The following is a 56,105-nucleotide window of genomic DNA, read 5'->3' on the forward strand; positions in this document are numbered from 1 at the left end:
CCGGGCAGAGCGGTTCGATGATGGGCTGGTGCACAATCACCATTGGGCGGTCACCGCCGAGGAAGCCTATCCCTGCACACGCCAGGCCTCGGCCACGCATGGCCATTGCGGTGACAGCCTGGCGACGTCGAACCAGTCGTGGCGGCGCGGCGCGGGCGAGACCCGCCCGGCGCACGACCACGACGACGGCCTGGTGCACAACCACGACTGGGCGGTTCGCGCGAGCTGACGTCGTTGGTGGCGATCGCTTCGACCGCCGCCGAAGCGCCATGCGATGCGGGTGGGCGGCGGCTGGCCTACAATCGGCACCGTTCATTCCGATCAGGAGGTCAACGTGCCGATGACGAATTCCGACCCGAGGCTGGCCGACCCCAGACTGGCCGACCAGAGGCTTGCGTTCACCGTGACCTGGGACGTGCGCGACGGTGAGGCGGCCGCCGCGGCCGCGATCATCGCCCGCTTCGTCCCCGCGGCGCGCGGCGAGCCCGGGCTGGAGTTACTGATGGTCAACCAATGCAGCAGCAATCCAGGGCAGTTCCTGTTCTATGAAGTTTTCAAGGACGCCGCCGCGTTCGAGGCTCACCAGCACACGCCGCATTTCAAGACCATGATCCTGCAACAGGCGGTGCCGCTGCTGACCCGGCGTGATCGGGTTCAGTATATCCCGCTGTAGCCGGCCGGCCGGGCTCGCGCACTCTCGATTGGCGTTCGGGCGGGGCAAGGTCGATAGACGCAAGCAAAATCATTGTTTGAGCGCACGATCGTCGCGGGTTGCGGGTTCCGTTCGACGTGACCGTGCTCCGGGAGCCGATCGATGATCGTCTGTATTTGCGCCGCCGGGCTGCCGGCATGACCGCCAGTTTGGCCGCAGGGTTGGCGATATCGGCCGGTTCAGGGTTGGCCGGTTCGGATTGGACCGGCGCGGGGTGGACCGGCGCGGGGTTCGCGCTTGTCGCGGTGCGATCCGCCGCGATGATGGGCGATACAAGACGCGTTTTCCGGCCGGAGTCCTGGATTTGACCGCGGAGGCCTGGCTGATCGGACGGCGCGGCCAGGCGCTGGCGGTGGGCGTCGGCGTGTTGGCACTGGCGCTGGCGTGGTTCGGCGTGGTCGATCCGGTGCGGTCCTGGTTCAGCGACCGAGCAGTAGTACTTGAGCAGCGCCAGGCGTTGTTGCAGCGCATGCACCAGGTCGCAGCGACGCTTCCGGCGCTGCGCGCGGCGGCGAAGGCTAGGCCCGGCCAAAACGACAGCCTGGCGATCATGCTGCCCGGCAGCTCCGACGCGGTGGCGGCGGCCGACCTGCAGGAGCGCATCCAGAAGATGGCCGCCGCCGCCGGGGCCAGCCTGACGGCGGTGGAAACCCTGCCGCCGGTGCCGACAGGGGCGTGGCACAAGGTCTCGCTGCGGATCAGCCTGAACGCCCCTTGGCCGGTGCTGATGCAACTGGTGCGCTCGATCGAACAATCCCCGACCCGCATTCTGATCGACGACGTCCACTTCCATAGCGCCAGCATCGTCACCCACCCGACGGTGCTGCCGGTGCAGGCCTCGATGGTGCTGTACGGCTTCCGTCCGGCCGAGCGGGGCGGCGGATCATGATCGGTTGGGGACGCGGCTTGCCGGTGGGGCTGTGCGTGGCGGCGCTGGGCCTGTGTCTGTTGATCGCGGCCGAGATCGTGACCGGCGCCGGCACCGCGGCACCGGAACCGACGGGTCGGACCGGGGCCCTGGCGCAGATCGGGCCAACCGACACAGCGCTGGCGCCGGATCGGCATGGCACCTGGCTGGAGCAAATCCTGGCGCGTCCGCTGTTCAGCCAGGATCGCCGCCCGGTCGAGGTGGCCGCCGCCGGGGTGGCCGGCCTGCCGCGCCTGACCGGCGTCGTGGTGACCGAATCGCAGCGCGTCGCGATCTTCGCGCCGGCCTCGAAGGGCCATCCGATCATCGCCCAGAGCGGCGCGCATATCGGCGAGTATGAGGTCAAGGGCATCACCGATGCCGGGGTGACGGTGGCGGGGCCTCGGGGCACCACGCTGCTGCGGCCGGCGTTCGATCCCGCCCATGTGCCGCCGGTCTTGCCAGTGCCGGTGCTGCCGCGTCCGCTGCCGATTCGGCGGTAAGTCTTCGTCTCGCTTTAGTTGTTTGTTTTGTCGCATGATTCACGCACTTTGAACGTTCCGCCCAGCGCGATCATGCTCTCGTCGCAGGATTGACGCGCCTTGAAGGGTCGGCCCAAGCCGCGACCATGCTTTGGCTTACAGCGCCCGACGGAAGGTCAGGTTGTAGCGAACCGGGCCGGTCAGGGCGTGGTCTCCCTCGCGCAGCGGGTCGATGCCGTGGAAGGTCATGCGCGCCGGGCCGCCCCAGACCACGACGTCGCCATGCACCAGGCGGACGCGCCTCGGCCGATCTGCGCGTCGCGGGCCGCCCCACACGAACACCGCCGGCAGGCCCAGCGAGACCGAGACGATGGGCGCCGCGAGGTCGCGCTCGTTGTGGTCCTGGTGCAGCGACAGCCGGGTTTGCGCGGTATAGCGGTTGATCAGACAGGCATCCGGCACAAAGCCAGCGAACCCGGCGGCCGTGGCGGCGCGGGTGGCGAGGTCGGCGAAGCCTGGCGGCATCGCCGGCCAGGGCCGGCCGGTTTCGGGGTCGAGCCGGTCATAGCGGTAGCCGGTGCGATCGCTGACCCAGCCGGCGGCGCCGCAGTTGGTCATGCCGACCGACATCTGGCCGCCGTTGGGGGTGTTCATGCGCCGGATCGGCGAGGCGGCGACGACGCGGGCCAAGGCGGCCAGCAGTGCGCGGTCGGCGGTTTCGGCGAAGCGGCCGAGCAGCATCGCGCCGGGCGCCAGCGCCAGGTTCTGGGGCGGGTCCTCGAATAGCATCATCGGGGCGGCGTCATGGCGGCGGCATCATGGCGGCGGCATGGCGGCGGCATCATGGCGCGGCAAGCGGGCGGCGGCATGCGGGCGGCGGCATGGCGGCGGGCATCACCATGGGTGAGCCTCGGCCGGCGTGACATGGCGGACCAGGTAGTCGTCCAGCGCCGCTACGGCCGTTGCCATCGCCCTGCCGCCGAGACCGATGCGCAGCCGATCGGTTGGCACCTCGGCCAGCGGTGATCGCCACAGCGCCCAGGGCAGCAGCAGGACGCCGGCGGCGTCGGCCAAGCGGGTGGCGAGGTCGGTGGCGTCGGCGGAAAGGCGGGTGCGTGGGGCGTAGAACGCCAGGTTGTTGGGTTCGGCGAGTTCGAAAATCTGGCCGTGACGGGTCAGGCAGGCTTGCAGCAAAGCCAGGTTCGCCTGCGCGATGGATCGGTTGCGCGCCACGATCGGGGCCTCGGCGCGCAGCGCGATGTGGGCGAGCACCTCGTTCGGCGCGGCCACGCAACTGGACAGAGCGCTTTTGGCCAGCAGCACCTTGGCCAGCAGTACGCGATCCTGGCAGGCGATCCAGCCGGTGCGCAGACCGGCCAGCCCGTAGCCCTTGGACAGCGAGTTGATCGAGATGCCGCGTTCGTAGAGCGCGGCGATCGGCGGTGGATCGCAGGTGGGATCGAGCGTGGTCAAGCGATAGACCTCGTCGTTCACCAGCCACAGGCCGTAGTGACGGCAGAGCGCGATCAGCGCGGCGAGCGAGTGGGCGTCGATCTGGGCTCCGCTCGGGCTGTTGGGGAAGTTGATCAGCACCAGCTTGGTTTCGCGGCGGATGGCGGCGGCGAGGCGGTCGATGTCGAGCCGCCAGCGGCCGCGGTCCTGTCTCTTATCCTGCCCCTGGTCGTGCAAGGCGACGCCGGTGGTGGCGCAGACCGAGGTGAGCGCCCATTCCGACGGTTGATAGATCGGCAGCACCACGATGGCGTGGTCGTCAGGGTCGAGTATGGCGTTGGCGACACAGGTGAGACCTTCCTGCGCTCCGGCACAGCAGACGATGTTGTCGGGGTCGAGGGCGCGGTAGCGGGTGGCGATTTCGGCGCGCAGCCAGGCTGCGCCGCGCGGATGGCTGTAATCGAGATCGAGCGCGGCCCAGCGCGCGGCGTCGTCGGGCTGGGCCATCGCCAGCAGGGTGGGCAGCGTCATGGTGGCCGATTCCGAGGCCGACAGGTCGTGCGCCGCGAGACTGCTCCAGCGGGCGAGGAAGCTGCCGAGGGCGAAGGCCTCGGTGGCGCCTTGGGGGCGCCCCGGTCGGTGAACCGGTTGGCCGGCTGGCGGACGGTTCGGGCCGGGGCGGTTGTGGTTGGCCGGGGTCGTGGTCGGGGGTATCTGGGTCGGGGGTGCAGCGGGCAAGTCGCGTCCTCATTCCGGATTTGAACCATGAGTATCGGATACAGTCATGCGATGCCATGAACCAAGCGCCATGATTCAGGCAGGGAGAAGGCGAAACGTTTGCCGGCGGCGCGGCCGCCGTCATGACGGCAGCCGTCGTGGGTGGCGGAGCGGTCGGTGGTTTCGGCTTGCGCGATTCGGTCGGCCCCGGTTGGGCGGTGCCGCGGCGGTTCAGCGGTTCGGCGGGATGGCGGTGCCGAGGTCGCCTGACCTGAGGCGGGGCGGGACGTTGCCGGAGAACAGGTCGGCGGCGGCTTTGGTCAGCACGTCGGCGCGGGCGCGGGCGGCGTCGCGTTCGGCTGGCGGCAGGTCGGCCATGCTGGCGGAGTATTCGTTGGCGACCACGGTCATCGCGGCGCCCCAGAGTTGCTGGAATTCTTCTGCGCTGGGTTCGGCGTCGGCGGTGGCGGGGGTTGGGGTTGCCGGGACTGCTGGGACTGCCGGGGTCGGGGTGGTTTGGCGGGGGGTTTTGGCGACCGGGGTTGCGGGATCGGCCGAGGTTGCCGGGGTCGGGATTGCCGGCGTTGGGATTGCCGGAGTTGGGATTGCTGGAGTTGGGGCGGCCGCAGCGGAGGTTGGAGCCTGAGCGGCGGCCGCGACGGGGGTTGGCGCCTGAGCGGCGATCGCGGCGGGAGGCGGCGCGGTGGGGGTTGGCGCCGGATCGGCGATCGCGGCGGGGCTTGGCGCGGCGGGGGCCGGGGCGGCGGGACGGGCGGCGGCGTGGCGGGCCAGCAGCGCCTCACCCTGCTGGCGCACGGCGGCGAGGCGGGCGATCACCTCGGCGTCCTTGCGGTCGGCCTCGGGGTCGGGGGTGAGGTCGCGGGTCGGGGCGGGGGCGAACACCGGGTCGGCGGCTGGGCTGGCGCGGGTGTTTTGCAGCGCCCGGCGGGCGCGGTCGCAGGCGCGGTCCGAGGCATTGGCGCTGGCGCGCAGCCGCAGGGTCATCGCGAGCGAGATATCGTCCGCCATCGACAGGCAGGCGGCGCTGACCGAGGCCAGGCCGTGGGCGACGATCTGGGCGACCGCGATCAGGTCGACGTGGCTGCGGGCGCGGTAGGCGTCGACGGTCTGCAGCGCCGCGATGCGGGCGAAGTCGAGGTTGCCGCGGCAGACCGCGAGGAACATCGGCGCCAGCAGGGTGACGATCAGCTGGAGCAGGATGTCGCCGGGCTGGAAGTCGAGGCTCGACGTCGGGCGTGGTTCGGTTGTGGTGGCGGACATGATCGGCCGGGGGTTGTTGGCTGGGGTGTGTTGTAGCGGGGGTGGCGCGGGGTTGTCAAGTAATATTTCCTATATTGTGCTTATAGTCCGCGTCGTAACTGGTCGCGATCTGGTTTGGCAGCGGACCGAAGCGGCGAGAAAACCCGTCCTTATATAGATGTTCGCGGTATTGCATTGGGCTGGCGGATGGTTTCGGCTTGCGTTGACCGATCGCGGTTTGACATAGGCTGGCGGGCAACCGTTGGAGCCAAGCAATGGATTTCCTTTGCTACCTGCACAAGGGGTGGCAGCCGTTGATCCGCCCCGCCGAACCCACGCGTGCCTGGATGGACGCCACGCCTGAGGCCTTCGCCTATCGCTGCCTGCCGCTGAACATCGCCAATGCGCATGGCTGGGAAATCCTGACGCCGGTCGGCTTCGAGGCGTATTGGCGCGGCGGGGCCTCGACCGCGGACGTGATCATCCGGGCGGATGACGGCATGCCGAGCGCGTCGGCGCCGGTGTCGCTGTTCGGGCAAGCAACCTTCACCATCCACATCCAGGCGTTGTTCCGCACACCGCCCGGATGGAACCTGATGGTTGGTGGGTCGCCGAATTGGGCCAAGGAGGGGGTAGCGGCGTTGTCGGGGGTGATCGAGACCGATTGGTCGCCCTATACCTTCACGATGAACTGGCGGTTTCTGCGGCGCAACCATTGGGTGCGGTTCGAGGCGGGGGACCCGATCTGCTTCATACAGCCGACGGAGCGTGACGCGCTGGAGCGGATGAACCCAAAATTCGTTGCCTTGGAAGACGATCCGGAAGCGGCCAGCCAGTTCGCGGCGTGGAGCAAGTCGAGAAACGAATTTCAGGCCGCGGTGGCGCAGCGGCCGCCTTCGTCGCCGGCGGATCAGTGGCAGAAACGTTACTACCGCGGCCTGAACATGCACGACCGAGCCGGGGTCGAGGACCATCGCGCCAAGCTGCGATTGAAGCCGTTCGTGACCGCGGCGCCGGACGCCGCGAAGTGGCAGACGGTGCGGATCGATCCGGATCGGCTGGAAGCGGCGATTGCCTTGTTGGCAGCCTCGGTGCGCGACGGCAGATTGCTGGATGGCGACCCGCCAATCGATGCTGGCCCGCTGATCGATGCTGGAATCCCGGCAGCGCTGGCGGAACGGTTGGTGCGCGCGGTTCGAGGTGGGTGCGGACGCACGGGTCAGGCCGGCGGCAGCACCCCTGGCAGCACCCTGGGGGTGCCGTGATCATCTACCGCCACGAGGACGAATTCGGCCGCGGTCACCCGCACCCGCTCGCCCTGGTTACGGCGCAGCACGTAGGCCTCGACGCCGATCGTGACCGAGGTCCGGCCGGTCTTGCTGACCTCGGTATAGACGCAGACGACGTCGCCGACCTTGACCGGTTGCAGGAAGCTGAGGTTCGACACCGCGGCGGTGGCGACTCTGCCCTTGGCCCGCGTGCCGGCGGCGATGCCGGCGGCGAGGTCCATCAGCGACATGATCCAGCCCCCGAAGATGTCGCCCGCGGGGTTGGTATCGGCCGGCATCGCAACGGTGCGGAGCGATAATTCGCCGCGCGGTTGGGGGCGGCTGTTGGGCATCGAGGTGTCCTTCCGGCGTAGATTGTTCGGCGTTCCGCTGAACATGCTCCGGCTGTTGGGGTTGTCCCGTTGGGGGACGCGGGGCTTGGACGTTCCACTCGGTGCGCTTGTGCGATATGCTTGATCTATCATGCCGGAAATTCTGCTTCGCCACGACAGCGACGACATCGCCACCCTGACATTGAACCGGCCGGACGCCCGGAACGCGCTTTCGATCGGGCTGATGGAGGCGCTGGACGCTGAACTCGGCTCCATTGCAGAGGACCAGTCGGTGAAAGTGGTGATCATTGCCGGCAACGGTCCGGCGTTCTGCGCCGGTCACGATCTGCGGGAGCTGCGGGCCACGCCGACGCGGGCGGCGTATGAGGCGGTGTTCGCGCTGTGCTCTCGGCTGATGCAGCGCATCGTCGGGCTGCCCAAGCCGGTGATCGCGCAGGTGCATGGCGTGGCGACGGCGGCGGGCTGCCAGTTGGTTGCCTCGGCCGATCTGGCGGTTGCCGCCGAGACCGCGCGGTTCGCCACGCCGGGGGTGGATATCGGGCTGTTCTGCTCGACGCCGATGGTGGCGCTGTCGCGATCGGTGGGGCGCAAGGCGGCGATGGAGATGCTGCTGACCGGCGAGCTGATATCGGCGGCGCGGGCCGCCGAGCTCGGTTTGATCAACCGGGTGGTGGATGGGGCGGAGGTGAGCGCGGCGACGCGGGCGCTGGCGGGGCGGATCGCGGCGAAGAGTCCGCTGACGGTGGCGATCGGCAAGCAGGCGTTCTATCGCCAGGCCGAGATGGACCTGGCGTCGGCGTATGACTACGCCTCGGGGGTGATGACGCGCAACATGCTGGCGCGCGACGCGGCGGAGGGGATCGACGCCTTCCTGGCCAAACGCCAACCGCGATGGACCGGCACTTGATTGGCTTCGGCGGCGGTCCCAGTGTGGTGGGCCGAGCCTGGTTACGCCGCCATGGCGCGACGAGGTTGGGCGGTCGGGTGGCAAGCGATCGGTGGCGATGAAAGATCCATACCAGATCCTGGGCGTGCAGCGCACCGACGATGAGGCAGCGATCAGGGCCGCCTACCGCAAGCTGGCGAAGCGGCATCACCCCGACGTCAATCCGGACAAGCCGGACGCGGCGGCCCGGTTCGCCGAGATCAGTTCGGCGTACGATCTGCTGTCCGACACGGACAAGCGGGCGCGGTTCGATCGCGGCGAGATCGATGCCGAGGGGCACGAGGTGGGCCAGCAGCGGCAATATTACCGCGACACGCCGGGGCAGGACCGCTACCAGCCGGCCGGCGGGTTCAGCCGTGAGGACCTGGAGGGGTTTTTCGCCCAGGCGTTCGGCCAGGGCGGGCGCCACTCCGACTGGGGTGCGACGGGTCAGCCGATGGGCGGGCGCGACATGCAGTATTCGTTGACAGTCGGTTTCGTCGATGCGGCGCGCGGCACCACAAGGCGGCTGGCGCTGCCTGACGGCAAGACGCTGGATGTGCGCATTCCGGCGGGCACCGAGGACGGTCATGTGCTGCGGCTGCGCGGCCAGGGTGGTGCGGGGTTCAACGGCGCCGCGGCGGGGGATGCGCTGATCGAGATCACGGTGGCGCCGGATGCGCGGTTTCATCGTGATGGCGACGACATCGTCAGCGAGGTGGCGGTGTCGCTGAAGGAGGCGGTGCTGGGCGCCTCGCTGGAGGTGCCGACGATCCATGGGCCGGTGCGGGTGTCGGTGCCACCGGGTTCGGGCAGCGGCACGCGGCTGCGGCTGCGCGGCAAGGGCATCCGCCAGGGCCACCAGTTCGTGCAGTTGCGGGTCGTGGTGCCGCCGGGGGACGAGCCGGACCTGGCGGCGTTTCTGAAGACGTGGACGCCGCGGGGCAGCTTCAACCCGAGGGAGGGAACATGATGCGCTTCACTGCTGTCGCGGCATTATTCTCGGACCTGCCGGAGACCGAATTGCACACCTGGGTGGAACGCGGCTGGGTGCGTCCCGAAGGCGCCGAACCGGACTGGGTGTTCCAGGAGATCGACATCGCCAGGGTGCGGCTGATCCACGATTTCCGCCATGCGATGGCGGTGCCGGAGGAGACCGTGCCGCTGGTGCTGTCGTTGCTCGACCAGGTTTATACGCTGCGTGGCCAGATGCGCGCGGTTGCACGGGCGGTGGAGGGGCAGCCGGAGGCGGTGCGGGCGGCGATCCGAGCGGCGCTTCGGGGCTGACGCGCGTTCTGGGCATACGCGTGGATCGGATAGGGGCGATGGCGGGGTCGCGCGTCGAGGAAATGCAACTGTGCCGTGTAATTTAGCGGACGCCCAATGGTCAAAACTCCGTGCATTTTTGAAAAAAAATTCAGGCCATATCTTGCTTTTTCGTGCCTAGCAGCACCGATAGTATTACACGTCTGGATTGAATTGGGGAAGGTTCAAGGGCCGCGTAATGACATGCATCCTGGTGGTTGAGGACGAAAGCGAAATTCGCGAGATGCTGGTCGAGGTTCTGCGTGATGAGGGCTTTCAGATCATCGAGGCTGCGTCGGCGGATGCCGCGGTCGAATTGCTCGACCTGGCGAGCCTGCGGCTGGTGGTGACCGACATCAACCTGCCCGGGCGGCGGGACGGGATCGATCTGGCGTTGGCGGCTCGACGCGCCCATCCCGGCATCCCGGTGGTGTTCATGTCGGGCAAGCCGACCAAACTGGCCCAGGCTCAGAGGTTGAGCGATCCGGCAGTGTTTTTGCAGAAGCCGTTCAGCTTCAGCACGCTGGTCGGGGCGGTGGAGCGGCTGTCCGACAGTTAGGGCACTATCGCGTCTGGCTGACCCGATAACGCCGCGCGAGTCATTGTTTTGACGGGCGATTCAATCCTTTGGTGATGCCTCCAAAGGCGATCGCGCGCCGGGATCGGGCAGCAGGTCCGTGGGACGCGTCGGATGGTGGATCGACTGAGCGCATGCTGATCGAGACGGAGGCGAGCCGCTTGATCAAGGCGCCGCCTCGACTTGCGGGCTGTCGATCCGCAGGTTTTGTTTTGTGGCAAACCTCGCGAGGCGGCTGCCTGCGCGGATCAGCGGCCGTTCGATCAAGAGATAGGTCAACAGCGTGACGCCGGCCACCGCAGCGGCGACGACAGGCAGCAGGGCGAAGACTTGGGCGGTGGAGAAGCGTTCGGTGAAGCTTGCGCCCTCGACGAAGAGCAGGTTCAAGGCGATCCCGTGCAGGAGGTAGATGCCATAGGAGCACTCACCCAGCGCGCGTGCGCCTTTGGTCTGAAAGGCTCCGCCGAAGTCGTTGCCGCAGGCGACGGTGGCGAAGAAAAACCCGATCAGCGCCAGTTGCGGGGCCCCGTATGGCGTGGGCGCGCTGATGAGGCCGGCAACCAGGGAGATGGCGGCGGGCACGGCCATCCACTTGGCGCTGAGTATGCGTCGGATGGTTTCGGTCCGCTGCGCCTCATAGGCGAGCATGCCGACGATGAAGAGCGGCAGATATCGGGACAATCCGCCCAGCGGATGGAGCGGCCTGACGCAGAGTGAGATCAGCAGAACGGTGACCGGCAGCGTCCAGGTCGGCCCGCGCCCGCGCGTCGCGTCCATGGCGAAGGCGCATGCCGGCAGGACGAAGAGGTAGAACATCCACTCATACCAGAGCGACCAAGGAACGTAGGCGTCGAGCCGACCCGTATCGGCATAACCCATAATGGACGGCTGCGCCCAAGAGGTGATCCACTCGAGCACATCCTTGATGGTGTGGAGGTTGGGGCGATTGCCGGTGCGGAGCGCGATGATGAGCGACATCAGCAACAGCGAGATCGCCAGCAGCGGAATGATACGGAAAACCCGGGTGATGTATGTCGTCACCCAGGAGGTGGCTCTGAAGCCGGCCAGGACCCGGGGGTAGAACACCAGGGCGCTGGTCATGAAGAACAGCGCAACTCCGCCGGCACCGAAATTGTTCAACAGGTTGACGGTTGGCGCCGCCCATTTTCCGTGCAGGCGAACGATCTGGATCCATATGACGAAGTGGTGCACCAGGACGAACAGGGCGAGATAGCCGCGCAGTCCGTCGATACAGCCGATCCTGCGGTCGTTTGGCGGTAACGGGAAGCCAAGGGCGGTGGCGAGCGATCCGATCATCGTCGCGCAGAGCAGCGCCCCCATGGCGCCGAGCAGGATTGGCGTCATTGGGTAGTGCATCATTGGTTTTCGGCCCCAGAGATCCGCGCCAGTCCAAATGGTGCCCTAACATATGCATCCCGATGACGCAACGATGTACCGTGCGCTTCCTGGGCACGAGAACGTATTGATGTCGGAAAGACATTCTATGTAAATCGGAATTTGTCCCTTATTCTGTTACGCGCGGCGGCTATTCTGGCCTCTCGAGCCAGGTCGTCCACTGCGATTACGCCATGTCCCGACCTTCGACCAGCGGCGGCGGCCCGGCAACCCAGGGCAAGCGCGGCTTGGCAGCTTTTACGAGACTGGCTGGCCTGACCGATGCGGCGGCTTTGCTTGACTTGGGTTTGCCGCTCGGTCAGAGCGACATCATGCAGTCGCATGGCCTTACCGACCTGCAGGTCAACGGTTACGCAGGGGTGGACTTCAACGATGTCGGGCTGACCGCGCCGGGGCTCGATCATGCGCTGGAGGCGATGCGGCGAAGCAACGTCACCCATTGCCTGCCGACGTTGATCACCGCTGACGAAGCGACCTTGGCCGCACGGCTTGCGGCGCTCGACAACGCCGTCGCGAGCAGCCGGCTGGGCGGGATGATGGTGCCTGGTTTCCATCTGGAGGGACCGTTCCTCAATCCGGCGCCGGGCTATGCCGGGTGCCACCCGCCGGGGGCGATGATCGCGCCCGACCCGGGGGTGCTGGAGCGGCTTTGCAAGGGCCTGCGCCGGCCGATCCTGCTGTTGACGCTGGCGCCTGAACGTCCTGGCGCGATGCCGCTAATCGGCTGGGCGCGCTCGCGCGGCATGGTGGTGGCAATGGGGCATAGCGCGGCTGATGCCGCCGTGACCGCGCGCGCGGCCGAGGCGGGGGCCACGCTCAGCACGCATCTGGGCAACGCGCTGGCGCAGCCGCAGCCGAAATTCCTCAATCCGTTGATGGCGCAACTGGGCGAGGATCGACTGAGCGCCAGCTTCATCGCCGACGGGATTCACATCCCGGCCGGCGTGTTGAAGGTGTTGATCCGAGGCAAGACGGCGCGGCGGTCGATCCTGGTGACGGACGCCACGGCGGCGGCCGCGGCTGCGTTCGGGCTTTACGGCTTCGCCGGCATGACGATCGAGCATACACCGGACGGGGCGGTCCGGGTGCCGGGCAGCGCGACGCTGGCCGGATCGGCACTGTGCCTGGATCAGGCGGTGCGCAATGTCGTGGCCTGGAAGCTGGCGGATGTTGCCGCCGCGCTGGGCATGGCTTCGACCAACCCGAATGCGCTGTTGGGTCCGGCGCTGGCCTATCATGGTATTGCGCTGGCGCGGACCGAGGTCGAATGGACCGAGGCGCTGCGCCCGGCCGGCGTGCCGGGAGCGTCCACTCAGGGCTGAGGGGCTCGGTTCGCCCGTGGCGATGCGGCGGACAAATTCGATGGGTTTTGGAAACTAATTATTTACCAATACCCTGCTATCTGGGGCGAGCGAAAAACGCGATTGCGTCAGGCATTTTGGACAGAACGGCCGATTCCCTGGCTGACCCCATGTGGAAAAGGCTGTTTTTCGCCGTGACCAAACAATCCAATTCCCGCCGCGACCTGGCGGCGGACCGATGCTGAACACGCCCGTTGCCACCGAGGCGGGCGGATGCCTGACCTTGACGGTGCCAGGCCTGGAGGCGCTGGGCGCGACGGCGCCAGGCACGACAGCGGCAGGCTTGATGGAGCCCGACTTGACGGCGCCGGGCTTCGGGGCGCCGGGTTTGAGGGCGCCGGGCTTCGGGGCGCCGGGCTTCGGGGCGCCGGATTTGGGGGCGCCGGGCTTCGGGACGCCGGGTTTGGGGGCGCCGGGTTTGGGGGCGCCAGTCCTGACGGCAACGGCCGTGACGCCGGCGATCCTGGTGGAGACGACCTGCCGGCTGTGCGGCGCTCGGTTGCACCGGACGCTGATCGATCTTGGCTCGTTGCCGCTGGCCGGCCACGCCGTTCCGGTCGGTTCGGTGGATGATCCTCGGTACCAGTTGCATGCCAGGGTCTGCGACACGTGCAGCCTGGTTCAGGTGGGCAATGTCCCCGGGGTGGAGCCGATCTCTGGCCGTGGAAGCGGTCTGTCGGAGGACTTCGGCATCGGCGGCCCTGACGCGCGACGGTGGTTCGAGGGTCTTCGCAAGCGGCTGCGCCCGGATGCGGGGTCGCTGGTTATCGAGGTCGGCTGCAATGATTCCGGGCTGCTGCGTCAGTTCCAAGCGTCGGGCATTCGGGTGCTGGGGATCGGGGTTCCGGGGAATGCCGCCGAGGCTGGCGTGCCCATCGAACTCGGCCCGTTCAATGCCGAGACGGCGATGCAGGTCGCGGTGCGACACGGCTGCGCCGACCTGGTGATCGCCACCGACGTGCTGCCCCGGGCGCACGATCTGTTCGATCTAGCGGCAGCCCTGGCGTGCATCCTGCGACCCAATGGCGTTTTGACGCTGCAGGTGCCACACCTGCTGGCGGTGCTGCAGAACGGTCAATTCGATGCGTTTCGGCACGACACCCATACCTATCTGTCGTTACAGGTGCTGGAACACGTGCTGCGCTCGGTTGGGCTGCGGGCATTCGATGCGGAGCGCGTCGCCGACCATGGCGGGTCACTTCGAGTCCAGGCTTGCCACCTGGCTGGTCCGCACGCGGTGCGTCCCGGGGTGAAGGCGGTTCGGCTGGCCGAGCGGTCCGGGGAGGCGCTTTACGCCGGCTTCGGCGATCGTGTGGCGGCGGCGCGGGATGAGATCGGCGAGTTTCTGCGGACTCGCGGGAGCGCCGGGCGTCGGGTGGTGGGATATGGCGCGGCCACGCGGGGGGCGATGCTGCTGAATTGCTGCGGGATCACCGAGCGGGAAATAGTCGCGATCGCCGATGCCGATCCGGCCAGGCACGGCCGGTTGATGCCGGGCAGCCGGATTCCGATCGTTGCATTGGAGAGTGTGCTGGCCGATCCGCCCCACGATGTGATGATCCTGCCATGGCCGAATCTGGCGCAGGTTCTGCCGAAGCTGATGCCGCTGCGCCAGCTTGGAACGCAGTTGTGGACGCTGCTGCCGCGGATCGCGCGGGTTTAGCTGGTCTCCTGGGGGGGTGGGCCGGCGTTCAGCGGGCTGACGGCTGGAACCGAAGGCTTTGCTCTGCCACGCTGCGGGTGGCGGAACAGGAGCAATGCCATGACATCGCGGGATGGCGCCGTGGGGCGGGCCTTGAGCTATTTCGACTCGAATGGTTTCCGCGATCGGCTGGGGCGATTGGTGGCGATTCCCAGCACCTCGCAGGATGGCGGGCATGCGGCGGATGTGCAGCGGTATCTGGTGGATGCGATAGCGCCGTGGCTGGAGCGGATGGGCTTCGCGGTGGAGATCCACCCCAATCCGGCGGCCGGGTTCGGCCCGATATTGCTGGCCGAAAGGTTGGAGGGGACCGATCGGCCGACGGTGCTGACCTACGGTCATGGCGACACCGTGCGCGGGCTGGACGATCAGTGGCGCGGCGGGTTGTCGCCCTGGCGGCTGACCTGCGAGGGCGAGCGTTGGTATGGCCGCGGGTCGGCCGACAACAAGGGGCAGCACGCGCTGAACCTGTCGGCGCTTGAAGCGGTGCTGGCCGAACGCGGCGGCGTGCTGGGGTTCAACCTGAAGCTGGTGCTGGAGACCAGCGAGGAGCGCGGGTCCACCGGGCTGCGCGACTTTGTTGCCGAACACGCCGAGCGGTTGGCGGCCGATGTGCTGATCGCCAGCGACGGGCCTCGGGTGATGGCGGAGGTCCCGACCGTCGCCACCGGGACCCGCGGCACCTATCACTTCGAGCTTGTGGTGGAGCTGCGGGCCGGCGGCGTTCACTCGGGGCATTGGGGCGGCCTGACCACGGATCCGGCGGTGCTGTTGAGCCATGCGATCGGCTGCATCATCGACCAGCGGGGGAAAATCCTGGTGCGCGACTGGCTGCCCGGGGCCTCCGGGTCGGGCACCGGGCAGCGCGGCGTGCCGGCTTCGGTGCGAGCGGTGCTGGATGGCTGCCCGGTGGGCGGTGGCGGCGAGGCGGCGAGCATCGATCCGGACTGGGGGGAGCCGGGGCTGACGGCGGCCGAGAAGATCTACGGCTGGAACAGCTTCATCGTGCTTGCGATGCTGTCGGGGCGGCCCGACAATCCGGTCAATGCGGTGGCGCCGAATGCCCGGGCGCATTGCCAGATCCGCTACACCGTCGATAGCGACCCAGCCGGGTTCGAGGCGGCGCTGCGTCGGCATCTGGATGCGCATGATCTGGGCGCCGTCGGGATCGAGAATGCCGGGGTGCGGATGCCCGCCAGTCGCACCGATCCGGGGCATCCTTGGGTACGCTGGACGGTGGCCAGCATGGAGCGGACGTTGGGCAAGCGGGTGCAGGTGATCCCGAATTCCTCGGGCGGGCTGCCGGGGGATGTGTTCGTGGACTATCTTGGCGTGCCGCTGGTGTGGATCCCGCACAGCTACAATGGCTGCAGGCAGCATGGGCCGGACGAGCATTTGTTGACCGGGCCTGCCAGGGAGGGACTGGCGGCGTTTGCCGGCCTTTGGTGGGATCTGGGTGAGGGTGGGACGCCGTAGGGCGATCAGTCGCCGGCCTTGACGTTCGCCGCTGTGTCGGCGCGGATTGTCTGCATCACCGCTTGGGCGGCGCGGCTGACTGGGAGGCGCGGCTGACTGGGGGTGTTCATGACCTGCTTCGCGGTGCAGAGCATGATCGCAATGTGGGTCGACGAGCGACGACGAATGAGCCTTGCAAGGGAGTGAGATCATCATGCCGGACGACACCAGGATGACCGTGCACGGGATTGACCTGGAGGTGATACGATCCGGCGCCGGACAGCCGATCGTCTTGCTGCACGGGTTTCAGCCTTGCGATCCCGAGGCGCGGTTCATGCAGTTGCTGGCGCGGCGCGCCGAGGTCATTGCGCCGTCGTATCCCGGCTTCGGCCGATCGGCGCGGCCGAAGGACTTCGAAAGCGTGTATGACCTGGCGAACCTGCATGCGGCGGTGCTGGATGCGCTGCCGTATGAGCGGGTCACGCTGATGGGGTTTTCCTTCGGCGGTTGGCTGGCGGCGGAGCTGGCGGTGCGGGGCGGGGACAAGATCGAGCGGCTGGTGCTGGTCGATGCCCTCGGCATCAAGATCAGCGACCGGGAGACGGCGGATATCACCGACGTGTTCAACACGCATCCTGACGAGGTTAACCGGCGCACCTGGTACAATCCTGCCAATGCGCCGGACTTCGATGCGATGTCGGACGAGGCGCTGATCCTGCGTCACCGCAACTGGGAGTCCCTGTCGCTGTATGCATGGCACCCGTATATGCACAATCCACGGCTGGCGTATTGGCTGGGACGGATCGACGTGCCGACACTGGTGCTGTGGGGGGCATCCGACGGCATTGTCAGTCCGGCTTACGGACGGGCCTTTGCCGGCCGGATTCCCGGGGCTCGGTTTGGCTTGATCGAGCAGGCCGGGCATCAGCCGGAGATTGAGCAGCCAGAGGTTTTCGTCGATCACGTCAGCGCTTTTTTGAACTCGTAGGGAGACCGATCGGATGGACGCCTGGTGGCAATGTGAGATTCCGTATCCGTTCGTCGACAAGGCGATCACCGATGCGGCAGATTCGGTGCGGGGCTCGTTGCCGAACCGGCTGTGCGACCCCAGGGTTGCGGCGACGCTGTTCGACGAGGTGCTGGACGAGTTTTTGCTGTGCGACGAGCTGGGGATGAACGTGATCGCGATCGAGCATCACGCCGGCATCAACTCGCTGATCGGCGCCAACCCGATGGTGACCAGCCTGCTGGCGCGGCAGACTCGCAAGGTGCGGGTACTGAGCCTGGGAACATTGGTTTCATTACGTCCCGATCCGGTGCGGGTGGCGGAGGAATACGCCACCGCCGATATCCTGGCGAAGGGGCGGTTCGACATCGGCTTCGTCAAGTCCGGCGGCAGCGAGATGGCGTCCTCCAACGTCAATCCGGTGAACAACGAGGAACGTTACTGGGAGGCGATCGACCTGATCAAGAAAACGCTGACCACCCATGACGGGCCGTTCAGTTGGGAGGGCAAGCATTTCAGCCATCGCCACGTCAATATCTGGCCGCGCCCCTATCAGGCGCCGCATCCGCCGATGTGGGCGGCGACCGGCGACCCGCGCAGTTCGGCCGAAGTGGGGCGGCGCGGCATGCGCCATGTGCTGGTGTTGCGTGGGCCGGACGGCACCAAGCGGGCCTATGACGCGCATCGCGCGGCGCGGGCCGAGGCCGGTCTGCCGAAGGCGACGACCGACAGTTTTGCCTATGCGGCGCTGGTCTATGTCGGCGATACCGAGGAGGAAGGCATCGCGGTCGGCAGCAAGCTGCTGTGGTTCCTGAATACCAGCCTGAAGTCGGCGCCGCAGTTCAACAAGTTCCTGCCCGGCGCGGCGCCGCCGGTCGCGGCGCCCGGGTTGTATCGGACGAAACCACAGGCGGATACCGGGCTGGCGCTGCGGGATGCGGAAAAGGGGGTGGCGCCGGCGAGCCGCAACGCCGAGAAGCTGATTTCGATCACCGCGCCGGAGGCGATGGCGCAGGGTATCCTGTTCGCCGGCAATCCGGACAGCGTGTATCGCCAGATCATGGCGTTCTACGACAAGGTGGGCGGCTTCGGGCACCTCGCGCTGGTGGGGCGGTCGGGGCATATGACGCATGCGGAATCGAGCAAGGGGATTCGGCTGTTCACCAAGGAGGTGCTGCCTCGGCTGCGCGAGATCGGGGCGGTGGAGGTCGGGTAGGTCTATGTCGGGACGGCGCCGCGGGGGGCGCCGACCGGGCGGTGAGTCATCGTCAGGGTGATCACCGCGCCGATGACCAGCAGCGCGCCGGCGAGCAGGAAGGCGCTGGTGAAACTGCCGGTGGCGGCGACGATGTAGCCGGTGGCGATCGGCGCGGCGAGGCCGAAGATGTTGCCGCCGAGCTGGATCCAGCCGATGGCGGTGCCGATGCTTCGGCCGGCGTGCAGCAGGTCGTTGGTCAGCGCGTAGGTGTTGACGAAGACGCTCTGCACGCAGGCCAGCGACACGGTGATTTCGACCAGCAGCCAGGTCTCGGACGCGGTATAGGGCGCGAGGATCATGACCGCGGCGCCGAACGCCAGGATGACCACGGCGTAGCGCCGCTTGCCGGCCTGCACGGCTTGTGGCGTCAGCAGGTGATCGCACAGACGGCCCATGGCGATGGTCAGCAGCATGGCGCCGAAATAGCAGATCCCGGTCTGCACGCCCGAGTGCAGGATGTTGAGGCCTCGGCTTTGCACCAGGTAGGTCGGCAGCCAAGTGAGGAACAGGTATTGGGTGTAGTTCACGCAGCCCTGCACCAGGAACAAGCCCCACATCGTTTGATAGCTGAGCAATTCCTTCAGCTTCATGCCCGCGGTGTCGGTGGTGCCGCCGGGGGCGCGCTGATCCAGGATCAGGCGTCGTTCGGCGGGCTGCAGCCAGGAGGCTTTTTCGGGGTCGCGGTAGAGCGCCAGCCAGGCGGCGACCCAGATGAAACCGAGCGCTCCGGAGAAGACGAAGGCGAGGCGCCAGCCGATGGTGCTGACCAGGCCGGCGATGGTGACCGCGGAGATGGCGGTGCCGAAGGCGGGGCCGGAGCCGGAGATCGAGAAGGCTAGGGCGCGTTCGCCGACCGGCGCCCACTCGCGGATCGCGCGCGCGGCGAGCGGAAAGGTCGGGGATTCGCCGATGCCCAGCAGCAGGCGGGTGAAGAACAGGAAGGCGAAGCTGCCGGCGGCCGCGGTCAACGCGGTGGCGGCGGACCAGAAGGCGATGCAGCGCGCCGCGGTCTTGCGGGTGCCCCAGCGGTCCAGCGTCATGCCGGCGGGGAGCTGGCAGGGGGCGTAGGACCAGATGAAGGCCGACAGCAGGTAGCCGGCGGCGACCGGGGTAAGGGCGAATTCCTGGCTCAGCACCGGCATGGCGATGGAGAGCACGGTACGGTCGAAGTAGTTGATCAGGGTCATCGCGAACAGCAGGGCGTAGACGATGAAGCGTTTGCGGCCGGGCCGCGCTCGGCTGCTGTCGGACATCGATTCCCCCATGTGTTGGGGCAACATGCCGGCGGCGGTCGGAGGGGTCAAATTGGGTGGCGTCGTTTGGGTGCGCGATGGCGGCGCGGGTCAGCTGGCGCGGATCAGCCTTGGGAGTTGATGCGCTGGACCAGCGCTTGTGCGAAGTCGCTGGTGGAGGCCGAACCGCCGAGATCGCCGGTTCGGGTGCGGTCCTGGTTGAGGACCTGGTCGATGGCGCGGCGCAGCTGTCCGGCGCGGTCGGTCAGGCCGACATGGTCCAGCATCAGGCCGGCGGCGAGCAGCAGCGCGGTCGGGTTGGCGATGCCCTTGCCGGCGATGTCGGGGGCGGAGCCATGCACCGCTTCAAAGATCGCCGCCCGGTCACCGATATTGGCACCGGGGGCGGCGCCGAGACCGCCGACCAGGCCGGCGATCAGGTCGGACAGGATGTCGCCGAACAGGTTGGTGGTGACGATGACGTCGAACTGCCAGGGATTGAGCACGAGCTGCATGGCGCAGGCATCGACGATGCGGTCGTCACAGGTGATGCGGCCCTGGTATTCCCGGGCGATTTCCCGGCCGGCTTCGAGGAATACGCCGGTGAGCGCCTTCAGCACGTTGGCCTTGTGCACCAGGGTGACCTTCTTGCGGCCGCGTTTCACCGCCTGGTCGAAGGCGTAGCGGATGATGCGTCGGGACCCGTCGCGTGTGTTGACTCCGGAGGAGATCGCCACGGCGTGCGGGTCGTCTCCGATCGGGATGTAGTGCTCGAAGGCGACGTAGAGGCCTTCGAGGTTTTCGCGCACCAGGATCAGGTCGATGTCTTCGAAGCGGCCGCCGGGGATCAGGGTCTTGGCCGGGCGCAGATTGGCGTAGAGCTGGAATTCTTCCCGCAGGCGGACATTGACGGAGCGGAAGCCGCCGCCGACCGGGGTGGCGAGCGGGCCTTTCAGGGCCAGCTCGTTGCGCCGGATGCTGTCGAGCGTGGCCGGCGGCAATGGGTCGCCGGCTGCGGCGATTCCGGCCAGGCCGCCGTGTTGGCGGTCCCATTCGAAGGGGGCGCCGAGGGCGTCGAGCACGGCGGTTACGGCGTCCATGATCTCGGGGCCGATGCCGTCCCCGACGATCAGGGTGGCGGGGATCTTGTTGGTGGCTTGGGGGCGTGTTGGAGCGGTGCTGGGGGCGGCGCGTGTCATCCAGTATCAGTGTGCCCGGTTCAGCACGCGCAGTCCACGAACGATCCTGGGCGGTATGCGCGCTCTGATCAGTCCGTCGGCGCGTATTGGCGTGCTGGTAGCGGTTCGTCGCACGGTCTGACGGCTGTAGTTCCGATAACCGGACATGGCCACCAGGAAGGCGACCTCGATCACCAGGTCGTTGCTTTTCTGGCCGAGCGAATTGGAGCCGGAGTCGATGATCAGGGCGGAGATCATGAGCATCCACGCATACATGCCGTGACCATAGCGGGCGATATGGACCAGGAACGTGCCGAAAACGAACAGGAATGCCACGAAGCCGACGGCGCCGAGATTGAGGAACAGCAGCAGCCAGAAATTCTCGATATCCTCAACCGCGTTCAGGCCGATCTGATATTTGAGCGCGGTGAGCTCCTGCAGCGGCACGCCGAACAGCCAGTTCTTCAATGACAGGTAGTTCAGTATGGTCCACTGGAAGACCCGCACCTCGGCGCTGCCGTCGAAGTACAAGGTGTTGACGATACGATCGGCGATGGTGGTCTGGGTGACGATGAACAGGGTGATGAGCGGCAGCACCGTGACCGCCAGCAGCAGCGACCCCATGACCTCGAGCTTGAGGTTTCGCTTGATGATCCCTGACAGTACCACCCAACCGGCGGCGAGGCCCGACATCCCGACGGTCACGAACAGTGCGGTTCGTCCGCCGAACGCCAGCAGCCCGATCAGGATCAGCAGGAATGCCGGCGCCATGACGAGGAAACGCAACTGCATGACGTAGAGCAGGAAGAACGCCATGCCGGTGATCAGCGAGGCGGTCAGCGGATGGGGGTAGAAGGCGTTGGCGCGGAAGTTGGCGGTGGCCTCGATCTGAGCCTGCTTGATGTTGTCGTTGGCGACGAACGGGAAGACGTTGTATTGCGTCAGGCTTTCGAACAGGCCGAACAGCACGTTCATCAGTATGAGTGCCAATAGTAGCTTGGCGAGAAAGCGCTTTTGCCGGTCGGTAGCGCCTTCCAGGGCGACCGCGAGCAGGCCTGCGCCCCAGAAGCTGTCGAAATAGAACGCGGCTCCGCTGAGGCCGTTGAACCAGGCCGTATAGAAGGCGAACAGCGGGATCGCGAAGACGAAAAGGATCAGTCCCGGCGATTCGCGGCAACGTTGGTGAAACGGAATCGGGCCGTTGGCCAGCGCGTAAAACGCGCAGAACACCATGATGATGTTGGCGGGGTGAAAGCGGATGTTGACGTCGTGCCCGGCGATCACCCGCACCACGTTGTTGGTCACGAAGAACTGCAGCAGGATGCAGAACACGGAGCACAGGAAAATGCCGCTTCCGGGTGTCCGGCGGGCCTTGATCACCAGCTTGCGTTCGAGCGTTCGCATGTTGCGTATCACGGATGCGATCCTGATCGTTGCGTGTATGGGCCGGAGCGGGTCGGCCCATGGGTGGTTGGCGGGGTGGTTGGTGCGGGGGTGATGATGGTGTAGGGGCGGATGGCTGCAGGTGGTTCTAGCATATCTCGGGGCAGTTTGGCGCATAATGGCCGTAACTAATTGGCAACGTCATCGCGAGCGGAAGCACGTTGGCGTGAGTGGGGGCGTGAGTGGGGGCGTGAGCGGGGGCGTGAACGGGTCCGGTCGGGATGACTGCAACGTGTATGGGAGCGGGCGGGCAAATCGCCAGGTCTGGCGGATGCGACCGATGCGCTCTCTTATTCTGCTGTTGACTTTGACAACGATCGCCGGCGCGGCGTCATCTTCGGCCCGTGCGGCGGCGAGCGTCCTGACGGCGACGCCGCTTTCGACACGCGGCAGTCAGATCGTCAACGCGAAGGGCGATGCGGTGCGCATCGTCAGTGTCGGGATGTGGCCCGACAATGGCGCCGACGACAAGATGGGCTTGATCGCCGAGGCCGGGTTCAACACGGTTCGGCTCGACTGGAGCAACCGCTCGATCGACAAGCTTGCGGTGCTGGATCGGATCATCGCGAATGCCGGTCGATCGCACTTAAAAGTGATACTTGATGACCATAGCAACGAGGCGGGCGCGCCCGGTCCGTGGAAGCCCTGCTATGCGCAGCAGGTCAATGGGCTTTGGTATGATTCCGGCGGGGCATCGGACGGTACCGACGGGTGTCACAATCGCGGCACGGTGACGCAGGAGAAATTCATCGAGGATTGGCGGACGGTGGCGCGGCACTTCCGCTCGAACCCGACGGTGATCGGCTATGATTTGTGGAACGAGCCCTCGGGCTACCCGGGCATGTCGACCTGGGAGCCGGGCGAGCGCGATCCGATGCATAACATCCGCCTGATGTGCGAGCGGGCGGGAAACGCCATCCTGGCGATCGATCCGGCGAAGCTGATCGTCTGCGAGGGTCCGATGAATGCCCAACGCTCGCTTGCGGATCCGAGGACGCCGGCGCCGTGGGGTGACCTGAGTGTTGCGGGCAAGTATCCGGTGCAACTATCGGTGGCAGACAAGCTGGTTTATTCGGTGCATGACTATCCGACCGAGATTGGTGGCTACAAGCCCGATTCGGGCCCGGTCAAGGTGGGTCAGATGAACACGGTGTGGGGCTATCTGGTGCGTGATCACATCGCTCCGGTCTGGATCGGAGAGATGGGGGCGAACATGACCACGGCGGATCAACGGGCTTGGGCGAAGACGTTGATCGATTATGCCAATGGCGAGCTGGGCGCCGCCGGTGGGCCGACCTTCGCCGATGGCGAGCAGGGGGTCGGGACCGACTGGTGGTTCGCCGGCTATCAGGCCTACGGCAATCCGACCGGGATCTTCGACGTGACCGGGCACCTGAATGCGTTGCAGCGGGCGACGTACTCGCAGTTTCGCGGTCGGTAGCGGTTTTTTGGCCTGACCGAATCCGACTTCCCCGCGGCATGCGGCGGGCTGGGAAACCAGTGTCCCGCGTCCGACGTTCGCGATTGCCCCATCTGCGCTTTGTTTTCAGTGGCCCGCTGATCCCATTCGTCCGCCGCGAGGTGCGGCGAACTTCTGGGGCAGGACACCAGACCGATGGTTTGTCAGCGGAACACCACCCGGCGCGACAGGCTGAAGTTGGTGAACATTCCGGCGAGAGCGCCGGCGGCGGTGGCGATCACCGGCTGGGCGGCGGCGAGCGGGAAGAAGGTCACCAGGGCGGCGTAAGTGCCTCGGTTCAGCACGAAGCCCACCAGGTTGGTGGCGAGGAACAGCGCCCATTGCCGGTGCGCCGGAGCGGTGCCTTGACCGCGGAAGGTCCAGATGCGATTGAGCAACCACGTCGCGCTGGCGGCGAACAGATAGGCGATCAGGCCGGCGCCGTAGAGGCCGAGGGATCGGCGGAATCCGTACACGGCGGCGGTGTCGATGATGAAGCCAATCACGCCGACGGAGCCGAAGCGGATGAATTGGACCGCCACGGCGACCCGGGTGTCCGGTAACATATCGGTCCAGCGTTTCATGCTTAACCCTTGGTAACGAAATAGTTTCGCGGTTGCATGGTCATCCGTCGGCATTAGGTTTGGCCATCTCACTGCGTCGCCGACAGACTGATAGCAGCTTCCATCAGAATAGGGCATTCACGTGGTCGAAATGGTGCTGAACAGGCATAGCGGGCGAACCAGCGCTGAGTATTTCCAATCTGCCTTGTTGTTCATTTTTGAAGTCGCCGCATTGTGTCTGCCCGGGCTGATCAACCAGGGGCCGCTGGTTTATCCCGACACCCGTTCTTACTTCATGGGCGGCCGCGCGGCGATCGAAAAAGCCGGGGGGTTGTTTGCCCATCACGGGGGAGGCGGCGAATCGGTCGAAGCCGCGGTGCAGAAGGCGCGCGGGGTACGCTCGGCGTTCTATTCGCTGTTTACCTACATTCCGGCGGTTACGGTGTCGCTGTGGCTGGTGATCGTTTTGCAGGCGGTCATCGTTGCGATTGTGCTGCGGTCGGTTTTCCGGCTGGCGGTTCCGGCGCGGACCGGATGGCAGGCGACCGGGTCTATCGTTACGCTGGCGTTGTTCACCACGGTTTCGTGGGTGACCTGCAACGTGATGCCGGACATTTTTACCTCGATCATGGCGCTGTGTATCGCGATGACCCTGGTTTATTGGCATGAGTTGGGGCGTCGCGGCTGGTTCTGGCTGCTGTTGGGGATCGCGGCCAGCATGGTCATGCACGTTACCAACCTGCCGATCGCGTTGGGGCTGCTGGTTGTCGGGTGTGTGACGATCGGGGGGCACCTGTGGCGGGATCGGCATCGCGTCGCGGTGGTCGTGGCGGCCATGGCGGCGGGGGTGGCGGCGATGCTGGTGGTCGGCGTGGTGGGTTTCCATGAGTGGACGATCACGCCGCAGTCTCCGCCTTTCCTGCTGGCGCGGTCGCTGCAGGATGGTCCGGGCCGGTTGTATCTACTGAAGCATTGCCCGGCGATCGGGCTCGATATGTGCAAGCATCTCGACAAGCTCAATCTGACGACCGAGAAATTCATCTGGGACGACGATGGGTTGTATTCGGCGGTTTCGCCACAGGAGGAGGCTCGGCTGCGGGCCGAGGACAAGCGTATCTACGTTGCCGCGGCGCTGGAGCATCCTTGGATGCAGGCGAGCGCGATGGCGCGCAACGCGATGCTGCAACTGGTCAGGTTCGGCATCTACGAATATTATATTCCATCCTGGGCCACATACAGCGCCAGCGACATGACGTTGCACATACCCGCCCAGGCACCGTGGCAGACCTATGTCAGCGTGGTGGAGTATTGCATCGTCGTGGGCGGCCTCGGGTTTATCGCCTACGCATGGCGAGGGCTTCCCCGCCCGCTGCGCCAGTTGGCCATCATGATGCTGGCGACGGTGCTGCTGGAAGCGGCGGCCGGCGCGATCTCGGAGCCGGTGCCGCGGTATGAGGCGCGGGTGATCTGGCTGATTCCGATGACGGCGTTGTTGATCTGGTTCTCCAAGCGGCCGGGGTGGCGTCTCGATCGTGCGTGAGAAGAAGCTTTTTCACCTCCAGGCGCTGCGCGGCCTGGCGGCGTCCCTGGTGGTGCTGTCGCATAGCGTCCAGGGTCGGTATGCCGACAAGCTGTGGGTGTCGGGTTATTTTGGTGTCGCTACGTTCTTCATTATCAGCGGGTTCATCATCTTCAAGACCTCACGGCAGTCGTTCGGGTCGGGTTTCGGGTTCAGGCAGTTCATCGGCAAGCGGCTGATCCGGATTTTTCCGATCTATTGGCTGGCCACGGCGTTGTTCGTCGTTCTGAGTCCACACCGAGGGGAGTACAGCGCGAGGGACATCATCGATTCGCTGGCGCTGATCCCGCACTACATGGCGCTGACCGATGGCATGAACCCGCTGCTGGGGCAGGGTTGGACGCTGCACTATGAAGTTCTGTTCTATGCCATCTTCGCGCTTGGCCTGCTGTGCCGGCGCCGGCCGGGGGTGCTGGCGATCTGCGCGATCCTGATCGGCCTGGTGCTGATCGGCATGGTAATCCGGCCGCAATCGGACAGCCATGGCGCGCTGACCCTGGCGCAGTATTGGACGCGGCCGATCATTCTGCTGTTCGTGCTGGGGATCGGCCTCGGCGTGCTGGAACAGCGGGCGAAGAAGCTGGTGGTGCCGTATCCGTTCGCGCTGATCTCGGGGCTGTTGGTCGTCTGGTTCGCCTACTCGATCGGGTCGCCGCTGAGCGAGGCACAGCATTATGAATTCCCCGATCTGGCGGTGATATGGGGGTTGTGTTTGCTGTGCGTGTTCGTGGCGATCTTCGGACGCAGCCGGCCAGGACGGTTCGAGAGCGTGGCGGAGGCGTTCGGGGATGCGTCCTACAGCGTCTATCTGTTTCATCCCTTCGTGTTATCGTTTCTGAAAAGGATCGGTGTCGAGGCGACGTATCCGACCCTTTACGTGGTGGCGTCGCTGGTCGGGGCAAATCTGTTCGGGCTGGTCATCTACCGGCTGGTCGAGACGCCGATTTTGCGCAAGGGGCGGAGCATGCTGGAGCGGGTGGCGTGAGCGACGGATGGCGGGGGCTTGGCCGGCGGTGATGCGGGCAGGGAGGGGTTGATGGCGGAGAAGTCGTTGTCGGGGGAGTCGTTGGCGGGGCCACGGCGCGGCACGATCGATCAATCCGGCCCGACGGCGCTGGGCGCGGACCGGCGCGCGGCCGGCGTCGTTGGGTTCCTGTTGTTCCTGGTCGAAGCCGCGGTGCTGTGCTGGCCGACCTTGCTCAACCAGGGGGCCGTGCTGGTGTTCCCGGACACGCGGTCTTACTTCGTGGCGGGGCGAGCGGCGCTGACCAAGGGGCTGGCGCTACTCTGGCCGCATGGTGGCGGCCTCGCCGGCACGGCCCCGAGCGAGGCGGCGATCCAGCAGGCGAGGATGGTGCGTTCGGCGTTCTATTCGTTGTTTACCTATGTCACCAGCGCTCCGTTGTCGTTGTGGGTGGCGGTCGGCATCCAGGCGATGCTGTTGGCGGCGGTGCTGAAACTGATTTTCGAGCTGATATGTCCGCAGCGTCCGCGCTGGCATGCGACCGGCTTTATCGTGACCTTGGCCTTGCTGACGACGGCGTCGTGGGTGGCGTGCAATGCGATGCCGGACGTGTTTGCCCCGATCGCCGCTTTGTCGGCGATCATGCTGCTGTTGTTTTGGAACCGGTTGCAGCCGGTCGGCCGTGTCGCGTTGTTCGTGCTGGTGGCCGTGAGCTGCATGATGCACCTTTCGATACCGCCGGTGGTGCTGGGGCTGGCGGGTATCGGTGCGCTGATGCACCCGCGGCGGCTGTGGCGGCAGCGGTCGCGTTACCTGACGGTCGGGATCGCGGTTGTCGTGGCACTTGGCGCGACGTTGGCGGCGAGCGTGATCGGTTTCAAGCAGTGGACGCTGACGCCGAACGGACCGCCGTTCCTGCTGGCGCGTTCGCTGGATGACGGGCCGGGCAAGCTGTATCTACGCGAGCATTGTCCGCAGATCGGTCTTGACATGTGCAAGCACCTGGATCGGCTGGATGTCGGCGACGACGATTTCATCTGGCACCAGAACGGCGTCTATTCGGCGGTGCCGCTTAAAGAGGCGGCGGTGCTGCGGACCGAGGACAAGCGGATCTACCTGGCGGCGGCGTTGGAGCACCCTTGGATGCAGTTGCGGGCCATCATCGGCAATTCGCTGCACCAGCTTGGTCTGTTCACGCTGCGCGAGTATTTCATTCCGTCTCACGCCTATGCCGATCCCGATCATCCGCCTGACCTGTTCACGATGTATATCCGCCCGGTGGAGCCGGCGTGGCAGATGTATCTGGCTATTCCCGAATACCTGATCGTGATTGTGGGTTTGGTCTATGGGTGTTGGCTTTGGGTGCGCGGGTCGTTGGGTGCGATCGATCGGTCTGCATTGATACTGGTTTTCGTCGCGGTTTCGGTTAACGCTTTCGTGTGCGCGTTTTCCATTCCGTCGCCGCGCTATGAAGCGCGCGTGATTTGGCTAATTCCGATGATTGCGTTACTGTTCTACTCTAAGGCAGGGTCTGGAGGTCACGGTGAGCGAGACCGGGGTACGAGGTCGGCTGAGTGATGACCGGCTTAGGGATGATTCGCTGGGCATTGAGCGGCTCGGCGTTGAACGGCTCAGCGTTGATCGGTTGGGCAACATTGCGGTTCTGATACCGTGCTACAACGAGCAGGTCACGATCGCCAAGGTGGTCGGTGATTTCAGGGCGGTTCTGCCGGGTTGCCAGGTCTACGTGTATGACAACAATTCGAAGGACGACACGCGCTCGGTTGCGCATGCCGCCGGGGCGATCGTGCGCACTGAGACGTTGCAGGGCAAAGGCCATGTGGTGCGCCGGATGTTTGCCGACATCGATGCCGACATTTACGTGCTGGTCGATGGTGACGACACCTATGATGCCGGCGCGGTCGAGCACATGGTTCACATGCTGGTCGCCGACAACCTCGACATGGTCACCGGTACGCGGGCGCACGAGACCGAGGAGGCGTATCGGATCGGCCATCAATTCGGCAATGCGATGCTGACCGGTGCGGTGAGGCGGATTTTTGGCGCGCGGATTTCCGACATGCTGTCGGGCTACCGGGTGTTCAGTCGCCGGTTCGTCAAGTCGTTTCCGGCGCTTTCGGTCGGGTTCGAGACCGAGACCGAATTCACCGTTCATGCGCTTGAGTTGCAGATGCCGGTTGGCGAGCAGTTGATCCGTTATGGCGCTCGTCCGGTCGGGTCGGTCTCGAAGCTGAACACGATTCGCGACGGCATCCGGATTGCCAGGATGATCGTCATGCTGGTCAAGGATGAGCGGCCGCTGCAGTTCTTTTCGTCGATTTCGCTATTGCTGTTTGTGGTTGCGCTGGGGCTTGGCGTTCCGGTGATCTCGGAATTCGTCCATACCGGGCTGGTGCCGCGGTTTCCCACGGCGATCCTGTCCGCCAGCCTGGTGTTGCTGTCGTTTCTGACGTTGGCGAGCGGGCTGATCCTGGACACGGTGTCCACCGGGCGGCGGGAAATGAAACGCCTGGCGTACCTCTCGCAGCCGTCGCCGATCGCGCTTCAGGTGCGGCAACGCCGGGGATGATGTCGCGGGTGGGGGTCGGTCTCATCTGAGGCGGGCGGGCGGGCGGGCGACGGCGCCGAGCGAGGGCTTTGATCTCGGGTTCGCGTCGTATTGGCGCGGTTTTCCGAAGATTCGGTTGGCTTGAGAGGTATGCGATTGCGCTTTTTTGGCGCTGTCGGTGGCGGTAGGGCGCTGGCTGAGCGAGTACTCCTGTAGGGCGTCTGGTGGAGGGCGGCCGGGGCGTTCGACGACGCATGTAGCGGTGAAGGAAAAGACCTGATCGACTGTCACAGAACATTTCGTCGGTTATTATTATTGTATAGACATTAGTTTGTATTCAATTACATATATCCTATTTCATGAATTATTTTGCCGATTTTTGTAAATTAATTGTGATATCATTATATTAAGGTCCGCATATTCCGATAAAACATCTATTTCTGCCTCTTTTGTAGCGGATACGGGAAATGTAATAACCTGTCGTATCTTTTTTGGTGACTTCGAAGTCGCGGACATTGCGTTGACCGAGATCAAGTTGTCGTGAGAACCCTGGGTGCATCGATCACCTTTTCGGGAGCTCAGCACGATGGCTGGCACGCAATTTCATGTAAGTAACGGTCAAATTATCGATCCTGATGGCAATGTATTTGTTGCCCGTGGCTTTGATATCGGTCCCCAGGACATGGCATCGGTCGCTCAGTCGATCGGCACGACATTTCCCGGGACGAACTTTATTCGACTGGCGACCTGGGATACCGCGCCCTATTCGATGGCGCAGTATCAGACCTTTGTCTCGCAGATGACGGCCAAAGGGATCGTCGTCGAGTTCGAGGACCATGCCTATCCGTCTCCGGGCACCTACACCGGGGCGCAGTTGGCGACCGAATCAGCGTGGTATGCCTCGTTGGCGGCGACCTTCGCCAACAACCCCTATGTCTGGTTCGGGACGATGAACGAGCCGAATTCCGGCACCTATGGCCCGTCGGAAGCGGCGATCTCGACGCAGGAGGTCGCGACCTACAATGCGATCCGCGGCGCGGGCAACAATTCCATGGTCATGATGGAATTGGACGGCGGCGGAAACCCAGGTTCCGTGGGCGCCGGATTCGGCATGACGCCCTCTTCCTATTCGGGCATGACCAATATCGCGTGGGACCTGCATTATTATGGCTGGTCTTCGAACTACAGCACCAATCAGGCGACGGTGACGGCGGACCTGATGGGTTCGGCGAGCGGCGGATATGGAATTGCCGCGGCGCAGAGCATCACCAGCGCCGACGGCACGGTTCCAGTGATTATCGGCGAATTCGGTAATTCGACGGATGGTTCCAATGTCGATGCGAATGGCAATCAGGTCATCAGCGCGGTACTGAACAGCGGTTATGGTTATGCGGCCTGGACCTGGGGCGGGTCGGGTGGCCCGGATCAGTTGACCAACAACGAAGCCGGCGGCCCTGGGTCGCTGACGGCGTCTGGGCAGCAGGTGGCGGCGGGGATCGCGGCGGCCGCGGCGGCGAGACCGACCCCGACGCCCGCGCCGACCCCGACACCGACCCCCGCGCCGACCCCGACCCCCGCGCCGACAGCGTCGAAGAACGACACCGTGGTCACCGGCACCAGTGCCGCGATCATCGATGCCAGCGGCAACAAGTGGACCATCACCGGCTCCGGTCAGGTGGCGATCAACGGCGCGGCCGACACCACCACCGGCAGCGTCATCGAACTGGCCTATGTCAACGGCACCATCTGGCAGGAGAACGCCAGCAAGCTGTGGTGGGGCGAGACCAAGCCCAACGCCGCCTGGTCGCCCCAGGCCGGCACCGCCACCAGCCCGCTGCCCGCCACCCCGGCGCCGACCCCGACCCCCGCGCCGACCCCGACAGCGTCGAAGAACGACACCGTGGTCACCGGCACCAGTGCCGCGATCATCGATGCCAGCGGCAACAAGTGGACCATCACCGGCTCCGGTCAGGTGGCGATCAACGGCGCGGCCGACACCACCACCGGCAGCGTCATCGAACTGGCCTATGTCAACGGCACCATCTGGCAGGAGAACGCCAGCAAGCTGTGGTGGGGCGAGACCAAGCCCAACGCCGCCTGGTCGCCCCAGGCCGGCACCGCCACCAGCCCACTGCCCGCCACCCCGGCGCCGACCCCGACCCCCGCGCCGACACCGACGCCGACCCCCGCGCCGACCCCGACACCGACCCCCGCGCCGACACCGACACCGACGCCCTCGCCGACCCCGACAGCGTCGAAGAACGACACCGTGGTCACCGGCACCAGTGCCGCGATCATCGATGCCAGCGGCAACAAGTGGACCATCACCGGCTCCGGTCAGGTGGCGATCAACGGCGCGGCCGACACCACCACCGGCAACGTCATCGAACTGGCCTATGTCAACGGCACCATCTGGCAGGAGAACGCCAGCAAGCTGTGGTGGGGCGAGACCAAGCCCAACGCCGCCTGGTCGCCCCAGGCCGGCACCGCCACCAGTCCGCTGCCCGCCACGCCGGCGCCGACCCCCGCGCCGACACCGACGCCGACCCCCGCGCCGACCCCGACGCCGCCGCCGACCTCGGCGAACGACACCATGGTGCTGGCCGGTGCCAGCAGTGCGATCATCGATGCCAGCGGCAACAAATGGACCATCACCGGCTCCGGTCAGGTCGCGGTCAACGGCGTCGCCGATACGACGACCGCCAACGTCACCGAACTGGCCTACGTCAACAAGCAGGTCTGGCAGGAGAACGCCAGCCAGTTGTGGTGGGGCAAGGCCAGTCCGAGCGCGGCCTGGGCGCCCGATGCGGGAACCAGCACCAGCCCGCTGCCGGCGCCGATCAGCCTGAGCGCGGCCAGCACCACGGTCAGCGCCAGCCAGGTCTCGGTGGTGGCGACCGCGGGGGCGCACATGCTGTTCCTCAAGGGATCGGGCGATGTGGTCAGCCTGTCGGGCGGCGCCGAGACCGTCACCGACAGCGGCGCCGGCAACGTCTATATCCTGCCGGCGGCGGGCCATGGCAGCGTCAGCTTCACCAGCAACATCCTGACCATCTCCGATGTGCTGGACCTGAAGCCGGCGCTGGCCGCCACCAACTGGAACGGCGCGGCGGCGACGCTTTCGACCTACCTGACGGTGAGCGACCAGGCGAGTGGCGCCACGCTGTCGATCGCGGCGACCTCGGGGGGGGCCAGGGTGGCGATCGCCTCCATCGCCGGGGCCTCCAGCGCCAACCTGAGCAGCCTGCTGGCGCACGCGATCACCTGATCGGGCCGAGTCGCGCGGCACGGTTGGGCGCCGCCGGGGGGGACCTCGGCGGCGCCGCTTCGTGATGGCGGGGCGGCGACCGGCGCGCGGTATGGCAGGGCGGCGACCGGCGAGCGAAGCCGGGTTGCTTTCGGTAAGGCGAGCGGGCCCTGTGGTTCGGCGCGACCGAACGTCCCGCTCAGCGCGATCACGCTTTATCAGCCGCGAGGGTCGGCGAGCAGCGGCGTGAGGCGTCGTTTGACGTCCCTGACCAGGGCATAGGTCAGCGATGATTTCTCGACGATCAGGCGAGGCTTTATGGTCCCGCCGAAGCCGCTGAGCAGCATGAAGTTGCTTCGGCTGTCGAGCCCGTTGGTGTTGAATGTCAGGCCTTGCATGGCAGCGTGCTGGATGGCTGCCCAAATCAGCAGGCTGGTTGCGCCGTTTTGCGAATCCCGTGTGCGGGTCGACATGAAATAATATTCCTGTTGGTGATCCCAGATCGTGAACACCCCGGATTTGTAGTTGCCGTTCGGATCGGCGGCGATCACCACGCGTCCGACGCCGCGACGCAGGCATTCCGCGATAAGTTCGGCGCAGATGCGGCGCGGATAGTAGTTTCGCAAACGCCGCTCATGCAGGTTGCTTTCGTAGAAGTCGAGGAATCGTTCCGGATCGAGCAGGTCCACCACGGTCAGGCGTTCGCCGGCGCGACGGATCACGTTGCGGGTTTTGTCGCGCAGCTGCGACCACAGCACCTCGCGTGGTTGGGGGGCGATTTCGACGGTGTAGTCGACGATCGTTTCGAAACCAGCGGCCTCGAACGCGAGCGTGTTGCTGATCCCCTGGTGCAGCCTGAAACCGACATGGGATGCCTTCGGCAGTTGCGCGATCAGATCGCGGGTGATGCTGAACTGCCTGAGCGATCGGGTGGAGCGGCTTGCTCCTGTTTCCACGGTGATCGCCGGCCCCAGGGCATGGGTCAGATCGGGGATACTCAGGACCCTGTGGCCGCTGACTTTCCTGAACAGGATATAGGGCAGACGCCCGACCACGGTTCCGCCGGATGAGACCGTGGCCTCTCGGTAGGTGCCGTCGCTGGCGATTTTCAGCAGCCACGGCTGATGGAAGATGGTCGGTTCGGATGGGAGGATCGGCGACCCCGATGGGGCCTGCGCGGCCGGCTTGGAGGGGCCGACAGCGGTGCCTGGGCGAGTGTGGGTGGCGATCCGGGTGACTGGCCGGGGCGAATCCGTGGAGTCAGGCATCAGAGGAAATTCCATGCACCGCATGGATCAGATATTCGGTTCCGTGCGATCACGATAAAAAATCTTGATGACGCAGGCGGAGCAGGCATCAGTCTGTTGGATACATTTGAAATGACCGATTCCTCCGTTTGATCGCCTGTCGAAGGCCTTGGCCAGCATCCGGTCGGTGGCTTGACGTTGTCAACCGCATCGACCGAGCCGAATCGCGAGCCAGCAAGTCCTGGGCAAGGGATTTTCGAGGCGGAAGATTGCGGAACCGGAGCGTCCGCCTCACTCCGCTTCGATTTGGCGTCTGCTTCAGGCGGCGCGAACGTTGCGCCCAAGCCGTGTCCAGGTCATGGGCGGCGCCACCATTGGCCGTGCAGCCAGCGGATCATCGTGGCGAAACGGGCGGCGTCGCGGTTTGTCGGCGCGCCCAGATGCGGGCGCAGACGGCCGCGGCGTATACTGATGGCCTTGAGCGCCGTCATCTCCAGCAGGCCATCGCTGCCCCTTGTGACGCCGAAGCCGCTTTCGCCGCGGCCGCCGAACGGGAGACGCGGATCGGCGGTCGGCACGATGACATCGTTGATCACCACCGACCCGGCATTGACCTGGGCCGCCATGGCTCGCGCCTCCGGTTCGGGGCCGAAGATCGAGGCTCCGAGAGCGTAGCGGCATATCGCCGCCAGTTCGAGGGCGTGAGGCATGTCGCGCACGGGCACGATCGCCAGCACGGGTGCGAACACGTCCTGTTGCAGCAGGCGCAAGTCGGGGCCGGCGTCGGCGACCACGATGGGGGGCACCAGGCCAGCGGCGGGCCAAGCGAGGACGCGGGCACCGGATGCGGCGGCCTGTTGCAGCAGTGCCGGCAAGCTCGCCAGGACGTGCGGGGCGACCACGACCGGGGCGATGGTCTGGATCCGGGTCAACAGCGCCTGCTCCAGCAGCGGGGCCGCTGTTGGCGTGACGAACACCCGTCGCGGCGCGATGCAGGTGGCGCCGCCGTTCAGGCGCAGGGCATAGGCCAGACAGGACGCCACCAGGTTCAGATCGGCACCGGGCAGCACGAACATGGCATCGTTGCCCGATAACTCCATCGTGGCCGGCGTCAGGCGTGGCGCCGCCGCGCGCAGCACGCTGCGTCCGGTCTCGGCCGAACCGGTCAACAGGATGCGATCGAAACCGGCCTGGACCGCTGCCTCGGCGCAGGGCTGGGTGTCGTCGAGGATGCTCAGCGCTCCATCGGGCAGGCCGGCTTCGGCCAGTAGGCGGGCGAGGTGCTGCAGCGGGGCGGCCCAGCCGGGGGCGGGTTTCGCGCAGACCGTGTTGCCGGCGGTCAATGCCTGCAGGATCTGCACCCCCGGCAGAAACAGCGGGTAGTTCGACGGCGCGAGAATCAGCACCACGCCCAACGGCTCGCGCCGGATTTCGGCCCGCACGCCCGGCAGCCAGACCGGGCGGCCGCGGCGTTGGACGCGCGGGGCGAGCAGGCCGGCGGCGCGGCGTTCGAGGAAGCGGGCGGCGTCGGCCAGCGGCAGGATTTCGCTGACCAGCGTCTCGGGCACTGAACGACGTGGCAGCAGGAGCGCGGCCAGGGTCTCGCAGTCGCGCGCGATCAGATGGCGAGCCCGGCGAATGATGCGCAGCCGTTCGGGGATCGGGCGTGCCGCCCAGGTCCGACCGATCCGCCTGGCGCGTTGCAGCGTCTCGGCCACACGTGCTTGGGCGACAAGCGCCTGGGCCGCGAGCGCTGGCGCCTCAAGCGGGTCGGCGCCCCTCGACAGGTCGGCGGTGCTATCCATGTGGGGGACTGGATGCGAATTCATTCACGCTGGTTTATTCGCGCTGGCCAACATGGAATGAGCCCGATGGAATGAGCCCGATTGGCATGAGCCCGATTGGCATGCGCCCGACTGGCATGCCCGCACGCGGCACCGCCGTGTCGCCGGAGGATCCGATCGCGCTGTATGCGCCGCGGCTGTTTCGGGCGTTCGGCTGGTACCTGCGGTGGTTCTTCTGGCGCAACTTCCATGCCGTGCGGATCGCTCGCGACGGGGGTTTGACGGTGGCTGCCGATCGGCCGTTGATCATCTATTCCAATCATCCTTCGTGGTGGGATCCGGCACTTTTCATGCTGCTGGCGAGCACCATCGTAGCCGATCGCCGCGGGTTTGGGCCGATGGAAGCAGAGGCGTTGGCACGTTACAAGCTGTTCCGGCGACTGGGTGTCTACGGCATCGACACCGCCAGCCGGCAGGGCGCGGTGCGTTTCATGGTCACCAGCCTACGCATCCTATCGCAACCGGGAACCGCGCTGTGGATCACGTCGGAGGGTCGGTTCACCGATTGCCGTACGCGGCCGACCCGGCTGCGGCCCGGGCTGGCGCATCTTGCCCGGCGGGTGCCCGGTGCGATGATCGTGCCGCTTGCGATCGAATACACCTTCTGGAACGAGCGCAAGCCGGAAGCGCTGCTACGGTTTGGATCGCCGATCGAGGCCGATGGTGGACGCTCGCTTGATATCGCTGGCTGGAACGCACTGCTGGAGCAGCGTCTGAGCGAGACCATGGATGACCTGGCGGGCAGTGCGATCAGCCGCGATCCCGGCCGTTTCCGGCGCCTGTTGAGCGGCCGGGCCGGGGTTGGCGGGGTTTATGATGTCGGGCGCCGGATGGCGGCGCTGGCGCATCTTCGTCGTGCCCGACTGGCACATGAGTCGGACGAGGACCCGTAGCGGTGATGCTAGCGGGGTTGGTGCTGGCGGGGTTGGTCCTGGTACTGGCGGCGGGTCCGTTGTTGCTGGCGCTGATCAACCTTTGTTCGTTCGGGCTTCCGCCGCTTGCGGCGAAGTGCCCGGCGGTCTCGGTGCTGATCCCGGCTCGGAATGAAGAGGCGACGATCGGCGCCGCCTGCGCGCACGCGCTGGCCAGTGTCGGCGCCGTGGTCGAGGTGATCGTGCTGGACGACCATTCGAACGACCGCACGCGGGAGATCGTGGATGGGATCGATGACGCCCGCCTGCGCCTGGCGACCGCCCCGGCGTTGGCGCCGGGCTGGTCGGGGAAGCAATCGGCGTGCGCGCATCTGGCCACCCTGGCGAGCCATGACCTGATGGTGTTCGTCGATGCCGATGTGCGGCTGGCGCCGGAGGCGGTGTCGCGGATGGCGGGCTTCATGCAGCGTCACGAGGTCGGGCTGGCGAGCGGATTCCCGCGCCAGATCGTCGGCAGTTGGTCCGAGTTGCTGCTGCTGCCGTTGATCCATTTCCTGCTGCTGGGCTTTTTACCGATGGGCTTGATGCGGCGGTCGGTTTGGCCGGCGTTCGGCGCGGGCTGCGGCCAGATGTTCATCGCGCGGCGGGCGGACTATCGGCGCGCGGGCGGTCATGGCGCGATCCGAGCGTCGCTGCACGATGGGCTCAAGCTGCCGCGGGCGTTCCGCGCGGCGGGGATCCGCACCGGGCTGTTCGATGCGACCGACCTGGCGGCGTGTCGGATGTATTCGGACGCGGCCAGTGTTTGGGAGGGCCTGACCAAGAACGCGACCGAGGGGATGGCGACGCCACGGGCGCTGCCGTGCTGGACCATCATTCTGGTGGGCGGGCAGATCCTGCCGCTGTGCTTGCTGGCGTTGGCGCCGGGATGGTTGAGCGGGGCCGCGGTTGCGGCCTCGATCGGTCTGCGGCTGCTGCTGGCGTGGCGGTTGCGTCAGCCGGTGCTGAGTGCGGTGTTGCATCCGATCGGTGTCGCGGCCCTGCTGGTGGTGCAGTGGGCGGCGCTGGTCCGTTCCGCACGCGGCGTTCCCGCCACCTGGCGGGGTCGGACGTACCCGGCACAGTCGTAGGGCGCTGGAGGTGGCGCACCGGCTTCGCCGGGTTTATGCCGGGCGGAGAACGTAATGCCCCGGGGCCCAGATGTAACGCCGTCCGTTCCAGCGCCAGTGCCCGGGTCGCCATACGTAGTAGCCGGGCGGAGGCGGCGGTACCTGCTCGACCAGCGGAGCCGGCGCCGGACCGATGGGCGGGGCATAAACGCAGCCCGCCAGCGTTGCCAACAGCAGCAGGGTCAGCAGGGCGCGCATCGGTCTACCTCCTTCCGGTGTGCGGGGTTAGCGGCCGTCCCAGGGCCGGCGGATCCGGATCGGGCCGAGTATGATCGGGGCGCGGGATTTGGCGAAATCGCGGCCGAGGGTCGCGGCGAGGCAGGATTCGATCCGGTCGACCTGGTGTGGGCGGGCGGCTGCAGTACGGCTTCATGGTCTGCGTGCATTATTCGGACGCGCATTCATGGTAGGGACAGTGTGTGTCTGATGACAGGCCGCTTGGGCGGTCTCTTTCTCGCGAGGGCTTCGCTGGATCTGCTTCGGCGTCAGCCCGTGGTATAGAGTGACCGTAGGCGATCGGCGGTTGGCGTATCCGACGCGTGCCTCGTAACAGCCTTTCGAGGGCAGACGTCTTTCACCGGCTTGGCCGCTTCCGCAACTGCGGCCTCGAAAACCAACCGATGCCTGCGGCCGCGTTCAACTTTGTCACCGCCGCCGTAATCCTTGTTCAACTGGCGTTATCTCGGCCGCGCCGTTGATGAATTGCGCCGTCGACGAATTGCGTCGTCGATGAGTTGCGCCGTCGGGGAATTGCGCCGTCGGGGAATTGCGCCGTCGGGGAATTGCGCCGTCGGGGAATTGCGTCGTCGGGGAACGCCGGTCGATCCGGCCATGCTCGCCCGGCTATCGCCGCTGGGATGGGACCGCATAAATCTCACCGGCGACTATGTGTGGTCCGATCGCCTCGACCTCGACGCCGATGGCCTCATGCCCCTGCTCATCAAGCCGCTACGGTGAATCTGTGTCCGAATAATGCACCGGGGCCTTCATGGCGACGGATACTGCAGCGGCACCGAGATGGCGCCGCCGGGATCGCGCAAGGTGAAGGCGGCATCGGCGAACGAGGGTGGGCCAAAATGCATCTTGGCCGCGTTGCTGAAGCCGATGCCCTGCTTGGGTATGCCGAACAGGCCGAACTGCAGTCGTCCGATGTCAGCCTCGTCATGATAGACGGCGGCCGCCCAGGCGCCCGCCGGTATGCCGGTCAGGCGGAGGGAAACGCTGCCGGTCCGGGCTGGTATCCTGCCGTGGTAGGGGCAAGCTCCGGTCGGGAAGTCCGCCTTGTCGCAAATGGCGACGGCGATGGTGCCGTGATCGTTGCGCACGCCGGTGACGGTGACTTGCAGATCGGCTGCCATGGCCGGCGGGGCCAGCAGGAGCCAGCCGATCGCGAGGCGGCAGGGGCGGCGCATCAGACAGTGGGTTGACCGGTTGGCGCCGGCGTGGCGGTGGCGTCGGTGGGCGCCGGCGTGGCGGTGGCGTCGCGGTCGAGGCTATCGGCAGCGATCCAGCCCGACATCAGGACCATCGGCATGCCTGGTCCGGGATGGGCGGCGCCGCCGGCGAGGTAGAGGCCGCCCAGGTCGCGGGATCGGTTGCCGGGCTTGAACGCGCCGAGGAAGCGGCCATGGCTGGCGAGGCCGTAGATCGCGCCGTCGAGCACCCTGTAGCGCTGATGGATGTCGGCTGGTGTCAGCGCCGACTCGAACACGATGCGCTGTTGCAAGTCCGCCATGCCGGCGCAGCGGGCGAGCTTGTCGAGGATCACCTGACGATAGCCCGGCAGCATCTTGGTCCAGTCATGGTGCGGGCGAAGGTAGGGGGTGTGGACCAGGATGTAGAGCGCCTCACCCCCTGGCGGGGCGACGCCAGGGTCGGTGCGAGCCGGAGCGGCGATGTAGCAGGTCGGGTCCGGGGCCGGCTCACCGCGGCGGTAGATCCAGTCGAACTCCTGTTTCGGGTCGGCTGAGAACACGAAGTTGTGGTGCGCGAGATGGGGGTAGGCTCGGTCGAGGCCGAGATAGAGTACGACACCGGAACAGGCGGGATCGGATTTCCATCGTTTGGCGAATCGCGCCGCCGGTTGGCCGCCGATCAGCTCGCGATGGGTTCGCACCGCGTCCATGTTCGACACAACGGCGCCGAGGCGGATGGTCTCGCCGCTTTCGGTTTCCACGCCGCCGACGCGAGCGCCGTTGTTGAGGATGCAGCGGATGCCGGTGGAGAGGCGGAACTCGACGCCAAGGTCGGCGGCGAGCTGGTGCAGCGCCTGGGGCACGGCGCGGGTTCCGCCCATCGGGTACCAGACGCCGCCGTCGGTCTGCATATGGGCGATGCCGCACAGCACGGCGGGCGAACTGTACGGTGACGAACCGACATATTGGACGAAATGATCGAGCATCTGGGCGACCCGCTTGTCGCGCACCCGGCGGCGGATGGTGCCCGCGACGGTTGCCCCCATGCGCAGGCTGAGCACATCGCGCAAGGTGGCCAGATCCATGTTCTTCTTGAGGTCGAGGGTGTCGCCGATGCCCTCTACCGAGCGCCAGAAGAAGAATTTTTCCGAGACTTCGTGAAGTTTGCCGGCGACGTCCATGAAGTCACGAAAGCCTTGCTGCGAGCCTGGGGCGAAGGCGGCGATATCGTCGGCCATGGTGGGCACGTCCGGTTTCAGGTCGAGCCTCGAGCCGTCGTCGAAGAAGCAGCGCCATTGCGGGTCGAGGCGGCGCAGGTCGAGCATGGCGTGCATGTCGCGTCCGGCTTCGGCGAAGATCCTTTCCAGCACGCGGGGCACGGTCAGGATGGTCGGGCCCATGTCGAAGCGGAAGCCCTGCTGGTCGAGGATCGCGGCCTTGCCGCCGAACCAGGAATTCTTCTCGAACAGGATGACGCGGTAGCCGCGCGCGGCGAGCGTGCAGGCGGCGGCGAGACCGCCAAGGCCGCCGCCGATCACGCCGACCGGCAAGCCTTCCGAGATGTGTTTGGTAGGCTGGCGTGGCTCGATGAGGCTGGTGTCGCTCACACCGCCTCCGGCACCGGCTGGGGTTGATGCATGGGCAGGTCGGTGGCGACGGCAGGGCCCGCGTCGAGGCCGAGATCCTGCATCATCAGCCGGCTGGTGATACGGGCGGATTCGAAAATCACCGGCAATCCGCTGCCCGGATGGGTGCCCCCGCCAACCAGATAGACGCTGTCGAGATCCTCGAAGCGATTGCGCGGGCGCATATGCATCATCTGGCCGAGATTGTGCGACAGGTTGAAGGTGGCGCCGGTAAAGACGTTCAGATCGTGCTCCCATTCGGTCGGCGTGAAGATTTTTTCGTAGCGGATGCGGCGTTCGATGTCGTGGATGCCGATCCGCTTCAGGCGATCGAGGGCCAGGGCTCGGAAGCGCGGGGTTTCGGTCTTCCAGTCGATGCCTTGGCCGATGCGCCGGCCGACCGGCACCAGCACATAGAGGGTGGCGTGCCCGGGTGGTGCCAGGTCCGGATCGGTCAGGCAGGCGTTCTGCACGTAGAACGACGGGTTGGACGGGGGCACCTGGCCGCGCTCGATTTCGCTGACGTTGCGCCGGTAGTCCTTGGACAGATAGACGGTGTGGTGATCGACGCCGGGCAGGTCGCCTTCGATGCCCAGGTACATCATGAAGGTCGAACAGGAGAATTTGCGCGATGCGATGCGCCGGTTCGACCAGCGGCGGCGCAGTGCGTCCGGCACCAACGTGGTCATGGCCTGGGCGAAATCGGCGTTGATCACCACGGCGTCGAAGCGTTCCACGCCCGATGCGGTGCGGATGCCAACGGCGCGGCGGCCCTCGAACAGGATTTCGCAGACCGGGGCGCGCAATCTGAGGTCGACGCCGGCGGCGGTGGCGATGCGGGCCATCGCGGTCATCACCGCGCCGCAGCCGCCGCGTGGGTGCCAGACGCCGAATTCGTATTCGATGAAGGACAGGATGCTGAACAGGCTGGGGCAGCGGAACGGCGACATGCCGAGGTACTTGCTTTGGAACGAGAACGCCAGTCGGACGCGTTCGTCGCTGAAGTAACGAGCCAGGTAGCGGTCCAGCGTCTGATGCGGACGCAGCGCCGGGAGCGAGCGCAGCACGCCGCGGCGCAGCAGGTCGGCGGGGCCGTTGAACGGCGATTCCAGGGCCGGGCGGAAGGCCTCGAGCTTGGCGCGGTTATCGGCCATGAAGCGGGGGAACGCGGCGGCGTCGCGTGGCGAGATGCGGGCGATTTCGCGGACCGTGTCCTCGATCGTGGCGGATGCCTTGATCTGGCCTCCGTCCTCGAAGATCAGGCGGTATTGCGGGTCGACCCGCATCAGGTCCACCTCCTGATCGAGGCGGCGTCCGCAGGCGGCGAAGATTTCGGAGAGGACGCGCGGGTAGAGGAAGAAGGTTGGGCCGGTATCGAAGCGGAACGTGCCGGTTGGGGCGCGGACCGGGATGGTCGCCGAGCGGCCGCCGACATGGTCGAGCCGTTCGAAGATGGTGACCGAGGCGTTGGTCTGGGCGAGCAGCATGGCCGCGGCCAAGCCGCCTGGGCCGGCGCCGATGATGGCGATGCGGGGCCTTCGGGCTGACGAGGTCATTTCGGCGGGCTGGATTTCGGCGTGGTGGGCGGTGAGCCGCGGAGCGTGGTCATCAGGTCGTCTCCAGGCCGGATCTGGTTATTAACATGGGCCGCCCCTGCGTCGTAGAGGGGATGTCGGCACGATCCGGCAACCCTGAAGGCGACAACACAAACGCGGCAACGGCGGCTGGCGCGGTCGGGAAGCCTCGCCATCAGGCAAAGGTGAAGCTGCGCCGATGGCCGGTTTTTCGGGCAAATCCCCATATGTATCTGGGCGGTGAGGCGCGGGCTGCGCGATGGACCGCCGGGTATGCAGCGTGCTGAGGAGATTCAGTCATGAGAACGATCGGGGTGCTTGGGGCGGCGGCGTTGGTGATCGGAACCGTCGGGGCACCGGTCGGCGCCGCCTGGGCGCAGAGCCCGCAGGGTTCCGGTTTCAACCAGGAGACGACAGCGCCGGCGGTGCCAGGGCGGCCGCAGGATGGTCTGCCGGAGTCGCGCCCGCTGTTCTCGATGCATATCTGGGCGCCGATGGAGCCGTATTACGACGCCAACATGAACCGGAACGCGGCCGCGAACCCGATCTGGGGGGAGGCGGAATAAACCGATGCGCCGGCGGTTGAACGGGTGATTGGCGCGCCTGGCGTACTTCGGGAGATGGTTCTCGCGTTAATTTCGGTGTCGCGCTAGGCGGTTTTCAGCCTGACCGTGCATGCTGAAAATGGTCTAGCTCTTTGTTTTGTCGCATGATTCACGCGCCTTGGACGTTGCGCCCAACGCGATCATGTTCTAGACAGCCGGCTGTTTATCGGCGAGCGGACGGCACCCCCACACATGCTTCAAATCGATGACCTCGTGTTCAATGCATGGGGGCGGCGTTTCTTTGACCATGCCAGCGTGCTGGTGCCGTCCAATGCCAAGGTCGGGCTGGTCGGGCGCAATGGCGTCGGCAAGTCGACGCTGTTCAAGCTGATCCTGGGCGAACTGGGCGCCGATGGCGGCGCGATCAGCCTGCCGAAGGCGGCACGGGTGGCGAGCGTCGACCAGGAGCATCCAGCGACACCGGTCAGCCTGTTGGACACCATCCTGGCCGCCGACCAGCAGCGCGAGGCGCTGCACGCCGAACTGGACGTCGCCGAACCGGAGCGGATTGCCGACATCTATGCTCGTCTGGCGGAGATCGATGCCGATCGGGCGCCGGCGCGGGCGGGCGAAATCCTTGCCGGGCTGGGTTTCTCGACCGCCGACCTGGCGCGGCCGATGGCGGAGTTTTCGGGCGGCTGGCGCATGCGGGTGGCGCTGGCGGCGGCGCTGTTCGCCGAACCCGATCTGCTGCTGCTGGATGAGCCGACCAACTACCTGGATCTGGAAGGCGCGATGTGGCTGGAGGCCAGGCTGCGGAAATATCCCAGCGCGGCGATCATCATCAGCCATGACCGCGAGCTACTGAACAACTCGGTGCAGGCCATCCTGCATCTGCAGGCCGGCAAGCTTGAGCTGTATGCCGGCGGCTATGACGATTTCGAGAAGCGGCGCGCCGAGAAGGCTCGGTTGGCATCGGCGTTCGCGGCGAGGCAGGAAGCGGAGCGGGCGCATCTGCAGAGCTTCGTCGATCGGTTCAGAGCCAAGGCGAGCAAGGCGGCGCAGGCGCAGTCGCGGATGAAGCGGCTGGCGAAGATGGAACCGGTGGCGGCAACGATCGAGGAGCGGGTGGCGCCGTTCATGCTGCCGTCGCCGACCCGGCCGCTGGCGCCGCCGTTGATCGGGCTGGACGCGGCCTCGGTGGGGTATGACGGTGAGCCGGTGCTGCGCAACCTGAACCTGCGGCTGGATGTCGATGACCGGATCGGGCTTTTGGGGGTGAATGGCGCGGGCAAGTCGACGTTCGCGAAGATGGCGGCGGGGGCGCTGGAGCTGCAATCGGGGCGGATCACGCGGGAGCGGCGGATCAAGGTCGGCTGGTTCCATCAGCATCAGATCGAGGCGCTGGACCCGGCGGATACGCCGCTGGAGATCATCCGGCGGGAGCGGCCCGATGACAGCGAAACGTCGCAGCGCTCGCGGCTGGCGGGGTTCGGGATCGGGTTCGACAAGCAGTCGACGACGGTGGAAAATCTGTCGGGTGGGGAGCGGGCGCGACTGCTGCTGAACCTGGTGGCGATGGCGGCGCCGCACCTGCTGATCCTGGATGAGCCGACCAACCATCTGGACATCGACAGCCGGCGGGCTTTGCTGGATGCGCTGAACGAGTATCAGGGAGCGGTGATCCTGATAACCCACGACCGCTCGCTGATGGAACTGGTCGCGGATCGGCTGTGGCTGGCGGCGGACGGGACCGTGGTGCCGTTCGATGGCGACATGGACGATTACGCGCGGTTCGTGCTGGAACGGGCCAAGGGTGGCAGCGCGGCGAATCAGGCGCGTGGCGGCAAGGGGAAGCGGGCCAGGAAGGCGGCTTGAGTTGGTTCGGGGCCAGTTCGCCCCCTGCCATCCGATCGGAGCGTGAGGTGTGTGGACAACGCGGCGGCGGGCGCGGAAGATCGGGACAATCGTCCAAGGAGCAGCATCATGCGTTTCGGGCTTTTCGGTGCCGCGCAGGCGCAGCGTGGCGGGCCTGACGTCGACAGCGCGGCGGGGTTCAACGACTATATCGATTACCTGATCGAGGCCGAGGCGCTGGGCTACCACAGCTCGTTCATCGTCGAGCACCATTTCACCGGGTTTGGCCAGGTGTCGGCGACGCTGAATCTGTTGAGCTGGGTCGGTGCCAGGACGTCGACCTTGCGGCTGGGCACCGCGGTGCTGGTGCTGCCGTGGCACAACCCGGTGTTGCTGGCCGAACAGGCGGCAACGGTGGACCTGCTGTCGGGCGGCCGGCTCGATTTCGGCGTCGGCAAGGGTTACCGGCACAATGAATTCGCCAGCTTCCGCATTCCGATGGAAGAGGCAGGCGCCCGGTTCGAGGAGTCGATCGACATCATTACTCGGGCGTGGACGTCGAACGAGCGGTTTTCGTTTCAGGGAAAATATTGGTCGTTCGACGACATCATCGTCGAGCCGCCGACCCATCAGAAGCCTCATCCGCCGTTCTGGCAGGGTGCCGGACATGCCGAGAGCATCCGCAAGGTGGCGGCCAGGGGGCATAATCTGTTGCTGGATCAGTTCGCCTCGATCGACGAGACCATTAACCGGTTCAAGACATACAAGGCGGCGATGCTGGGCAATGGATTTGCTTTTGATGCGTCCCAGGTTGGGGTGGCCCGGGCGTTCTTTGTTGCCGATAGCGAGGCGGAGAAGGCGGCGGCGGTGGAGCGGCGGATGGCGGGGCAGCGGCGGTTGCACGCGATCAGCCAACGGCCGGACGGCAACAACACCGCGAGCATCATGGCGTTTTCCGATACCCGCGAGGCGAGCGAGGAAAGCGCGCTGTATGGCACTCCGGATGAGATCTGCCGCAAGATCGAGCGGCTGCAGCGGGAGGGGGTCGAATACATCCTGCTGAACGGCGGCGGCACGTCGCGGCACAACCTGCGACGTTTCGCCACCGAGGTGATGCCGCATTTCCGCAGCAGGTCGACGTCGCGCAGCGACGCGGCGGAGTAGCCGCGCTTTCAGATCGCAAGGCGGTACCGGGTGGCGATGCTTGCGCGCCGCCACCCGGCATTTTGGATCAGGACAACTGCCGGCGCAGGAATGCCGGGATCTCGATGCCGGTTTCCTCGCCGGCCGAGGTCTGACGCACCGAGACGTGGTTGGTCTGCGGCTGGTCGTCGATGAATTCGGGCTCGCGTCGGGTGATCGGCTGCGGGGTGGTGGCCACGGTGGGCGGGAAAGTCCGCCCGCGCAACACTCCGGTCATCTTGTTGAACAGGCTCACCGGCGCCGGCACGGCGGCGGGACCTTGCGGCTGAGCGGCGAACAGATTGGCCCGGGAGTTCAGTTGCACGATCGGCTGCGGTTGCGCCGGGCGTTGTTGAACCGGATTCGGTGGATACGCGGGTTGGTGCAACCCCGGTTGGTGCGGGCCGGGCTGGTGCAGTCCGGGCTGGGACGGCTGAGCGTCCATCATCGAAGCCGCATTGGCGACGGCTTCCGACTGCTGTTGCGATATCTGGCGCAGAGGCGCGGCGAGTCCGTTTTGAGCCGCGCCGGGCACCAGGGCGGGAGCCCCGTTGCGATTGATGATCGGCTGCGGTGCCGGTGCCGCCCCGCCGACCGCGAACAGTTTCGGCCGTAACTGCTCTGCCGATTTGTGCGAGTCGATGCCGGTCGCGACCACCGATACCCGGATCTGGCCGGCCAGGGATTCGTCGACCGCCGAACCGAAGATCACATTGGCTTCCTCGTCGACTTCCTCGCGGATGCGGTTCGCGGCCTGGTCGACTTCGAACAGTGCCAGGTCTTCCCCGCCGGTGATGTTGATCAGCAGGCCGCGCGCGCCCGCCATGGAGGTGTCTTCCAGCAGCGGGTTGTTGATTGCCGCCTCGGCGGCACGGATGGCGCGATTCTCGCCCTCGGCCTCACCGGTGCCCATCATGGCCTTGCCCATTTCCGCCATGACGGTGCGGATGTCGGCGAAGTCGAGATTGACCAGGCCATGCACCATCATCAGGTCGGTGACGCCGCGAACGCCCATGTACAGCACCTGGTCGGCCATCTTGAACGCTTCGCGCCAGGTCGTGCGTTCATTTGCTATACGAAACAGGTTTTGGTTGGGGATCACGATCAACGTATCGACGTATTGCTGGAGTTCCTCGATCCCCTGATCGGCGGAGCGGGCGCGGCGCACGCCTTCGAAGCCGAATGGCTTGGTGACCACTCCGACGGTGAGGATGTTACGTTCGCGGGCCATCTTGGCGATGACCGGCGCGGCGCCGGTACCGGTGCCACCGCCCATTCCGGCGGTGATGAACACCATGTGCGCGCCGTCGAGGTGGCGATAGAGTTCGTCGGCTGCTTCTTCCGCCGCGGCCTTGCCGATTTCCGGTTTGGCGCCGGCGCCGAGGCCCTGGGTGATGTGGGGGCCGAGCTGGATACGACGGTCGGCACGGCTGTGCATCAACTGCTGGGCGTCGGTGTTCGCCACGACGAACTCCACCCCCTGCAGGTTGGCGGCGATCATGTTGTCGACGGCATTGGTGCCGCCGCCGCCGACGCCTATGACGGTGATGCGAGGCGAAAAGTCGGTGTGGGTCATGGTCGGGATCATCAGGTTCAGGGTCATGTTGTTCTCCCCCGGGTTCACGGGACGGCTGTTAGGCAGTTTCTACGACGAACCTCTCGATTCGCGACGGCTTCAGACACGTTCCTTTAAAAAATTAACCAGTCGGCGGAACAGACCGAGTCTTGGCTCGCCGTCCAGGTTGATGTCCTGGAAGGCTCTGCCGTCGCCGGCTGCCCAGGAGAGCAGACCGGCGGCGGTGGAAAAGGCGGGGCCGGTGGCAAGTTCGGGCAGGCCGCGCAGTGCGGCCGGCCGGCCAAGGCGCACCTGGCGGCTGAGCATCCTGGCGGCCAATTCGCGGACCCCGGGAAGCTGGCAGGCGCCCCCGGTCAGGACCACGCGGTTGCCCGCGGCGCGGCCCAGGCCCGACGTATCCAGGCGGTCCTTGATGTACTCGAAGGTCTCCTCGATACGCGGGCGGATGATGTTCACCACCATGCTGCGCGGCACCTTGGCGAGTTGATGGTCTTCTTCTCCGACCAGCGGCACCGGCAGCAATTCGCGATCGTCGTCGGGGCTGGATTCGACGTTGCCATACAGCGTCTTCAGTCGTTCCGCGTGCACCAGGGTGGTGGACAGGCCGATCGCCAGGTCCTTGGTGACGTGCAGGCCGCCGATCGGCAGTTGGGCGGTGTGCATCATCTGTCGGTCGGCGTAGACCGCCATGCTTGTGGTGCCGCCGCCCATGTCGATGATGGTGGCGCCGAGTTCGCGTTCTTCCGGCACCAGGCTGGACAGGCCGGCGGCCATCGGGGCGGATACCAGATCCTCGATGTCGAGGTCACAGCGGTTGATGCAGGATTCCAGGGTGCGCAGCGCGGTGGCGGCGGCATCGATGACGTGCAGGCGGGCGTTCAGCGTGGAGCAGAACAGGCCGCGCGGATCGATCACCTGGTCGGTGGCGTCGACGGCGAAATTCAATGGCAGGACGTGGATCGGTTCGCGTTCGTCCACTTCGGCCCGGGCACGGCCTTCGTTCAGCACGCCGCGGATATCCTGTTCGGTGATGGCGCGGCCGCCGACCGGCCACTGCACGTTGAACAGCCGCGATTGCGGCTGGCCACAGGTCAGGTTGACGGTGACCGAACGCAGCCGGGTATCGGCCATGTCCTCGGCCTGCCCGACGCAGGTGCGGATGGCTTTTTCGGCTGCTTCCAGATCGGTGATGTCGCCGCTGGACAGGCCGCGACCCTTCTGCCAGCCGAAGCCCAACACCCGCAGTGTGCCGTCGCTTTCGACACGTCCGATCAGGCAGGCGATCTTGGTGGTGCCGATGTCGACCACGCCGAACGGTCCGGAACGCTGATGCCTGGCCGGCTCGATCTCCGGGGGTCCGGTATCGGCGGGGGGAAGCACGCGACGAGGATTGTCTGCCATCCGTTCGTGCCTTCTCAGGTTGGTTTCTTGGCGATAACGGGAACCTCGGTTGGCGAGGTTGCGGGCGGCGAGGCGTCGGGCGGGATCGGGGGCACCACGATGCTGTCGCCGGCGTCGGGCTTTGGACGGAACACGAGGCGATCCGGCAGGCGCATATCGATGGCGGCGAGCGGGCGATCGAGCACGTCGTGATCCTGCTGAAGCTGGGCCAGGCGATTAAGCGCCGCGACTTCATGGCCTTCGGGCAGCATCACGTCGGTGCCGTTGGTCATGCGCAGGTTCCACCGCCGCTCACCGACGCGAACGCTGGCCTGGACCTTTTCCTCGAGCGCGGGGCGATCGCGCAGCGCATCCAGCAGTTCGGCGGCCGCGTTCGGTGCGCCCTGGCCGACGATGAGCGGCAGGCGGCGGAACTGGGTGACATCCTGATCGGCAACGACCTGTCCGGTGCGATCGACCAGGACGAACTTGCCGCGATTCTGCCAGATGGCGTACGGCCGACGCTCTTGCAGGTTGACTACGATGGTTCCGGGCAGTCGGCGTTCCACCGTGACGTGTTCGACCCAGGGGATGCGTTCGATCGTTGCCCTGGTGGCGTCCAGCGAGAACCCGAGGATGGGGTCGCCCTTGCGGATGCCGATCGCTTCCCGCAACATTGATTCCGGCGTGTTGGCGCGCCCCTCGATCACCACGTTGGTGACCCGCAGGCCTGACGCGGCGGTCATCGCGCCAAGGCGTTCGCGCATGGTCTTCAGGGTCTGGCCCGGGCCGGCGCGCAGCCCGGCGGTGTGGACCGCGAACATCAGCATCAGGGCGACGATGGAGGCCAGCGCGACCCAGCCCGCCGGGCGCAACAGGCGACGCTGGCGGCGCAACGCCAGGCGCAGGCCGGAGGGACGGTCCTTGACCGAATTGCGCGGAGAACGCCTTACCCCTGACATGACGCGTTCTCCACCATCCAGGTGCAGAGTTGGGCGAAGTCCATGCCGCAATACGCCGCCTGCTCCGGCAGCAGGGAGGTGTGGGTCAGGCCGGGCTGGGTGTTGATCTCCAACAGGATCAGGCGGCCGGGTTCGCCTTTGGTGTCGTCGTAACGAAAATCGCAGCGGGTGGCGCCGCGGCAACCCAGCGCGCGATGCGCGGCGGCGGCGACATCGAGGGCCTGGTCGCGGATGTCGGGATGCACGGCGGCCGGAATGATGTGGCGCGAGCCGCCATCGGCGTATTTCGATTCGTAGTCGTAGAAGCTGCCAGCGACCGCGCGGATCTCGGTGACGGCGAGGGCACGGCCGTCGAGCAGGGCGACGGTCAGTTCGCGGCCTGGAATGTATTCTTCGACCAGGGCGGCGGACCCGAAGGTCCAGCTTCGGGCGATCTCGGTTCGGCGGTTGTCGCCGGCGCGCACGATGGTGACGCCGACGGATGATCCTTCGTTCACCGGCTTGACGACATAGGGCAACGGCATCGGATCGCCGGTCTCGAGTTCCCAGACCGGCACGACGCGGCCGGGCGCGACGGGCAAGCCGACCGACTGGAACAGGGCTTTGGCGGCCTGCTTGTGCATTGCCAGGGCCGAGGCGCGAACCCCGGAATGGGTATAGGGGATGGCGAGCCAATCCAGCACGCCCTGGATCGCGCCGTCCTCGCCGAAGCGGCCGTGCAGCGCGTTGAACACGACATCGGGCTTTGGCATCAGGGCGCGGATGACGGCGCCGAGATCGGCGCCAACGTCGATCGGATCGACGTCAAAGCCGGTTTCGCGCAGCGCGGCGATGACCTGGACGCCGGTGGCGAGGCTGACCTCGCGTTCGGCGGAGATGCCGCCGTAGAGCACTGCGACCCGGGTCATGATTTCACCCCAGGGGGCACTACCCCAGGGGGGACTACCCCAGGGGGGACTACCCCAGGGGGCACCATATCGGGGGGCACCATCTCGGGGCGTCCGCCGGGGATGCCGATGCGGCGGATTTCCCATTCCAGCGTGACCCCGGTGGCGGCGAGGACGCGGCGACGGACTTCCTCGCCCAGGCCTTCGATGTCGGCGGCCGTCGCGGTGCCGGTGTTGATCAGGAAGTTGCAGTGTTTGTCCGAGACCATGGCGCCGCCTCGGGTCAGGCCTCGGCAGCCGGCGGCATCGATCAATTCCCAGGCCTTCATGCCGTCGGGGTTGCGGAAGGTCGAACCGCCGGTGCGGGCGCGGACCGGCTGGGTGGCTTGCCTTGTCGCCTTGATTTCGGCCATCCGAGCGGCGATCAGCGTGGCGGCACCTGGGATGGCGCGGAGGTGGACGCGGGTGACGACGGCGCCGGCCGGCAGGGCGGCGTGGCGGTAGTCGAAGGCGAGTTGCTGGGCGGGCAGGCGGCGCTGTTCACCGGTGCGGGTGAGGATTTCCGCCCAGTCCAGGACGCTGGCCAGATCGCCGCCATAGGCACCGGCGTTCATCGCCACCGCGCCACCGATCGATCCCGGGATGCCGGACAGGAATTCGACCCCGGTCAGTCCGGCGGCGGCGGCATGTTCGGCGACGGTGACATCGAGCGCGGCGGCGCCGGCAGTGATACCGCCGGCTTCGATGGTGATGGCGGAGAAGCCGCGCGCCAGCCTGATCGTTACTCCAGACAAACCACCATCGCGCACGATCAGGTTGGAGCAGGCGCCGATCACCTGGACCGGGACCTGGTGCGGCAATGCGCGCAGCAAGGCGGCGAGGTCATCGGCATCGGCGGGACGCACCAGCAGTTCGGCGGCGCCGCCGGCGCGGAACCAGGTGAACGGCGCGAGCGCGGCGTTCGGCTGCACCCGGCCGCGCAGTTCCGGTAGCGATTCGATCCAGTCGGGCAGGCGTTTGGCGGCCATCATGTCGCCACCGCTCTGCGGTTGCCGCCGGTCTGCAACGCGGCGAGATCGGCGGGCAGCGCGGCCGCCCATTGGGTGATCGATCCGGCGCCGAGGCAGACGACGAAATCGCCGGGACGGGCGATGGCGTGGACCATCTCGGCGAGCAGGCCGGGGTTGGGCAGGGCGACGACGCTGCGGTGGCCGCGGGCGCGCAGACCCTCGACCAAGGCATCGCGGGTGGCGCCATGGATCGGCGGCTCACCCGCGGCATAGACATCGGCGACGATGACGGTGCCGGCGTCGTTCATGCAGGTGCAGAAGTCGCCGAACAGCGATTGAAGGCGAGAGTAGCGGTGCGGTTGCACCACCGCCACGACGTCGCGGGCGCCGGCCTGGCGGGCGGCTTTCAGGACGGCGGCGATTTCCACCGGATGGTGGCCGTAATCGTCGATCACGGTGATGCCGCCGGCCTCACCGGTCTTGGTGAAGCGGCGCCTGACTCCCTTGAAGCCGAGCAGTGCGGTGCGCAGGGTCTGGTCGTCGATTTCCATTTCGATACCGACGGCAATTGCGGCCAGCGCGTTCTGCACGTTGTGGGCGCCCAGCATCGGCAGGCGGAACGGGCCCATGCGGCGGGAGCGGTTATGGAAGCGATCTGTGAGGACGACCTCGAAGGTGGAGCCCAGCTTGTCGGGCAGCATGCGTTCGGCGCGGATATCGGCCTGCGGGGAGAAGCCGTAGGTGACGATGCGGTGGTCGGACAGGCGGGGGATCATCTGCTGCACGGCGGGATGGTCGATGCAAAGCACGGCGAAGCCATAGAACGGGATGTTGGCGACGAACTGATCGTAGCCGGCGACCATGGCCTCGGCGCTGCCCCAGTGATCCAGGTGTTCGGGGTCCATGTTGGTGACGACGGCGATCAGCGCTGGCAGGCGCAGGAAGGAACCGTCGCTTTCGTCGGCCTCGACCACCATCCAGTCGCCGCTGCCCATGCGGGTGTTGGTGCCGTAGGCGTTGATGATGCCGCCGTTGATCACAGTGGGATCGAGGTGGGCGGCTTCCAGCACGCAGGCGATCAGGCTGGTGGTGGTGGTCTTGCCGTGGGTGCCGCCGACCGCGACGGACCATTTCAGCCGCATCAGTTCGGCCAGCATCTCGGCTCGGCGGACGACCGGGATCAGGCGGGCGCGGGCAGCGGCAACCTCGGGGTTGTCGCGCTTTACCGCGGTCGAAACGACGACAACCTGGGCGGTGCCTAGGTTGGCGGCGTCGTGGCCGATGGCGACCGGGATGCCGGACTCGCGCAGGCGGCCGACATTGGCGGATCCGGCGATGTCGCTGCCTTGGACGCTGTAGCCCAGCGTGTGCAGCACTTCGGCGATGCCTGACATGCCGATGCCGCCGATGCCGACGAAGTGGATGGTGCCGATGGACAGCGGCAGGGCTCTCATGACGACCTGCCCGCGGCGGTGAGGTTGCGGCTTTCTGCCATCACACGCGCTCCGTGCCGCGCGCGGCCATGCGGGCTTCGACGAGGTCGGCGAGGCGGGCGGATGCGTCGGCGCGGGCCTGGGAACGGGCGTCGATCGCGGCATCGGCCAATCGCCGGGGATCAGCCAGCACGGTCGCCAGTTGCTCTGCCAGCGAGGCGGGGGTGAGGCGCGGTTGCGGCATCACCCATGCGCCGCCGGCCTCGGCGACGGCGCTTGCGTTGGCGGATTGGTGGTCGTCGATCGCAGCGGGCAGCGGCACCAGGATCGATGGCCGGCCGGCAACCGCCAATTCGGCCACGGTGGAGGCGCCGGCGCGGGCGATCACCAGGTGTGCGGTCGCCAGGCGCGCGGCGACGTCGGGGAAGAACGGGGATAGTTCGGCGTCGATGCCGTGGGCGACGTAGGCGGCTTTGACCCGTTCGAGGTCCTCGGCCCGGGTTTGCTGCACGACGGACAGGCGGCCGCGCAAGGATTGCGGCAGCAGGCGCAGTGCATCGGGGACGACATCACTGAAAATCCGGGCGCCAAGGGAGCCACCGAGCACCAGCAGGGAGATGCGGTCGGTGGCGGCGATATAGCTGGTTTGTGACAACGCGGTGATGGCCGGGCGAACCGGGTTGCCGGTGAATTCGCTGCGGGTGCCGGCGGGAACTCGTTGGGTGCCGGCGAATCCCAAGGCAAGAACGTCGGCGCGCCCAGCCAGGAAGCGGTTGGCCCGGCCGAGCACGGCGTTCTGTTCATGCAGGATCAGCGTTGGCCGGCGGCGGAGCATGCGCGCAGCCAGGATCGGGGCGACGCACGGGTAGCCGCCGAAGCCGACGACGCTGCCGGCGCCGAGCCGGGACAGGATAGCGCGGGCCTGGGCGATGCCGGCGGTGAGCGAAGCGATCGCCTTGGTGGCGCGCCATGGCCCGCGTCCGGCGATGCCGGCGCCCTGGATCACGTGCTGCTCGCGTCCGGCGAAGGTGGCGCTGGACTGCCCGGCCGATCTCGCATCGGTCATCAGCACGATACGATGGCCGCGGGCGACGAGTTCGGCGGCCAACGCCTCTGCCGGGAAGAAGTGGCCACCGGTTCCGCCCGCGGCGATGACGATGGGCTGCACCATGGGGCCCCTCATGCCAGTTCGTCCCGGCTGCGCCGGCGGGTCAGCGCCAGCAGCATGCCCATACCGAGGGCGACGGCGATGACGGAGGAGCCGCCATAGGAAATGAACGGCAGGGTCATGCCCTTGGTCGGGATCAGGCGCAGGGTGGAGGCCATGTTGACGAAGGCCTGCAGGCCGAAGCCGGTGACCAGGCCGGCGCACGACAGCACGATGAACGGGTCCTGCTCGCGCAGCAGCTTCAACAGGCCGCGCAGCACGATGAAGGCGAAGACGGACAGGATGACGACGCAGATCAACATGCCGAATTCCTCGCCGGCGACGGCGAAGACGAAGTCGGCGTGGGCGTCGGGCAGCACGTCCTTGACGTGGCCCTCACCGGGCCCGCGTCCCCACAGGCCGCCGTTGCCGAACGCCTCGAGCGCGGTGGTGACCTGGTAGTTATCGCCGGTGCCGTCCCAGAAACGAGTGACGCGGCTGCGGACGTGGGGGAACACGGTGTAGGCGAGGACGCCACCGCCGCCGATCATGCCGAGCGCCACAGCGACCAGGAACAGCGGCAGGCCATTGATGTAGAGCTGGGCGAGGAACACCACGGTGACCACCGCCAACATGCCGATATCGGGCTGCGACTTCAGCAGCAGCAGGATGCAGCCGAACACGACGCAGGCGATGATGGTGCCGGGGAAACGCGGCGATCGCTTGGCCTCACTGAGCAGCCAGGCGGTGACGACGGCGAAGCAAGGCTTGAGGAACTCGCTGGGCTGGATGGTCATGCCGGGCAGCGAGATCCAACGCCGCGCGCCCTTGATCTCGACCCCAACCACCATGGTGGCGGCGGTCAGGGCCAGGGCAATCAGGCAGCCGGCGATGGCGAGGCGCTTGATGTCGCGCGGTGACAGCAGCGAGACGGCGACGACGATCACGCCGGCGATGGCCAGGAACACCACCTGCTTGAGGATGAAGGTCTCGCGTGAGGTGCCGATGCGTTCGGCGACGGCGGGGCTGGCGGCGAGCATCATGATGTAGCCGAAGCCGATCAGCACGCCGATGGCGCCCAGGGTCCAGCGATCGACGCTCCACCACCAGCGGCCCAGCATCGAGTCGTCGGCGCGGGAAAGGGAGGGCATCAGGCGCCTCCTGTCCGGCTGGGGGTGGCGGCCAGGCGGGTGGGGGCCAAGTGGGTGGGGGCCAGGTGGGTGGGGGCCAAGTGGGTGGGGGATAGGGCTTGGGCGAGTTCGGCGAAGCGGTCGCCGCGCTGGTCGTAGCCGGTGAACTGGTCCCAGCTTGCGCAGGCGGGGGACAACAGGACGGTGGGGGCGTGATGGCGGGTGGCGGCGGCGAAGGCGGCTGGCACGGCAGCTTCCAGTGTGCCGGGGATGTCGAACGGGACGCCGTGGTGGGCGAGCGTGGCGGCGAGGCCAGGGGCATCGCGGCCGATCAGGAACGCGTGGGCGATGCGCGGGAACAGTGGCGCCAGCGGTTCGATGCCGCCTTGCTTGGCCATGCCTCCGGCGATCCAGATCAAGCGGTCGTAGCAGACCAAGGCTCGTTCGGCGGCGTCGGCGTTGGTTGCCTTGCTGTCGTTGATGAAGCTGACGCCATCGACGGTGGCGACACATTGCTGGCGGTGGGGGAGGCCGGGATAGGTTTGCAACGCGGACGCGATGGCGTCATCGGACACGCCGAAATGGCGCGCCACCGCGGTCGCGGCGGCGGCGTTTTGCGCGTTGTGCTCGCCCGGCAGGGCCGGCCCTCGGGTCAGGCCGGGCGCGGCGCCGGAGATGCGGACCAGATGGGCGGGTTTGGTGTCGAGCCAGGCGGCGATGTCTCGGCAGTTTGGGTCGTCGATACCGATCACCGCCAGGTGGTGGGAGCGCTGGCGGTCGAAGATCGCGCACTTGGCGCGGGCGTAGCCGGCCATGTCGCCGTGACGATCGATGTGGTCTGCGCTGAGGTTGAGCATCAC

The 56,105-nt window shown here is 66.6% G+C and carries 50 protein-coding genes (2 of these 50 cut by a window edge); 26 read left to right on the forward strand and 24 right to left on the reverse strand.

The window, feature by feature from the left end; all coding sequences use genetic code 11:
* From ACQY4Y_RS04025 to ACQY4Y_RS04040, 4 genes are all read left to right on the forward strand, one after another.
* Positions 1–229, forward strand: partial view of a hypothetical protein gene (locus tag ACQY4Y_RS04025; RefSeq protein WP_428489269.1) — the 3' portion only. 62 nt of this gene lie to the left of the window's left edge; only the last 229 of its 291 coding nucleotides appear in the window; the start codon falls outside the window, past its left edge; the stop codon is at positions 227–229.
* Between the two features lie 111 nt (positions 230–340).
* A complete protein-coding gene (locus ACQY4Y_RS04030) occupies positions 341–673 on the forward strand; it encodes a putative quinol monooxygenase (RefSeq protein WP_428489270.1) in 333 nt (110 codons plus the stop codon).
* Positions 674–1,016: 343 nt separating this feature from the next.
* Positions 1,017–1,601, forward strand: a complete 585-nt coding sequence (gspM, locus tag ACQY4Y_RS04035) for a type II secretion system protein GspM (protein ID WP_428489271.1) — start codon at positions 1,017–1,019, stop codon at positions 1,599–1,601.
* Positions 1,598–2,122, forward strand: a complete 525-nt coding sequence (locus ACQY4Y_RS04040; RefSeq protein WP_428489272.1) for a hypothetical protein — start codon at positions 1,598–1,600, stop codon at positions 2,120–2,122. The genes gspM and ACQY4Y_RS04040 overlap by 4 nt, the downstream gene beginning before the upstream one ends.
* A gap of 135 nt (positions 2,123–2,257) precedes the next feature.
* Here the strand turns inward: ACQY4Y_RS04040 and alkB are convergent, their stop codons facing one another.
* The 3 genes from alkB to ACQY4Y_RS04055 all read right to left on the reverse strand — a co-directional run bounded on the left by alkB (position 2,258) and on the right by ACQY4Y_RS04055 (position 5,551).
* Positions 2,258–2,893: a DNA oxidative demethylase AlkB gene (gene alkB, locus ACQY4Y_RS04045; RefSeq protein ID WP_428489273.1), complete on the reverse strand. Its 636-nt coding sequence runs from the start codon at positions 2,891–2,893 to the stop codon at positions 2,258–2,260.
* 102 nt (positions 2,894–2,995) lie between these two features.
* Positions 2,996–4,291 carry a pyridoxal phosphate-dependent aminotransferase gene (locus tag ACQY4Y_RS04050; protein WP_428489274.1) on the reverse strand — a complete coding sequence of 432 codons (1,296 nt, stop codon included), beginning with the start codon at positions 4,289–4,291 and terminating at the stop codon, positions 2,996–2,998.
* Between the two features lie 210 nt (positions 4,292–4,501).
* Positions 4,502–5,551 carry a hypothetical protein gene (locus ACQY4Y_RS04055; protein WP_428489275.1) on the reverse strand — a complete coding sequence of 350 codons (1,050 nt, stop codon included), beginning with the start codon at positions 5,549–5,551 and terminating at the stop codon, positions 4,502–4,504.
* A gap of 254 nt (positions 5,552–5,805) precedes the next feature.
* On the opposite strand from ACQY4Y_RS04055, the gene ACQY4Y_RS04060 reads away from it, so the two are divergent.
* Complete coding sequence (locus tag ACQY4Y_RS04060; RefSeq protein WP_428489276.1) at positions 5,806–6,795, forward strand: DUF6065 family protein; 990 nt, start codon at positions 5,806–5,808, stop codon at positions 6,793–6,795.
* Here ACQY4Y_RS04060 and ACQY4Y_RS04065 read toward each other — a convergent pair.
* Positions 6,750–7,151 (reverse strand): acyl-CoA thioesterase, encoded by a 402-nt coding sequence (locus tag ACQY4Y_RS04065; protein ID WP_428489277.1) that lies wholly within the window; start codon positions 7,149–7,151, stop codon positions 6,750–6,752. The genes ACQY4Y_RS04060 and ACQY4Y_RS04065 overlap by 46 nt on opposite strands.
* Positions 7,152–7,281: 130 nt before the next feature.
* On the opposite strand from ACQY4Y_RS04065, the gene ACQY4Y_RS04070 reads away from it, so the two are divergent.
* The 4 genes from ACQY4Y_RS04070 to ACQY4Y_RS04085 all read left to right on the forward strand — a co-directional run bounded on the left by ACQY4Y_RS04070 (position 7,282) and on the right by ACQY4Y_RS04085 (position 9,940).
* On the forward strand, positions 7,282–8,058 hold the full coding sequence (locus ACQY4Y_RS04070; protein WP_428489278.1) for an enoyl-CoA hydratase: 777 nt from the start codon (positions 7,282–7,284) through the stop codon (positions 8,056–8,058).
* A gap of 97 nt (positions 8,059–8,155) precedes the next feature.
* Positions 8,156–9,049, forward strand: coding sequence for a DnaJ C-terminal domain-containing protein (locus ACQY4Y_RS04075; protein WP_428489279.1), 894 nt, complete (start codon positions 8,156–8,158; stop codon positions 9,047–9,049).
* Entirely contained in the window at positions 9,049–9,363 is a 315-nt protein-coding gene (locus tag ACQY4Y_RS04080; protein ID WP_428489280.1) for a chaperone modulator CbpM, read from the forward strand. Before ACQY4Y_RS04075 ends, ACQY4Y_RS04080 begins: the two co-directional genes overlap by 1 nt.
* A 217-nt stretch (positions 9,364–9,580) precedes the next feature.
* Positions 9,581–9,940: a response regulator gene (locus ACQY4Y_RS04085; protein WP_428489281.1), complete on the forward strand. Its 360-nt coding sequence runs from the start codon at positions 9,581–9,583 to the stop codon at positions 9,938–9,940.
* Positions 9,941–10,123: 183 nt separating this feature from the next.
* On the opposite strand, the gene ACQY4Y_RS04090 is transcribed toward ACQY4Y_RS04085, so the two are convergent.
* Entirely contained in the window at positions 10,124–11,299 is a 1,176-nt protein-coding gene (locus ACQY4Y_RS04090) for an acyltransferase family protein (RefSeq protein WP_428489282.1), read from the reverse strand.
* A gap of 248 nt (positions 11,300–11,547) precedes the next feature.
* Here ACQY4Y_RS04090 and ACQY4Y_RS04095 point away from each other — a divergent pair, with 248 nt between their 5' ends.
* The 5 genes from ACQY4Y_RS04095 (at position 11,548) to ACQY4Y_RS04115 (ending at position 18,114) form a co-directional block, all read left to right on the forward strand.
* Positions 11,548–12,696, forward strand: coding sequence for an N-acetylglucosamine-6-phosphate deacetylase (locus ACQY4Y_RS04095; protein ID WP_428489283.1), 1,149 nt, complete (start codon positions 11,548–11,550; stop codon positions 12,694–12,696).
* A gap of 217 nt (positions 12,697–12,913) precedes the next feature.
* Positions 12,914–14,398, forward strand: a complete 1,485-nt coding sequence (locus ACQY4Y_RS04100) for a methyltransferase domain-containing protein (RefSeq protein ID WP_428489284.1) — start codon at positions 12,914–12,916, stop codon at positions 14,396–14,398.
* Between the two features lie 99 nt (positions 14,399–14,497).
* Positions 14,498–15,913, forward strand: coding sequence for a M20 family metallopeptidase (locus ACQY4Y_RS04105; RefSeq protein WP_428489285.1), 1,416 nt, complete (start codon positions 14,498–14,500; stop codon positions 15,911–15,913).
* 193 nt (positions 15,914–16,106) lie between these two features.
* Positions 16,107–16,880 (forward strand): alpha/beta fold hydrolase, encoded by a 774-nt coding sequence (locus tag ACQY4Y_RS04110; RefSeq protein WP_428489286.1) that lies wholly within the window; start codon positions 16,107–16,109, stop codon positions 16,878–16,880.
* 13 nt (positions 16,881–16,893) lie between these two features.
* Positions 16,894–18,114 (forward strand): LLM class flavin-dependent oxidoreductase, encoded by a 1,221-nt coding sequence (locus ACQY4Y_RS04115; RefSeq protein WP_428489287.1) that lies wholly within the window; start codon positions 16,894–16,896, stop codon positions 18,112–18,114.
* Positions 18,115–18,116: 2 nt separating this feature from the next.
* Here ACQY4Y_RS04115 and ACQY4Y_RS04120 read toward each other — a convergent pair whose 3' ends face one another.
* The 3 genes from ACQY4Y_RS04120 to ACQY4Y_RS04130 form a co-directional block, all read right to left on the reverse strand.
* On the reverse strand, positions 18,117–19,409 hold the full coding sequence (locus ACQY4Y_RS04120) for an MFS transporter (RefSeq protein WP_428489288.1): 1,293 nt from the start codon (positions 19,407–19,409) through the stop codon (positions 18,117–18,119).
* A gap of 104 nt (positions 19,410–19,513) precedes the next feature.
* Positions 19,514–20,587: an isocitrate/isopropylmalate dehydrogenase family protein gene (locus tag ACQY4Y_RS04125; RefSeq protein WP_428489289.1), complete on the reverse strand. Its 1,074-nt coding sequence runs from the start codon at positions 20,585–20,587 to the stop codon at positions 19,514–19,516.
* 6 nt (positions 20,588–20,593) lie between these two features.
* Entirely contained in the window at positions 20,594–21,970 is a 1,377-nt protein-coding gene (locus ACQY4Y_RS04130; RefSeq protein ID WP_428489290.1) for a VpsF family polysaccharide biosynthesis protein, read from the reverse strand.
* Between the two features lie 319 nt (positions 21,971–22,289).
* On the opposite strand from ACQY4Y_RS04130, the gene ACQY4Y_RS04135 reads away from it, so the two are divergent.
* Positions 22,290–23,450 carry a glycoside hydrolase family 5 protein gene (locus tag ACQY4Y_RS04135; RefSeq protein ID WP_428489291.1) on the forward strand — a complete coding sequence of 387 codons (1,161 nt, stop codon included), beginning with the start codon at positions 22,290–22,292 and terminating at the stop codon, positions 23,448–23,450.
* A 182-nt stretch (positions 23,451–23,632) separates the two neighbouring features.
* Here ACQY4Y_RS04135 and ACQY4Y_RS04140 read toward each other — a convergent pair whose 3' ends face one another.
* The gene (locus tag ACQY4Y_RS04140; RefSeq protein ID WP_428489292.1) at positions 23,633–24,052 is read right to left on the reverse strand and encodes a GtrA family protein; all 420 of its coding nucleotides are present in this window, start codon (positions 24,050–24,052) and stop codon (positions 23,633–23,635) included.
* Positions 24,053–24,182: 130 nt separating this feature from the next.
* Between ACQY4Y_RS04140 and ACQY4Y_RS04145 the strand changes: the two genes are divergently transcribed.
* The 5 genes from ACQY4Y_RS04145 (at position 24,183) to ACQY4Y_RS04165 (ending at position 32,411) form a co-directional block, all read left to right on the forward strand.
* Positions 24,183–25,571, forward strand: coding sequence for a hypothetical protein (locus ACQY4Y_RS04145; protein WP_428489293.1), 1,389 nt, complete (start codon positions 24,183–24,185; stop codon positions 25,569–25,571).
* Complete coding sequence (locus ACQY4Y_RS04150) at positions 25,564–26,595, forward strand: acyltransferase family protein (protein ID WP_428489294.1); 1,032 nt, start codon at positions 25,564–25,566, stop codon at positions 26,593–26,595. The genes ACQY4Y_RS04145 and ACQY4Y_RS04150 overlap by 8 nt, the downstream gene beginning before the upstream one ends.
* A 51-nt stretch (positions 26,596–26,646) precedes the next feature.
* Positions 26,647–28,152 carry a hypothetical protein gene (locus ACQY4Y_RS04155; RefSeq protein WP_428489295.1) on the forward strand — a complete coding sequence of 502 codons (1,506 nt, stop codon included), beginning with the start codon at positions 26,647–26,649 and terminating at the stop codon, positions 28,150–28,152.
* A gap of 28 nt (positions 28,153–28,180) precedes the next feature.
* On the forward strand, positions 28,181–29,164 hold the full coding sequence (locus tag ACQY4Y_RS04160; RefSeq protein ID WP_428490729.1) for a glycosyltransferase family 2 protein: 984 nt from the start codon (positions 28,181–28,183) through the stop codon (positions 29,162–29,164).
* Between the two features lie 661 nt (positions 29,165–29,825).
* On the forward strand, positions 29,826–32,411 hold the full coding sequence (locus ACQY4Y_RS04165) for a cellulase family glycosylhydrolase (RefSeq protein ID WP_428489296.1): 2,586 nt from the start codon (positions 29,826–29,828) through the stop codon (positions 32,409–32,411).
* A 197-nt stretch (positions 32,412–32,608) separates the two neighbouring features.
* Here ACQY4Y_RS04165 and ACQY4Y_RS04170 read toward each other — a convergent pair whose 3' ends face one another.
* Both ACQY4Y_RS04170 and ACQY4Y_RS04175 read right to left on the reverse strand, forming a co-directional pair.
* Positions 32,609–33,658: a GNAT family N-acetyltransferase gene (locus tag ACQY4Y_RS04170; protein ID WP_428489297.1), complete on the reverse strand. Its 1,050-nt coding sequence runs from the start codon at positions 33,656–33,658 to the stop codon at positions 32,609–32,611.
* Between the two features lie 335 nt (positions 33,659–33,993).
* Positions 33,994–35,466 (reverse strand): aldehyde dehydrogenase family protein, encoded by a 1,473-nt coding sequence (locus ACQY4Y_RS04175; RefSeq protein ID WP_428489298.1) that lies wholly within the window; start codon positions 35,464–35,466, stop codon positions 33,994–33,996.
* 62 nt (positions 35,467–35,528) lie between these two features.
* Here ACQY4Y_RS04175 and ACQY4Y_RS04180 point away from each other — a divergent pair, with 62 nt between their 5' ends.
* Positions 35,529–36,374 (forward strand): lysophospholipid acyltransferase family protein, encoded by an 846-nt coding sequence (locus ACQY4Y_RS04180; protein ID WP_428489299.1) that lies wholly within the window; start codon positions 35,529–35,531, stop codon positions 36,372–36,374.
* A gap of 5 nt (positions 36,375–36,379) precedes the next feature.
* Positions 36,380–37,483, forward strand: a complete 1,104-nt coding sequence (locus ACQY4Y_RS04185; RefSeq protein WP_428489300.1) for a glycosyltransferase family 2 protein — start codon at positions 36,380–36,382, stop codon at positions 37,481–37,483.
* A 33-nt stretch (positions 37,484–37,516) separates the two neighbouring features.
* On the opposite strand, the gene ACQY4Y_RS04190 is transcribed toward ACQY4Y_RS04185, so the two are convergent.
* Complete coding sequence (locus ACQY4Y_RS04190; RefSeq protein ID WP_428489301.1) at positions 37,517–37,720, reverse strand: hypothetical protein; 204 nt, start codon at positions 37,718–37,720, stop codon at positions 37,517–37,519.
* A 465-nt stretch (positions 37,721–38,185) separates the two neighbouring features.
* Here ACQY4Y_RS04190 and ACQY4Y_RS04195 point away from each other — a divergent pair, with 465 nt between their 5' ends.
* Positions 38,186–38,479: a Tn3 family transposase gene (locus tag ACQY4Y_RS04195; RefSeq protein WP_428489302.1), complete on the forward strand. Its 294-nt coding sequence runs from the start codon at positions 38,186–38,188 to the stop codon at positions 38,477–38,479.
* 29 nt (positions 38,480–38,508) lie between these two features.
* On the opposite strand, the gene ACQY4Y_RS04200 is transcribed toward ACQY4Y_RS04195, so the two are convergent.
* From ACQY4Y_RS04200 to crtI, 3 genes are read right to left on the reverse strand one after another with little or no spacing between them, the layout of a single operon-like run.
* Entirely contained in the window at positions 38,509–38,880 is a 372-nt protein-coding gene (locus ACQY4Y_RS04200) for a DUF2141 domain-containing protein (protein WP_428489303.1), read from the reverse strand.
* Between the two features lie 53 nt (positions 38,881–38,933).
* Positions 38,934–40,544, reverse strand: a complete 1,611-nt coding sequence (locus ACQY4Y_RS04205; protein ID WP_428489304.1) for a phytoene desaturase family protein — start codon at positions 40,542–40,544, stop codon at positions 38,934–38,936.
* The gene (gene crtI, locus ACQY4Y_RS04210; protein WP_428489305.1) at positions 40,541–42,118 is read right to left on the reverse strand and encodes a phytoene desaturase family protein; all 1,578 of its coding nucleotides are present in this window, start codon (positions 42,116–42,118) and stop codon (positions 40,541–40,543) included. The genes ACQY4Y_RS04205 and crtI overlap by 4 nt, the downstream gene beginning before the upstream one ends.
* Before the next feature lie 317 nt (positions 42,119–42,435).
* Here crtI and ACQY4Y_RS04215 point away from each other — a divergent pair, with 317 nt between their 5' ends.
* The 3 genes from ACQY4Y_RS04215 (at position 42,436) to ACQY4Y_RS04225 (ending at position 45,702) form a co-directional block, all read left to right on the forward strand.
* A complete protein-coding gene (locus tag ACQY4Y_RS04215) occupies positions 42,436–42,702 on the forward strand; it encodes a hypothetical protein (RefSeq protein WP_428489306.1) in 267 nt (88 codons plus the stop codon).
* Between the two features lie 231 nt (positions 42,703–42,933).
* Positions 42,934–44,559, forward strand: coding sequence for an ABC-F family ATP-binding cassette domain-containing protein (locus tag ACQY4Y_RS04220; protein ID WP_428489307.1), 1,626 nt, complete (start codon positions 42,934–42,936; stop codon positions 44,557–44,559).
* A gap of 108 nt (positions 44,560–44,667) precedes the next feature.
* The gene (locus ACQY4Y_RS04225) at positions 44,668–45,702 is read left to right on the forward strand and encodes an LLM class flavin-dependent oxidoreductase (RefSeq protein WP_428489308.1); all 1,035 of its coding nucleotides are present in this window, start codon (positions 44,668–44,670) and stop codon (positions 45,700–45,702) included.
* Between the two features lie 67 nt (positions 45,703–45,769).
* Here ACQY4Y_RS04225 and ftsZ read toward each other — a convergent pair whose 3' ends face one another.
* The 9 genes from ftsZ to murD all read right to left on the reverse strand — a co-directional run.
* Positions 45,770–47,323, reverse strand: coding sequence for a cell division protein FtsZ (gene ftsZ, locus ACQY4Y_RS04230; RefSeq protein ID WP_428489309.1), 1,554 nt, complete (start codon positions 47,321–47,323; stop codon positions 45,770–45,772).
* A gap of 72 nt (positions 47,324–47,395) precedes the next feature.
* The gene (ftsA, locus tag ACQY4Y_RS04235; protein WP_428489310.1) at positions 47,396–48,697 is read right to left on the reverse strand and encodes a cell division protein FtsA; all 1,302 of its coding nucleotides are present in this window, start codon (positions 48,695–48,697) and stop codon (positions 47,396–47,398) included.
* Between the two features lie 14 nt (positions 48,698–48,711).
* Complete coding sequence (locus tag ACQY4Y_RS04240; protein WP_428489311.1) at positions 48,712–49,638, reverse strand: cell division protein FtsQ/DivIB; 927 nt, start codon at positions 49,636–49,638, stop codon at positions 48,712–48,714.
* On the reverse strand, positions 49,626–50,546 hold the full coding sequence (locus ACQY4Y_RS04245; RefSeq protein ID WP_428489312.1) for a D-alanine--D-alanine ligase: 921 nt from the start codon (positions 50,544–50,546) through the stop codon (positions 49,626–49,628). The genes ACQY4Y_RS04240 and ACQY4Y_RS04245 overlap by 13 nt, the downstream gene beginning before the upstream one ends.
* A complete protein-coding gene (gene murB / locus ACQY4Y_RS04250) occupies positions 50,543–51,556 on the reverse strand; it encodes a UDP-N-acetylmuramate dehydrogenase (protein ID WP_428489313.1) in 1,014 nt (337 codons plus the stop codon). Before murB ends, ACQY4Y_RS04245 begins: the two co-directional genes overlap by 4 nt.
* Positions 51,553–52,989 carry a UDP-N-acetylmuramate--L-alanine ligase gene (gene murC / locus ACQY4Y_RS04255; protein ID WP_428489314.1) on the reverse strand — a complete coding sequence of 479 codons (1,437 nt, stop codon included), beginning with the start codon at positions 52,987–52,989 and terminating at the stop codon, positions 51,553–51,555. The genes murB and murC overlap by 4 nt, the downstream gene beginning before the upstream one ends.
* Positions 52,990–53,029: 40 nt before the next feature.
* A complete protein-coding gene (gene murG, locus ACQY4Y_RS04260; RefSeq protein WP_428489315.1) occupies positions 53,030–54,139 on the reverse strand; it encodes an undecaprenyldiphospho-muramoylpentapeptide beta-N-acetylglucosaminyltransferase in 1,110 nt (369 codons plus the stop codon).
* 8 nt (positions 54,140–54,147) lie between these two features.
* Entirely contained in the window at positions 54,148–55,266 is a 1,119-nt protein-coding gene (locus ACQY4Y_RS04265) for an FtsW/RodA/SpoVE family cell cycle protein (RefSeq protein ID WP_428489316.1), read from the reverse strand.
* A protein-coding gene (gene murD, locus ACQY4Y_RS04270; protein ID WP_428489317.1) for a UDP-N-acetylmuramoyl-L-alanine--D-glutamate ligase crosses the window boundary here: on the reverse strand, positions 55,266–56,105 show its 3' portion. The gene runs 552 nt beyond the window's last position; only the last 840 of its 1,392 coding nucleotides appear in the window; its start codon lies off the right edge, out of view; it ends in the stop codon at positions 55,266–55,268. The genes ACQY4Y_RS04265 and murD overlap by 1 nt, the downstream gene beginning before the upstream one ends.

The sequence above is a fragment of the Rhodopila sp. genome (assembly GCF_965277165.1).
Lineage (GTDB): Bacteria > Pseudomonadota > Alphaproteobacteria > Acetobacterales > Acetobacteraceae > Rhodopila.

What these genes read in the sequence shown, in the direction of transcription:
- ACQY4Y_RS04030 (WP_428489270.1), top strand. Translation starts at nt 341, where the DNA reads ATGACGAATTCCGACCCGAGGCTGGCCGACCCCAGACTGGCCGACCAG.
- ACQY4Y_RS04040 (WP_428489272.1), top strand. Translation starts at nt 1,598, where the DNA reads ATGATCGGTTGGGGACGCGGCTTGCCGGTGGGGCTGTGCGTGGCGGCG.
- alkB (WP_428489273.1), bottom strand. Translation starts at nt 2,893, where the DNA reads ATGATGCTATTCGAGGACCCGCCCCAGAACCTGGCGCTGGCGCCCGGC.
- ACQY4Y_RS04055 (WP_428489275.1), bottom strand. Translation starts at nt 5,551, where the DNA reads ATGTCCGCCACCACAACCGAACCACGCCCGACGTCGAGCCTCGACTTC.
- ACQY4Y_RS04060 (WP_428489276.1), top strand. Translation starts at nt 5,806, where the DNA reads ATGGATTTCCTTTGCTACCTGCACAAGGGGTGGCAGCCGTTGATCCGC.
- ACQY4Y_RS04065 (WP_428489277.1), bottom strand. Translation starts at nt 7,151, where the DNA reads ATGCCCAACAGCCGCCCCCAACCGCGCGGCGAATTATCGCTCCGCACC.
- ACQY4Y_RS04070 (WP_428489278.1), top strand. Translation starts at nt 7,282, where the DNA reads ATGCCGGAAATTCTGCTTCGCCACGACAGCGACGACATCGCCACCCTG.
- ACQY4Y_RS04075 (WP_428489279.1), top strand. Translation starts at nt 8,156, where the DNA reads ATGAAAGATCCATACCAGATCCTGGGCGTGCAGCGCACCGACGATGAG.
- ACQY4Y_RS04080 (WP_428489280.1), top strand. Translation starts at nt 9,049, where the DNA reads ATGCGCTTCACTGCTGTCGCGGCATTATTCTCGGACCTGCCGGAGACC.
- ACQY4Y_RS04085 (WP_428489281.1), top strand. Translation starts at nt 9,581, where the DNA reads ATGACATGCATCCTGGTGGTTGAGGACGAAAGCGAAATTCGCGAGATG.
- ACQY4Y_RS04090 (WP_428489282.1), bottom strand. Translation starts at nt 11,299, where the DNA reads ATGGGGGCGCTGCTCTGCGCGACGATGATCGGATCGCTCGCCACCGCC.
- ACQY4Y_RS04095 (WP_428489283.1), top strand. Translation starts at nt 11,548, where the DNA reads ATGTCCCGACCTTCGACCAGCGGCGGCGGCCCGGCAACCCAGGGCAAG.
- ACQY4Y_RS04100 (WP_428489284.1), top strand. Translation starts at nt 12,914, where the DNA reads ATGCTGAACACGCCCGTTGCCACCGAGGCGGGCGGATGCCTGACCTTG.
- ACQY4Y_RS04105 (WP_428489285.1), top strand. Translation starts at nt 14,498, where the DNA reads ATGACATCGCGGGATGGCGCCGTGGGGCGGGCCTTGAGCTATTTCGAC.
- ACQY4Y_RS04110 (WP_428489286.1), top strand. Translation starts at nt 16,107, where the DNA reads ATGCCGGACGACACCAGGATGACCGTGCACGGGATTGACCTGGAGGTG.
- ACQY4Y_RS04115 (WP_428489287.1), top strand. Translation starts at nt 16,894, where the DNA reads ATGGACGCCTGGTGGCAATGTGAGATTCCGTATCCGTTCGTCGACAAG.
- ACQY4Y_RS04120 (WP_428489288.1), bottom strand. Translation starts at nt 19,409, where the DNA reads ATGTCCGACAGCAGCCGAGCGCGGCCCGGCCGCAAACGCTTCATCGTC.
- ACQY4Y_RS04125 (WP_428489289.1), bottom strand. Translation starts at nt 20,587, where the DNA reads ATGACACGCGCCGCCCCCAGCACCGCTCCAACACGCCCCCAAGCCACC.
- ACQY4Y_RS04130 (WP_428489290.1), bottom strand. Translation starts at nt 21,970, where the DNA reads ATGCGAACGCTCGAACGCAAGCTGGTGATCAAGGCCCGCCGGACACCC.
- ACQY4Y_RS04135 (WP_428489291.1), top strand. Translation starts at nt 22,290, where the DNA reads ATGCGCTCTCTTATTCTGCTGTTGACTTTGACAACGATCGCCGGCGCG.
- ACQY4Y_RS04140 (WP_428489292.1), bottom strand. Translation starts at nt 24,052, where the DNA reads ATGAAACGCTGGACCGATATGTTACCGGACACCCGGGTCGCCGTGGCG.
- ACQY4Y_RS04145 (WP_428489293.1), top strand. Translation starts at nt 24,183, where the DNA reads ATGGTGCTGAACAGGCATAGCGGGCGAACCAGCGCTGAGTATTTCCAA.
- ACQY4Y_RS04155 (WP_428489295.1), top strand. Translation starts at nt 26,647, where the DNA reads ATGGCGGAGAAGTCGTTGTCGGGGGAGTCGTTGGCGGGGCCACGGCGC.
- ACQY4Y_RS04165 (WP_428489296.1), top strand. Translation starts at nt 29,826, where the DNA reads ATGGCATCGGTCGCTCAGTCGATCGGCACGACATTTCCCGGGACGAAC.
- ACQY4Y_RS04170 (WP_428489297.1), bottom strand. Translation starts at nt 33,658, where the DNA reads ATGCCTGACTCCACGGATTCGCCCCGGCCAGTCACCCGGATCGCCACC.
- ACQY4Y_RS04175 (WP_428489298.1), bottom strand. Translation starts at nt 35,466, where the DNA reads ATGAATTCGCATCCAGTCCCCCACATGGATAGCACCGCCGACCTGTCG.
- ACQY4Y_RS04180 (WP_428489299.1), top strand. Translation starts at nt 35,529, where the DNA reads ATGAGCCCGATTGGCATGCGCCCGACTGGCATGCCCGCACGCGGCACC.
- ACQY4Y_RS04185 (WP_428489300.1), top strand. Translation starts at nt 36,380, where the DNA reads ATGCTAGCGGGGTTGGTGCTGGCGGGGTTGGTCCTGGTACTGGCGGCG.
- ACQY4Y_RS04190 (WP_428489301.1), bottom strand. Translation starts at nt 37,720, where the DNA reads ATGCGCGCCCTGCTGACCCTGCTGCTGTTGGCAACGCTGGCGGGCTGC.
- ACQY4Y_RS04200 (WP_428489303.1), bottom strand. Translation starts at nt 38,880, where the DNA reads ATGGCAGCCGATCTGCAAGTCACCGTCACCGGCGTGCGCAACGATCAC.
- crtI (WP_428489305.1), bottom strand. Translation starts at nt 42,118, where the DNA reads ATGACCTCGTCAGCCCGAAGGCCCCGCATCGCCATCATCGGCGCCGGC.
- ACQY4Y_RS04215 (WP_428489306.1), top strand. Translation starts at nt 42,436, where the DNA reads ATGAGAACGATCGGGGTGCTTGGGGCGGCGGCGTTGGTGATCGGAACC.
- ACQY4Y_RS04220 (WP_428489307.1), top strand. Translation starts at nt 42,934, where the DNA reads ATGCTTCAAATCGATGACCTCGTGTTCAATGCATGGGGGCGGCGTTTC.
- ACQY4Y_RS04225 (WP_428489308.1), top strand. Translation starts at nt 44,668, where the DNA reads ATGCGTTTCGGGCTTTTCGGTGCCGCGCAGGCGCAGCGTGGCGGGCCT.
- ftsZ (WP_428489309.1), bottom strand. Translation starts at nt 47,323, where the DNA reads ATGACCCTGAACCTGATGATCCCGACCATGACCCACACCGACTTTTCG.
- ftsA (WP_428489310.1), bottom strand. Translation starts at nt 48,697, where the DNA reads ATGGCAGACAATCCTCGTCGCGTGCTTCCCCCCGCCGATACCGGACCC.
- ACQY4Y_RS04240 (WP_428489311.1), bottom strand. Translation starts at nt 49,638, where the DNA reads ATGTCAGGGGTAAGGCGTTCTCCGCGCAATTCGGTCAAGGACCGTCCC.
- ACQY4Y_RS04245 (WP_428489312.1), bottom strand. Translation starts at nt 50,546, where the DNA reads ATGACCCGGGTCGCAGTGCTCTACGGCGGCATCTCCGCCGAACGCGAG.
- murB (WP_428489313.1), bottom strand. Translation starts at nt 51,556, where the DNA reads ATGATGGCCGCCAAACGCCTGCCCGACTGGATCGAATCGCTACCGGAA.
- murC (WP_428489314.1), bottom strand. Translation starts at nt 52,989, where the DNA reads ATGAGAGCCCTGCCGCTGTCCATCGGCACCATCCACTTCGTCGGCATC.
- murG (WP_428489315.1), bottom strand. Translation starts at nt 54,139, where the DNA reads ATGGTGCAGCCCATCGTCATCGCCGCGGGCGGAACCGGTGGCCACTTC.
- ACQY4Y_RS04265 (WP_428489316.1), bottom strand. Translation starts at nt 55,266, where the DNA reads ATGCCCTCCCTTTCCCGCGCCGACGACTCGATGCTGGGCCGCTGGTGG.